General features: G+C 69.6%; 59 protein-coding genes and 1 pseudogene (2 of these 60 only partly in view). 41 read left to right on the top strand and 19 right to left on the bottom strand.

Annotation, left to right across the window (positions count from 1 at the left end; translation table 11 throughout):
• The 6 genes from FHQ07_RS11965 to FHQ07_RS11940 all read left to right on the top strand — a co-directional run.
• Positions 1-889 carry the 3' portion of a cysteine desulfurase gene (locus tag FHQ07_RS11965; protein WP_139717024.1) on the top strand. It extends 347 nt beyond the left edge of the window, so only the last 889 of its 1,236 coding nucleotides appear in the window; its start codon lies beyond the left edge, outside the window; it ends in the stop codon at positions 887-889.
• Between the two features lie 17 nt (positions 890-906).
• Positions 907-1,164 (top strand): hypothetical protein, encoded by a 258-nt coding sequence (locus tag FHQ07_RS11960; RefSeq protein ID WP_139717023.1) that lies wholly within the window; start codon positions 907-909, stop codon positions 1,162-1,164.
• Positions 1,161-1,694 carry a GNAT family N-acetyltransferase gene (locus tag FHQ07_RS11955; protein WP_139717022.1) on the top strand — a complete coding sequence of 178 codons (534 nt, stop codon included), beginning with the start codon at positions 1,161-1,163 and terminating at the stop codon, positions 1,692-1,694. Before FHQ07_RS11960 ends, FHQ07_RS11955 begins: the two co-directional genes overlap by 4 nt.
• A complete protein-coding gene (locus tag FHQ07_RS11950) occupies positions 1,687-2,010 on the top strand; it encodes a Rieske (2Fe-2S) protein (RefSeq protein WP_139717021.1) in 324 nt (107 codons plus the stop codon). Before FHQ07_RS11955 ends, FHQ07_RS11950 begins: the two co-directional genes overlap by 8 nt.
• A 97-nt stretch (positions 2,011-2,107) precedes the next feature.
• Entirely contained in the window at positions 2,108-4,261 is a 2,154-nt protein-coding gene (locus FHQ07_RS11945; RefSeq protein WP_139717020.1) for a TonB-dependent receptor, read from the top strand.
• Positions 4,262-4,414: 153 nt separating this feature from the next.
• Positions 4,415-5,119 carry a PepSY-associated TM helix domain-containing protein gene (locus FHQ07_RS11940; RefSeq protein ID WP_139717019.1) on the top strand — a complete coding sequence of 235 codons (705 nt, stop codon included), beginning with the start codon at positions 4,415-4,417 and terminating at the stop codon, positions 5,117-5,119.
• Here the strand turns inward: FHQ07_RS11940 and FHQ07_RS11935 are convergent, their stop codons facing one another.
• Together FHQ07_RS11935 and FHQ07_RS11930 are read right to left on the bottom strand one after the other, a co-directional pair.
• Complete coding sequence (locus tag FHQ07_RS11935) at positions 5,120-5,731, bottom strand: HutD/Ves family protein (protein ID WP_139717018.1); 612 nt, start codon at positions 5,729-5,731, stop codon at positions 5,120-5,122.
• A gap of 31 nt (positions 5,732-5,762) precedes the next feature.
• A complete protein-coding gene (locus FHQ07_RS11930; RefSeq protein WP_139717017.1) occupies positions 5,763-6,104 on the bottom strand; it encodes a ComEA family DNA-binding protein in 342 nt (113 codons plus the stop codon).
• A 212-nt stretch (positions 6,105-6,316) separates the two neighbouring features.
• Between FHQ07_RS11930 and FHQ07_RS11925 the strand changes: the two genes are divergently transcribed.
• From FHQ07_RS11925 to FHQ07_RS11905, 5 genes and pseudogenes are all read left to right on the top strand, one after another.
• Positions 6,317-7,807 carry a M20 family metallopeptidase gene (locus FHQ07_RS11925; protein ID WP_139717016.1) on the top strand — a complete coding sequence of 497 codons (1,491 nt, stop codon included), beginning with the start codon at positions 6,317-6,319 and terminating at the stop codon, positions 7,805-7,807.
• Between the two features lie 107 nt (positions 7,808-7,914).
• Positions 7,915-8,163 carry a GlsB/YeaQ/YmgE family stress response membrane protein gene (locus FHQ07_RS11920; protein ID WP_139717015.1) on the top strand — a complete coding sequence of 83 codons (249 nt, stop codon included), beginning with the start codon at positions 7,915-7,917 and terminating at the stop codon, positions 8,161-8,163.
• Between the two features lie 140 nt (positions 8,164-8,303).
• A pseudogene (locus tag FHQ07_RS11915) lies at positions 8,304-10,093 on the top strand (assimilatory sulfite reductase (NADPH) flavoprotein subunit).
• The gene (gene cysI, locus FHQ07_RS11910) at positions 10,093-11,790 is read left to right on the top strand and encodes an assimilatory sulfite reductase (NADPH) hemoprotein subunit (protein WP_139717014.1); all 1,698 of its coding nucleotides are present in this window, start codon (positions 10,093-10,095) and stop codon (positions 11,788-11,790) included. Before FHQ07_RS11915 ends, cysI begins: the two are co-directional and overlap by 1 nt.
• On the top strand, positions 11,787-12,524 hold the full coding sequence (locus tag FHQ07_RS11905; protein WP_139717013.1) for a phosphoadenylyl-sulfate reductase: 738 nt from the start codon (positions 11,787-11,789) through the stop codon (positions 12,522-12,524). Before cysI ends, FHQ07_RS11905 begins: the two co-directional genes overlap by 4 nt.
• A gap of 13 nt (positions 12,525-12,537) precedes the next feature.
• Here FHQ07_RS11905 and FHQ07_RS11900 read toward each other — a convergent pair whose 3' ends face one another.
• The gene (locus FHQ07_RS11900) at positions 12,538-13,518 is read right to left on the bottom strand and encodes a LysR family transcriptional regulator (RefSeq protein ID WP_139717012.1); all 981 of its coding nucleotides are present in this window, start codon (positions 13,516-13,518) and stop codon (positions 12,538-12,540) included.
• Positions 13,519-13,673: 155 nt separating this feature from the next.
• On the opposite strand from FHQ07_RS11900, the gene cysG reads away from it, so the two are divergent.
• Entirely contained in the window at positions 13,674-15,140 is a 1,467-nt protein-coding gene (cysG, locus tag FHQ07_RS11895; protein WP_139717011.1) for a siroheme synthase CysG, read from the top strand.
• Between the two features lie 25 nt (positions 15,141-15,165).
• Positions 15,166-16,125, top strand: a complete 960-nt coding sequence (cysK, locus tag FHQ07_RS11890) for a cysteine synthase A (RefSeq protein WP_139717010.1) — start codon at positions 15,166-15,168, stop codon at positions 16,123-16,125.
• Positions 16,126-16,167: 42 nt separating this feature from the next.
• Here cysK and FHQ07_RS11885 read toward each other — a convergent pair whose 3' ends face one another.
• On the bottom strand, positions 16,168-17,571 hold the full coding sequence (locus FHQ07_RS11885) for a mannose-1-phosphate guanylyltransferase/mannose-6-phosphate isomerase (RefSeq protein WP_139717009.1): 1,404 nt from the start codon (positions 17,569-17,571) through the stop codon (positions 16,168-16,170).
• 42 nt (positions 17,572-17,613) lie between these two features.
• On the opposite strand from FHQ07_RS11885, the gene FHQ07_RS11880 reads away from it, so the two are divergent.
• The 3 genes from FHQ07_RS11880 to FHQ07_RS11870 all read left to right on the top strand — a co-directional run bounded on the left by FHQ07_RS11880 (position 17,614) and on the right by FHQ07_RS11870 (position 20,039).
• On the top strand, positions 17,614-18,648 hold the full coding sequence (locus tag FHQ07_RS11880; RefSeq protein ID WP_139717008.1) for an aminoglycoside phosphotransferase family protein: 1,035 nt from the start codon (positions 17,614-17,616) through the stop codon (positions 18,646-18,648).
• Positions 18,649-18,658: 10 nt separating this feature from the next.
• Entirely contained in the window at positions 18,659-19,372 is a 714-nt protein-coding gene (murU, locus tag FHQ07_RS11875; RefSeq protein WP_139717007.1) for an N-acetylmuramate alpha-1-phosphate uridylyltransferase MurU, read from the top strand.
• Between the two features lie 118 nt (positions 19,373-19,490).
• A complete protein-coding gene (locus FHQ07_RS11870) occupies positions 19,491-20,039 on the top strand; it encodes a nuclear transport factor 2 family protein (RefSeq protein ID WP_168191556.1) in 549 nt (182 codons plus the stop codon).
• Here FHQ07_RS11870 and hda read toward each other — a convergent pair.
• From hda to FHQ07_RS11855, 3 genes are read right to left on the bottom strand one after another with little or no spacing between them, the layout of a single operon-like run.
• A complete protein-coding gene (hda, locus tag FHQ07_RS11865) occupies positions 20,036-20,752 on the bottom strand; it encodes a DnaA regulatory inactivator Hda (RefSeq protein ID WP_139717005.1) in 717 nt (238 codons plus the stop codon). The genes FHQ07_RS11870 and hda overlap by 4 nt on opposite strands.
• A gap of 6 nt (positions 20,753-20,758) precedes the next feature.
• The gene (locus tag FHQ07_RS11860) at positions 20,759-21,931 is read right to left on the bottom strand and encodes an AI-2E family transporter (protein WP_139717004.1); all 1,173 of its coding nucleotides are present in this window, start codon (positions 21,929-21,931) and stop codon (positions 20,759-20,761) included.
• Between the two features lie 6 nt (positions 21,932-21,937).
• The gene (locus FHQ07_RS11855) at positions 21,938-23,071 is read right to left on the bottom strand and encodes a DUF2066 domain-containing protein (RefSeq protein ID WP_139717003.1); all 1,134 of its coding nucleotides are present in this window, start codon (positions 23,069-23,071) and stop codon (positions 21,938-21,940) included.
• A 142-nt stretch (positions 23,072-23,213) separates the two neighbouring features.
• On the opposite strand from FHQ07_RS11855, the gene purM reads away from it, so the two are divergent.
• From purM to FHQ07_RS11835, 4 genes are read left to right on the top strand one after another with little or no spacing between them, the layout of a single operon-like run.
• The gene (gene purM / locus FHQ07_RS11850) at positions 23,214-24,248 is read left to right on the top strand and encodes a phosphoribosylformylglycinamidine cyclo-ligase (protein ID WP_425476916.1); all 1,035 of its coding nucleotides are present in this window, start codon (positions 23,214-23,216) and stop codon (positions 24,246-24,248) included.
• 5 nt (positions 24,249-24,253) lie between these two features.
• Positions 24,254-24,877 carry a DUF2238 domain-containing protein gene (locus tag FHQ07_RS11845; RefSeq protein WP_139717001.1) on the top strand — a complete coding sequence of 208 codons (624 nt, stop codon included), beginning with the start codon at positions 24,254-24,256 and terminating at the stop codon, positions 24,875-24,877.
• Positions 24,874-25,518, top strand: a complete 645-nt coding sequence (gene purN / locus FHQ07_RS11840) for a phosphoribosylglycinamide formyltransferase (protein ID WP_139717000.1) — start codon at positions 24,874-24,876, stop codon at positions 25,516-25,518. Before FHQ07_RS11845 ends, purN begins: the two co-directional genes overlap by 4 nt.
• A gap of 40 nt (positions 25,519-25,558) precedes the next feature.
• On the top strand, positions 25,559-26,233 hold the full coding sequence (locus tag FHQ07_RS11835) for a DUF3108 domain-containing protein (RefSeq protein ID WP_139716999.1): 675 nt from the start codon (positions 25,559-25,561) through the stop codon (positions 26,231-26,233).
• A 73-nt stretch (positions 26,234-26,306) separates the two neighbouring features.
• On the opposite strand, the gene murA is transcribed toward FHQ07_RS11835, so the two are convergent.
• Positions 26,307-27,563 carry a UDP-N-acetylglucosamine 1-carboxyvinyltransferase gene (gene murA, locus FHQ07_RS11830; protein ID WP_139716998.1) on the bottom strand — a complete coding sequence of 419 codons (1,257 nt, stop codon included), beginning with the start codon at positions 27,561-27,563 and terminating at the stop codon, positions 26,307-26,309.
• Positions 27,563-27,796, bottom strand: coding sequence for a BolA family protein (locus tag FHQ07_RS11825; protein WP_139716997.1), 234 nt, complete (start codon positions 27,794-27,796; stop codon positions 27,563-27,565). The genes murA and FHQ07_RS11825 overlap by 1 nt, the downstream gene beginning before the upstream one ends.
• A gap of 68 nt (positions 27,797-27,864) precedes the next feature.
• On the opposite strand from FHQ07_RS11825, the gene FHQ07_RS11820 reads away from it, so the two are divergent.
• From FHQ07_RS11820 to FHQ07_RS11755, 14 genes are all read left to right on the top strand, one after another.
• On the top strand, positions 27,865-28,857 hold the full coding sequence (locus FHQ07_RS11820; protein ID WP_425476915.1) for a KpsF/GutQ family sugar-phosphate isomerase: 993 nt from the start codon (positions 27,865-27,867) through the stop codon (positions 28,855-28,857).
• Between the two features lie 5 nt (positions 28,858-28,862).
• Positions 28,863-29,402, top strand: coding sequence for a KdsC family phosphatase (locus FHQ07_RS11815; protein WP_139718053.1), 540 nt, complete (start codon positions 28,863-28,865; stop codon positions 29,400-29,402).
• A gap of 11 nt (positions 29,403-29,413) precedes the next feature.
• Complete coding sequence (gene lptC, locus FHQ07_RS11810; RefSeq protein WP_168191555.1) at positions 29,414-29,971, top strand: LPS export ABC transporter periplasmic protein LptC; 558 nt, start codon at positions 29,414-29,416, stop codon at positions 29,969-29,971.
• Positions 29,952-30,500 carry a lipopolysaccharide transport periplasmic protein LptA gene (gene lptA, locus FHQ07_RS11805; RefSeq protein ID WP_139716994.1) on the top strand — a complete coding sequence of 183 codons (549 nt, stop codon included), beginning with the start codon at positions 29,952-29,954 and terminating at the stop codon, positions 30,498-30,500. Before lptC ends, lptA begins: the two co-directional genes overlap by 20 nt.
• On the top strand, positions 30,500-31,219 hold the full coding sequence (lptB, locus tag FHQ07_RS11800; protein ID WP_139716993.1) for an LPS export ABC transporter ATP-binding protein: 720 nt from the start codon (positions 30,500-30,502) through the stop codon (positions 31,217-31,219). The genes lptA and lptB overlap by 1 nt, the downstream gene beginning before the upstream one ends.
• Positions 31,220-31,301: 82 nt before the next feature.
• Positions 31,302-32,744 carry an RNA polymerase factor sigma-54 gene (locus FHQ07_RS11795; protein WP_139716992.1) on the top strand — a complete coding sequence of 481 codons (1,443 nt, stop codon included), beginning with the start codon at positions 31,302-31,304 and terminating at the stop codon, positions 32,742-32,744.
• A gap of 54 nt (positions 32,745-32,798) precedes the next feature.
• On the top strand, positions 32,799-33,125 hold the full coding sequence (hpf, locus tag FHQ07_RS11790) for a ribosome hibernation-promoting factor, HPF/YfiA family (RefSeq protein WP_139716991.1): 327 nt from the start codon (positions 32,799-32,801) through the stop codon (positions 33,123-33,125).
• 29 nt (positions 33,126-33,154) lie between these two features.
• Positions 33,155-34,108, top strand: a complete 954-nt coding sequence (hprK, locus tag FHQ07_RS11785; RefSeq protein WP_139716990.1) for an HPr(Ser) kinase/phosphatase — start codon at positions 33,155-33,157, stop codon at positions 34,106-34,108.
• On the top strand, positions 34,105-34,980 hold the full coding sequence (gene rapZ, locus FHQ07_RS11780) for an RNase adapter RapZ (protein ID WP_139716989.1): 876 nt from the start codon (positions 34,105-34,107) through the stop codon (positions 34,978-34,980). The genes hprK and rapZ overlap by 4 nt, the downstream gene beginning before the upstream one ends.
• Before the next feature lie 42 nt (positions 34,981-35,022).
• A complete protein-coding gene (locus FHQ07_RS11775) occupies positions 35,023-35,415 on the top strand; it encodes a PTS sugar transporter subunit IIA (RefSeq protein WP_139716988.1) in 393 nt (130 codons plus the stop codon).
• Between the two features lie 39 nt (positions 35,416-35,454).
• The gene (locus tag FHQ07_RS11770; protein ID WP_139716987.1) at positions 35,455-35,724 is read left to right on the top strand and encodes an HPr family phosphocarrier protein; all 270 of its coding nucleotides are present in this window, start codon (positions 35,455-35,457) and stop codon (positions 35,722-35,724) included.
• A complete protein-coding gene (ptsP, locus tag FHQ07_RS11765; protein WP_139716986.1) occupies positions 35,724-37,454 on the top strand; it encodes a phosphoenolpyruvate--protein phosphotransferase in 1,731 nt (576 codons plus the stop codon). Before FHQ07_RS11770 ends, ptsP begins: the two co-directional genes overlap by 1 nt.
• Before the next feature lie 116 nt (positions 37,455-37,570).
• Positions 37,571-38,932, top strand: a complete 1,362-nt coding sequence (gene mgtE / locus FHQ07_RS11760; RefSeq protein WP_139716985.1) for a magnesium transporter — start codon at positions 37,571-37,573, stop codon at positions 38,930-38,932.
• Between the two features lie 47 nt (positions 38,933-38,979).
• Positions 38,980-39,783, top strand: coding sequence for a carboxylesterase family protein (locus FHQ07_RS11755; protein WP_139716984.1), 804 nt, complete (start codon positions 38,980-38,982; stop codon positions 39,781-39,783).
• Positions 39,784-39,789: 6 nt separating this feature from the next.
• Here the strand turns inward: FHQ07_RS11755 and FHQ07_RS11750 are convergent, their stop codons facing one another.
• The 5 genes from FHQ07_RS11750 to FHQ07_RS11730 all read right to left on the bottom strand — a co-directional run bounded on the left by FHQ07_RS11750 (position 39,790) and on the right by FHQ07_RS11730 (position 44,034).
• Positions 39,790-40,737, bottom strand: a complete 948-nt coding sequence (locus FHQ07_RS11750) for an aspartate carbamoyltransferase catalytic subunit (RefSeq protein WP_139716983.1) — start codon at positions 40,735-40,737, stop codon at positions 39,790-39,792.
• Positions 40,734-41,207, bottom strand: a complete 474-nt coding sequence (gene ruvX, locus FHQ07_RS11745; protein WP_139716982.1) for a Holliday junction resolvase RuvX — start codon at positions 41,205-41,207, stop codon at positions 40,734-40,736. Before ruvX ends, FHQ07_RS11750 begins: the two co-directional genes overlap by 4 nt.
• Positions 41,204-41,770, bottom strand: coding sequence for a YqgE/AlgH family protein (locus tag FHQ07_RS11740; protein WP_139716981.1), 567 nt, complete (start codon positions 41,768-41,770; stop codon positions 41,204-41,206). The genes ruvX and FHQ07_RS11740 overlap by 4 nt, the downstream gene beginning before the upstream one ends.
• 62 nt (positions 41,771-41,832) lie before the next feature.
• Positions 41,833-42,960 carry a PilT/PilU family type 4a pilus ATPase gene (locus FHQ07_RS11735; protein ID WP_139716980.1) on the bottom strand — a complete coding sequence of 376 codons (1,128 nt, stop codon included), beginning with the start codon at positions 42,958-42,960 and terminating at the stop codon, positions 41,833-41,835.
• A gap of 36 nt (positions 42,961-42,996) precedes the next feature.
• Complete coding sequence (locus FHQ07_RS11730; protein ID WP_139716979.1) at positions 42,997-44,034, bottom strand: type IV pilus twitching motility protein PilT; 1,038 nt, start codon at positions 44,032-44,034, stop codon at positions 42,997-42,999.
• Positions 44,035-44,282: 248 nt separating this feature from the next.
• Between FHQ07_RS11730 and FHQ07_RS11725 the strand changes: the two genes are divergently transcribed.
• From FHQ07_RS11725 to FHQ07_RS11715, 3 genes are read left to right on the top strand one after another with little or no spacing between them, the layout of a single operon-like run.
• On the top strand, positions 44,283-44,993 hold the full coding sequence (locus tag FHQ07_RS11725; RefSeq protein WP_139716978.1) for a YggS family pyridoxal phosphate-dependent enzyme: 711 nt from the start codon (positions 44,283-44,285) through the stop codon (positions 44,991-44,993).
• Positions 44,994-44,995: 2 nt separating this feature from the next.
• Entirely contained in the window at positions 44,996-45,814 is an 819-nt protein-coding gene (gene proC / locus FHQ07_RS11720; RefSeq protein WP_139716977.1) for a pyrroline-5-carboxylate reductase, read from the top strand.
• Between the two features lie 13 nt (positions 45,815-45,827).
• Entirely contained in the window at positions 45,828-46,325 is a 498-nt protein-coding gene (locus FHQ07_RS11715) for a DUF4426 domain-containing protein (RefSeq protein ID WP_168191554.1), read from the top strand.
• A 34-nt stretch (positions 46,326-46,359) separates the two neighbouring features.
• Here the strand turns inward: FHQ07_RS11715 and FHQ07_RS11710 are convergent, their stop codons facing one another.
• Genes FHQ07_RS11710 through FHQ07_RS11695 form a run of 4 tightly spaced genes read right to left on the bottom strand, consistent with a single transcriptional unit; the run spans position 46,360 to position 48,440 of the window.
• A complete protein-coding gene (locus FHQ07_RS11710) occupies positions 46,360-46,755 on the bottom strand; it encodes a DoxX family protein (protein WP_139716975.1) in 396 nt (131 codons plus the stop codon).
• A gap of 28 nt (positions 46,756-46,783) precedes the next feature.
• A complete protein-coding gene (locus FHQ07_RS11705; protein ID WP_139718051.1) occupies positions 46,784-47,581 on the bottom strand; it encodes a cobalamin-binding protein in 798 nt (265 codons plus the stop codon).
• Between the two features lie 11 nt (positions 47,582-47,592).
• Positions 47,593-48,186, bottom strand: a complete 594-nt coding sequence (gene pdxH / locus FHQ07_RS11700) for a pyridoxamine 5'-phosphate oxidase (RefSeq protein WP_240703485.1) — start codon at positions 48,184-48,186, stop codon at positions 47,593-47,595.
• A gap of 50 nt (positions 48,187-48,236) precedes the next feature.
• Positions 48,237-48,440 carry a dodecin family protein gene (locus FHQ07_RS11695; RefSeq protein WP_139716973.1) on the bottom strand — a complete coding sequence of 68 codons (204 nt, stop codon included), beginning with the start codon at positions 48,438-48,440 and terminating at the stop codon, positions 48,237-48,239.
• Between the two features lie 113 nt (positions 48,441-48,553).
• On the opposite strand from FHQ07_RS11695, the gene FHQ07_RS11690 reads away from it, so the two are divergent.
• The 4 genes from FHQ07_RS11690 to hemE are packed head-to-tail and all read left to right on the top strand — an operon-like array spanning position 48,554 to position 51,541.
• Positions 48,554-49,099, top strand: coding sequence for a shikimate kinase (locus FHQ07_RS11690; protein WP_139716972.1), 546 nt, complete (start codon positions 48,554-48,556; stop codon positions 49,097-49,099).
• A complete protein-coding gene (gene aroB, locus FHQ07_RS11685; RefSeq protein WP_139716971.1) occupies positions 49,096-50,190 on the top strand; it encodes a 3-dehydroquinate synthase in 1,095 nt (364 codons plus the stop codon). Before FHQ07_RS11690 ends, aroB begins: the two co-directional genes overlap by 4 nt.
• A 27-nt stretch (positions 50,191-50,217) precedes the next feature.
• On the top strand, positions 50,218-50,472 hold the full coding sequence (locus tag FHQ07_RS11680; RefSeq protein WP_139716970.1) for a WGR domain-containing protein: 255 nt from the start codon (positions 50,218-50,220) through the stop codon (positions 50,470-50,472).
• A gap of 19 nt (positions 50,473-50,491) precedes the next feature.
• Complete coding sequence (hemE, locus tag FHQ07_RS11675; RefSeq protein WP_139718050.1) at positions 50,492-51,541, top strand: uroporphyrinogen decarboxylase; 1,050 nt, start codon at positions 50,492-50,494, stop codon at positions 51,539-51,541.
• A gap of 183 nt (positions 51,542-51,724) precedes the next feature.
• On the opposite strand, the gene FHQ07_RS11670 is transcribed toward hemE, so the two are convergent.
• Positions 51,725-53,689, bottom strand: partial view of a hybrid sensor histidine kinase/response regulator gene (locus FHQ07_RS11670; protein ID WP_168191553.1) — the 3' portion only. Its footprint extends 1,551 nt past the window's final position; only the last 1,965 of its 3,516 coding nucleotides appear in the window; the start codon falls outside the window, past its right edge; its stop codon occupies positions 51,725-51,727.

Here is a 53,689-nt window from a genome sequence, read left to right as displayed (position 1 = left end):
GCCCGGCGATGCGATCCTGCTGTCGCGGATGGAGCACCACGCCAACATCGTGCCGTGGCAGCTGGTCGCGCAGCGCACCGGCGCGACGATCAAGGTCGCCGAACTCCACCAGGACGGCACCCTCGACCTGGATGCGCTGCATGCGGCGATGACGCCGGAGGTGAAACTCCTCGGCATCACCCACGTCAGCAACGTGCTGGGCACGATCAATCCGATCGCCGCGATCTGCCGCGAGGCGCGCAAGCGCGGCATCGTCACCGTGGTCGACGGCTCGCAGGCCGCGCCGCACATGCCACTAGACATCCCCTCGCTGGGCTGCGATTTCTACGCCATCACCGGCCACAAGATGTGCGGGCCGACCGGCACCGGCGCGCTGTGGGCGCGCCGCGAACACCTCGAGGCGATGCCGCCGTTCCTCGGCGGCGGCGAGATGATCAAGGAAGTGCGCTTCGACGGCACCGTGTTCAATGACCCGCCGCATCGCTTCGAGGCCGGCACCCCGAACATCGCCGGCCACATCGGCCTGGGCGCCGCGGTCGATTTCCTGTCGTCGCTGGGCATGCAGGACATCGCCGCGCGCGAACACGCGCTGCTGACGCATGCCACCGAGCAACTGCTGAAGATCGACGGCCTGCGCATCATCGGCACCGCACCGGAGAAAGCCGCGGTGATCAGCTTCCTGGTCGATGGCGCGCATGCGCACGACCTCGCCACCCTGCTCGACCTGGAGGGCGTGGCGGTGCGTTCCGGCCACCACTGCGCGCATCCGCTGATGCAGTTCTACGGCGTGCCGGCGACCTGCCGCGCCTCGTTCGCGTTCTACAACACGCACGACGAGGTCGATGCGTTCGTGGCGGCGTTGCGCAAGGTGCGGCGCCTGCTAGGCTAGCCCGCGAAGGGGGCGACATGAGCGACGAATCCGGCACGACCGAGTTGTTGCGCGAGATCCGCGACAACCAGCGCGAGGCGCTGGCGCTGCAGCGCGAACACATCGCGATGTACCAGCGCCAGCTCGAGCGCATCGAACGCATCAACGACCGCGCCGAAGCCCTGCAGGGCCGTGCCGGCGCGTCGGTGAAATTCATCCTGTGGGTCGCCATCCCGTTGTTGGTCTTGCTGCTGGCCCTGATGGCCTGGCCCTACCTGCGCTACATGCTTCCATGACCCAGCCCAGCTTCCGGGCCGCGACCGCGGCCGACATCGACCCCATCGTCGCCCTGGTCGAATCCGCCTACCGCGGCGATGTCAGCCGGCAGGGCTGGACCACCGAAGCCGATTTCCTCGGCGGCCGACGCACTGGCGCGGACGACGTGGTCGCCTGCCTGGAACGCGCGCGCAGCCGCATCGTGCTGGCCGAACGCGACGGCCAATTGCTCGCCTGCGCGCACGTGGCGGAGGAGGACGGCGCCGGTTACTTCGGCATGTTCTCGGTCAAGCCCGACCTGCAGGGCGGCGGCATCGGCAAGCACGTGCTGGCCGAATGCGAGCGGATCGCCCGCGACGAATGGCGGCTGCCGGCGATGCGGATGACCGTGATCGACATCCGCGACGAGCTGATCGCGTTCTACGAGCGCCGCGGCTACCGCCGCACCGGCATCACCAAGCCGTTCCCGTACGGCGACGCGCGCTTCGGCCTGCCCACCCGCGACGACCTGCGCTTCGAGATTCTGGAAAAGGACCTGCGCCATGGGTGACTGGGTGTTCGTCTGCGCGACCTCGCAACTGCTGCCCGGCGAGATGACCACCGCCTGGGACGGCGATACCGCGATCGCGGTGTTCAACCACGACGGCGCGTTCTACGCGCTCGAGGATCGTTGCTCGCACGAGGATTTCGAGCTGTCGGCGGGGGCGTTCGACCCGGCGACCGGCAGCATCGAATGCGTGCTGCATGGCGCCCGCTTCGACGTGCACGACGGCCGCGCCCTATGTGCGCCCGCCTACGAACCGGTGGCGAAATTCCCGGTCAGGGTCGACGACGCCGGCATCTGGACCCGCGACGACCGCGATTGATTCTCTTTCAGGAATTGATTGCGATTGCGAATAATTCTCATTAACATGGCAACCCGAAGCGGCCCCTAGCGCCGCATGTCATGCCGATGAGGATCTGATGCGCTCTACCCCCCATGCTCCATGCGCCCTGGCGCAATCGCCGCTGGCCATTGCATTGTTGATGGCGCTGTCCGTGCCCGCGTTTGCCGCCGATGGCAACGATGCGGCGAACGAGCAGGCCAAGACCCTGGACGGCGTCACCGTGATCGGCCAGCGCTACCTGCCCGACTACAGCGCGCGCAAGACCCGCAGCGCGACCAAGACCGACACCCCGCTGCTGGACGTGCCGCAAGCGGTCACCGTGGTCACCGACAAGCTGATCGCCGACCAGGCGATGACCGGCCTGACCGACACCCTGCGCTACATGCCCGGCGTCGGCATCGCCCAGGGCGAAGGCAACCGCGATACCCCGGTGCTGCGCGGCAACAGCACCACCGGCGATTTCTTCGTCGATGGCGTGCGCGACGACGTGCAGTACATCCGCGACACCTACAACGTGGAGCGCGTCGAGGCGTTGAAGGGCCCGAACGCGATGATCTTCGGCCGCGGCGGCACCGGCGGCGTGATCAACCGCGTCACCCGCCAGGCCGATGGCGGCAGCCACCGCAGCGGCGCCGTGCAGTTCGGCTCGGGCAATCGCAAGCGCGGCACCCTGGACTTCGGCGCAGGCATCGGCGATGGCGGCAACAATGCCGGCTTCCGCATCAACGCCCTCTATGAAGACTCCGAAAGTTTCCGCGACGGCTTCGCGCTGAAGCGTTACGGCATCAATCCGAGCTTCGGCACCGACCTTGGGGCCAATACCCGCCTGAACCTGTCGTACGAGCGTTTCCACGACGAGCGCGTGGCCGATCGCGGCGTGCCCTCGCTGGGCGGACGCCCGCTCGACGTCGATCCGTCCACGTTCTTCGGCAACGCGAAGCAGAGCCCGGTGGAAGCGACCGTGGATGCGTTCGCTGCGGTCATCGACCACGATTTCGGCAACGGCCTGAGCCTGCGCAACCACCTGCGCTATGCCGATTACGACAAGTCCTACCAGAACGTGTTCCCGGGCGCGGTCAACGCCAGCGCGCAGACGGTGGCGATTTCCGCCTACAACAACGCCACCCAGCGCAAGAACCTGTTCAACCAGACCGACCTGGTGTGGAAGACGACGGCAGGCGGCATGCCGCACACCGTGCTGGCCGGCGCCGAGTTCGGTCGCCAGGAAACCGACAACCTGCGCATGACCGGTTATTTCGGCGCAACCGGCAGCACCGCGACCAGCGTCAACGTGCCATTGGCGAATCCGACCAGCACCACGCCGGTCGAGTTCCGCCCCAGCGCCACCGATGCAAGCAACCACGGCGTGGCGAAGGTCGCGGCGCTCTACCTGCAGGACCAGATCGAACTGTCCCGGCAGTGGCAGGCGATCCTGGGCCTTCGCTACGACGATTTCCGCGTGGACCTGCACAACAACCGCACCGGTGCGGACTTCCGCAGCGACGATGGCCTGGTTTCGCCGCGCGCCGGGCTGGTGTTCAAGCCGGTCGACAACGTCTCGCTGTACGCCAGCTACAGCAAGGCCTACCAGCCGCGCGCCGGCGACCAGCTCGCCTCGCTGAGCGCCAGCAATGCCGCGCTGGATCCGGAAACCTTCCGCAACCGCGAGATCGGCGCGAAGTGGGACATCCGCCCGGAGCTGCAGGCCAGCATCGCCGTGTACAAGCTGGATCGCGGCAACGTGGCGGTCACCGATCCGGCGGATGCCACCCGCATGATCCTGGTCGACGGCCAGACCGCGAAGGGCGTGGAGCTCGGCATCGCCGGCCGCATCACCGATGCCTGGCAGCTGATGGGCGGCTATGCCTGGCAGACCGGCGAAATCACCACCACGCAATCGGCCACCGCGATCGCCGGCAACCGCCTGGCCCAGCTGCCGAAGAACACCGCCTCGCTGTGGAACCGCTACGATTTCAACCCGACCGTCGGCGTGGGCCTGGGCATCATCCATCGCGGCGCGATCTTCGCCAGCGTGGACAATGCCGTGGCCCTGCCTGCGTTCACCCGCTTCGACGCCGCCGTCTACTGGACCCTGAACCCGGCCCTGCAAGTGCAGCTCAACATCGAGAACCTGGGCGACAAGCGCTATTTCGCCAGCGCGAACAGCAACAACAACATCAGCCCGGGCGCGCCGCGCAGCGCGTGGGTTAGCATCAACTACCGCTACTGAGCCGCATCGACCGAAGCCGGCCGCATCGCGGCCGGCTTCGGCTTTCGCGTGACCAGCATCGAGTCGCTGTCGCGGCGCCGGGCCCACGCCTGACGCCATCGCCAGCCTTCGCTACACGACCCCTGCCCTGCCATTCGCACACGACCCCTTCGCATGAGCCCGAGCACGCACCGCCCGCACCGTTTCCGCAACGTCAGCTACCGCTGGATGCGCCAGATCCACCTGTGGATCGGTGCCTGGGGCGCATTGGCCACCGTCGTCTACGGGTTCACCGGACTGGTCCTCAACCACCGCTTCGGCGACGACGCCTGGCCGCAGGGCGACAGCAACGAAGTGGCACGGGTCGAACTCGCCGTTCCGGCGACCGCGCGCACCTCGGCCGAGGCCTTGTCGCTGTGGTTGCGCGACACCCAGGGCCTGGATGCGCAGACGATCCGCAAGGGCGCACCGGGCGGCGAGCGCGGCAAGAGTGGGCAGGCCGGCCAGCGTCGCGGCGGCGACCAGGGCGGCAACCGTGCAGGCAGCGACAAGACCGGCGGCCCCGCGCCGAAATGGAACCTGTCCGGCGGCACGGCGCGCAGCTCATGGGCGCTCGAATACGTCCCGGGCAGCGACACTGCGGAACTGAAGAAGAACCGGCAGACGCCGCTGGCCGGCCTGAACCGCCTGCACAAGGGCGTGGGCGGCGGCTGGGCATGGATCCTGCTGGCCGACAGCTTCGCCATCGGCATGCTGCTGCTGGGGATCTCGGGTTTGTGGATGTGGGCGCGCGGGCGCGGGGTGAAGGAAGTCTTCGTCAGCGTGCTGGCGGTCGGCCTGGTGGTGTGGCTGGCGGTGTTCCTGCCGGCGATGGCCTAGTCAGCGCGGCGCGATCCGGATCAACAGCACTTCGCCACCGCCATCCAGCACATAGCGCTGGCGCGCGTCGCCGGCGACCAGCACCGCGGTATCGCCGCGGTTGACCTCGCCCAGCGCCGAATCGTCGGCGAAGCGCGCCTGCCCGGCGAGCGAGTGGATGGCCCAGGTCTCGCCGGGTTCGACGAACAGCACCATCGTGCCCACCAATGGCCGGTGCCAGAGCTGCGCGTCGACCACGTCGCGCTTCCACATCAGGTTGAAATCGCGGGTCGGGCCATCGACCAGTTCGCCGAAGGCGGCACGTTCGCCGGCGAAGCGCAGCCTGTCGTGCGGCGGCAGCAGCTCATGGGTTTCGCCGTCGTCGAAGCGCAGGCGCAGGCCGTTGCCGCTGAGCAGGACCAGTTCGCGGTCCACCCCCGGGAAGGCGGAGAACGGCGCGTCGGTTTCGATCTCGGCGACCGACAGCCGCCAGTCCCAGTCGTTGGTGTCGCGCTCGTCGCTGCCGTGGACCTTGAGGATCTCCGAGGTCCAGCCGGCGCCGTTCTTCCAGCGCATGCGCGCATAGCCGCTGGCGCGCAATATCGAAGACGACTGCGGCGATGATCCATTCATCGCCGCAGTGTATCGCCGTGCCGGCTGCCGATCAGCGGCGTGCGACCTGCTTCGGCATCGGCCTGGCGGCCGCGGCGGCAACCGCCTTCGGCGCCGGGCGGGCAGCGCCCAGGGCGATGCGGTCGCGGTTCTTCTCGACCGTCTTCAGGCCGATGCCCTTGACCATCGCCAGCTGCTCGGCGCTGCGGAAGGCGCCGTTGGCCTTGCGGTAGGCGACGATCGCATCGGCCTTGGCCGGGCCGACGTTGACCAGCACGCGGTCGATGGTGGCGGCGTCGGCGGTGTTGATGTTGACGGTCTCGCCGGCGATGGCGGCGCCGGCCAGCGCCAGCGAGAGGATCAGCGAGGAGAACAGGGTCTTGAAGGTGTTCATGGCAGGCTCCTGGGTGGTTTCGGTTGGCTGTTTCGAATCCGCGACCGCTGGCTGCGATCCGGTGAACACAGGTTGCCGATGCGGCCTGCCCGCCCGTATCGGCATCGCCCGCATGGACGCCTCCCGGTTCGACCCGGCCACGGGTAGGAAACCCCCTACCGCCGACGGGCGGTAGAATTGCGCTTTCCGCAGCAAGGCAAGGCCGTACCCCGATGGATGCCAGCAAGATCAAGACCTTCGTCGATGCCAAGTGGGACAGCGAGATCGTCCCCCAGCTGGTCGAGTACATCCGCATCCCCAACAAGTCGCCGATGTTCGATGCCGACTGGGTGAAGAACGGCCACATGGATCGCGCGGTGGCGCTGATGGAGGCCTGGGCCAAGGCGCAGGACGTGCCCGGCATGCAGCTGGAGGTGGTGCGCCTGGAAGGCCGCACGCCGCTGATCTTCCTCGACATCCCGGCCGCCAACGGCGGCAGCAATGACGACTGCGTGTTGCTGTACGGCCACCTGGACAAGCAGCCGGAGATGACCGGCTGGGACGAAGGCAAGGGCCCGTGGCTGCCGGTGCTGGAAGGCGACCGCCTGTACGGCCGCGGCGGCGCCGACGACGGCTATGCGATCTTCGGTTCGCTGACCGCGATCATGGCGCTGCAGGCGCAGGGCGCGGCGCATGCGCGCTGCGTGGTGCTGATCGAGGCCTGCGAGGAATCCGGCAGCTACGACCTGCCCGCCTATGTCGACCATCTCGCGGATCGCATCGGCCGGCCCTCGCTGGTGGTCTGCCTCGACTCCGGTTGCGGCAACTACGACCAGCTGTGGTGCACCACCTCGCTGCGCGGCCTGGCCGGCGGCAACCTGACGGTCAAGGTGCTGGAGGAAGGCGTGCACTCGGGCGATGCCTCCGGCATCGTGCCCTCGAGTTTCCGGATCATCCGCCAGCTGCTGTCGCGCATCGAGGACGAGAAGACCGGCAAGGTGCTGGTCGACGGCCTGCACGTCGAGATCCCCGCCGAACGCCTGGCGCAAGCCGCGAAGGTCGCCGACGTCCTCGGCGACGAGGTCTACGACAAGTTCCCGTTCCTGCCCGGCATGACCCCGATGAACCCGGATCTGACCGAACTGGTGCTCAACCGCACCTGGCGGCCGGCGCTGTCGATCACCGGCGTCGACGGCATCCCGCCGCTGGCCTCGGCCGGCAACGTGTTGCGCCCGTTCACCTCGCTCAAGCTCAGCCTGCGCCTGCCGCCGACTCTGGACGGCAAGCGCGGCGGCGAACTGCTGCAGGACATCCTGCTGCGCGATCCGCCGAACGGCGCCCAGGTCAGCCTGCACCTGGAGAAAGCGAGCACCGGCTGGAACGCGCCGGCGCTGGCGCCGTGGCTGGAAAACGCCATCGACGCCGCCAGCCGGGAGTTCTTCGGCAAGCCGGCGATGTACATGGGCGAAGGCGGCACCATCCCGTTCATGGGCATGCTCGGCGAGAAGTTCCCGGGCGCGCAGTTCATGATCACCGGCGTGCTCGGCCCGCATTCCAATGCGCACGGCCCCAACGAGTTCCTGCACATCCCGATGGGCAAGGGCGTCACCGCCTGCGTGGCGCGGGTGATCGCCGAACACCAGGCGGCCAGCCGGCGCGGCGAGACCGCGGGGGTGGCGGCGGTGGCCGGCGGCGAGCAGCACGGCGAGCACGGCTGCTGCTGATCCGGCCGGTCGAAGCGGGCTGCTGCAGCGCAACGCGACGCCCGATGCGGGACTGCTAGGATGGCCCGGCAGTCTCCATCAACCACCGATCTCCGGAGGAAAGCAGCATGGGCGGCATCCTGTACACGATCCTGATCGGCGCCGTGATCGGCGCACTCGCCCGACTCATCAAGCCGGGTGCAGACCCGATGGGATGGATCCTGACGATCCTGCTCGGCATCGCCGGCGCCTATGCGGGCAGCTGGCTGGGCCCGATGATCGGGATCGCCGGCGGCATGCTCGGCTTCGTCGTTTCGATCGTCTGCGCGATCGTCTTCCTGTTCGTCTACGAAGCCCTGCGCAAGAAGAAGGCCTGATCCCTTCCCGCGGCATCCGACGCCCCGCCCCGTGCGGGGCGTCTTCGTTCCGGCAGGCTGCATAAGCGCATAACCAGCCCTCCTTTCTCCGCGCGCGGGCGCAGGCCTAGCCTGCATGCAGGTTCCCCCACTGCATCGCCATGTCCTCCGCCGCCCTTGCCCTGTCCACGCCCCTGTCCAGCGAACGCAGCGCCCTGCTCGCGCAGTTCGCCGCCGGCACGGATGCGCCCGGCCTGCTGTGGGCCTCCGGCTACCTGGCCGGGCTCGCGCGTTCGCTCGAGCTGCCTGCGCACCCGCCCGCCGCCAACGCCGCGGTCACTCCGGCCACCATCCTGTACGGCAGCCAGACCGGCAACGCCCGCCGCGCCGCGGAAGCCCTGCACGCCAGGCTCGAAGCCGCCGGCCTGCCCGCGCGCCTGCTGCGCGCAGATGCCTATCCGCTGCGCGAGCTGAAAGACGAGCGCCTGCTGTACATCGCGATCAGCACCCAGGGCGACGGGGATCCGCCGGACGACGCGCTGGGCTTCGTCGACTTCCTGTCCGGCAAGCGCGCGCCGCAACTGCCGCAGCTGAAGTACGCGGTGCTCGCCCTGGGCGATTCCAGTTACCCGCAGTTCTGCGCGGTCGGCCAGCGCCTGGATGCGCGCCTGGCCGGGCTCGGTGCGAGCCGCATCGCCGAGGTGGCCAATGCCGATCTCGACGTCGAGGCGGTGTCCGCGCCATGGATCGCGACGGTCGCCGAAGCCGCGCAGGAGCTGCTCAAGCCGGCCGCGCCGCTGGCGACGGTGGTTCCCCTGCGCCCGCACGCGGTACCGCAGGCGCACGCGCGCGAACGCCCGTTCGCCGCCGAGCTGCTGGCCAACCAGCGCATCACCGGCCGCGGCAGCGCGCGCGACATCCGCCACATCGAGCTATCCCTCGAAGGTTCCGGCCTGCACTACGAGCCGGGCGACGCGCTGGGCGTGTGGCCGCGCAACCCGCCTGCGCTGGTCGACGCGCTGCTGGCGGCGCTGGAGTTCGATGGCGATGCCCGGGTCGCGCATGCCGGCAGCGAACTGCCGCTGCGCGAGTGGCTGGCCGGCAAGCGCGAGATCACCCGCCTCTCGCGCCCGTTCATCGCCAGCCATGCGGCGCAGGCCGGCGACGCCGCGCTCAACCGCATGCTGGCGCCGGAGAACGCGGCGCAACTGGCCAAGCTGCTCGGCGAATCGCAGCTGATCGACCTGTTGCGCACGACTCCCGCAGCCTGGACCGCGGAGGATTTCATCGCCGCCTTGCGCCCGCTGCAGCCGCGCCTGTATTCCATCGCCTCCAGCCGCAAGGCGGTCGGCGAGGAAGCGCACCTCACCCTCGCCCACGTCGAATACGACAACGGCCACGGCCTGCGCTGGGGCGCGGCCTCGCACTTCCTCGCCAGCCGCGGGAAGGCGCGCGCGCCGATGTCTTCATCGAAGCCAACGAACGCTTCCGCCTGCCCGCCGACGCCTCGCGCGACATCGTGATGATCGGCCCCGGCACCGGCGTGGCGCCGTTCCGCGGCTTCGTGCAGGAACGTCGCGAAACCGGCGGGAGCGGCCGCAACTGGCTGCTGTTCGGCAACTCGCATGCGCGCAGCGAATTCCTCTACCAGACCGAGTGGCAGCAGGCCTTGAAAGACGGCAGCCTGCATCGCCTCGACCTCGCGTTCTCGCGCGACCAGGCGGAGAAGGTCTACGTGCAGCAGCGCCTGCGCGAACACGGCCGCGAGCTCTACGCCTGGCTCGAGAACGGCGCGCATGTCTATGTCTGCGGCGCGCTGGCGATGGGCAAGGACGTGCATGCCGCGCTGCTGGACGTAGTCGCACGCGAACGCGGCGTGGATGCCGAGGCCGCCGCCGACTATGTCTCTGCGCTGCAGGCGCAGGGCCGCTACGCCAGGGACGTGTACTGATGAGCGCGCATTCCGTCGAAAGCATCAAGCAGCAGAGCGCGCGCCTGCGCGGGACCCTGCTGGAATCGCTGGCCAACCCGGTCACCGGCGCACTGGCCGAAGACGACCAGACCCTGATCAAGTACCACGGCAGCTACCAGCAGGACGACCGCGACATCCGCGACGAGCGTCGCCGGCAGAAGCTGGAACCCGACTACAGCTTCATGATCCGCACCCGCACCCCGGGTGGCGTGGTCACGCCCGATCAGTGGCTGAAGCTGGATGCCATCGCCACCACCTACGCCGAGCGCGGCCTGCGCATCACCACCCGCCAGGCGTTCCAGTTCCACGGGGTGATCAAGACCCGGCTGAAGCCGACCATGCAGGCGATCAACGCCGCGCTGATCGACACCCTCGCCGCCTGCGGCGACGTCAACCGCAACGTGGTGGTGGCCGCCAACCCGCAGCTGTCGCCGCTGCACGCGACCGTGCACGCGCAGGCCGCCGCGTTGAGCGAACGCCTGCTGCCGAACACCCGCGCCTATTACGAGATCTGGCTGGACGAAGAGAAGGTCGCCGGCAGCGGCGAGGAAACAGAACCGGTCTACGGCGAGACCTACCTGCCGCGCAAGTTCAAGATCGCGTTCGCGGTGCCGCCGAGCAACGATGCCGACGTGTTCGCCAACGACCTCGGTTTCATCGCCATCGTCGAGGACGGACAGCTGGTCGGCTACAACGTGAGCGTCGGCGGCGGCATGGGCGCGACCCATGGCGATCCGGAGACCTACCCGCGCCTCGCCAACGTGATCGGTTTCATCGCACCCGACCAGCTGCAAGACGTGGCGATCGCGGTGATCACCGCGCAGCGCGATTTCGGCAACCGCGCGGTGCGCAAGCGCGCGCGGCTGAAGTACACCATCGACGACCGCGGCATCGACTGGTTCAAGGACGAAGTGGAACGGCGCGCCGGCTTTCCCCTGGGGCCGGCGCGGCCGTTTTCCTTCGACCACAACGGCGACCGCTTCGGCTGGCGCGAGGGCCACGACGGCCGCTGGCACCTGACCCTGCGCATCCCGGCCGGGCGCATCGTCGACAACGGCGAGGTGCGGCACCTCAGCGGCCTGCGCGAGATCGCCGGCATCCACCAGGGCGAATTCCGCCTGACCCCGAACCAGAACCTGGTGATCGCCGGCGTGCCCGCCGGCCAGCGCGAACGCATCGACGCGCTGGTGCGCGAGTACGCGCTGGATGCGCATGCGCGCGCCAGCGGCCTGCGCCTCAACGCGCTGGCCTGCGTGGCGCTGCCGACCTGCGGCCTGGCGATGGCCGAGGCCGAACGCTACCTGCCCGAGCTGCTCGACAAGGCCGAAGTCCTGCTCGACAAGCACGGCCTGCGCGATGCGCAGATCCACCTGCGGATCAGCGGCTGTCCGAACGGCTGCTCGCGGCCCTACCTCGGCGAGATCGCCCTGGTCGGCAAGGCGCCGGGCCGCTACAACCTGATGCTCGGCGCCGACCATCGCGGCCAGCGCCTGAACGCGCTGCACCGCGAGAACATCGACGAGGCCGCGATCCTGTCCGAGCTCGACGCGCTGTTCGCGCGCTATGCGAATGAACGCATGACCAACCAGCATTTCGGCGATTACCTGGTCGCCGCTAGCATCATCACGCCCCCCGCAACGCCGAACAACGGCATCGCCATCGAGGTGATCCCATGAGCCCGCCCGACCCCATCACCGCCGCCGAATCGCCGCAGGCGCTGTCCGCGCTGAATCGCTGGCTGGGACGCTTGTCCGCGCAGGAGCGCGTGGCGTGGGCGTTCGACAGCCTGGCCGGGCCGCATGCGCTGTCCACCAGTTTCGGCGTGCAGTCGGCGGTGTCGCTGCACCTGCTGACCCAGGCGAAGCCGGACCTCCCGGTGATCCTGGTCGATACCGGCTACCTGTTCCCCGAGACCTATCGCTACGCCGACGAACTTACCCAGCGCTTCGGCCTGAACCTCGCGGTGTACCGCCCGCAGATCGGCGTCGCCTGGATGGAGGCGCGCTTCGGCAAGCTGTGGGAAAACGGCAGCGACGGCCTGCAGCGCTACAACCAGCTGCGCAAGGTGGAACCGATGCAGCGTGCGCTGAAGGAACTCGGCGTGCGCAGCTGGTTCGCCGGGCTGCGGCGTTCGCAGTCGCCGAGCCGCGCCAACATCGATTTCCTGGAACTGCGCGACGGCCGCTGGAAGCTGCACCCGATCGCCGACTGGGACGACCTCGACATCGCGTCCTACGCGCTGCAGCACGACCTGCCGGAGCATCCGCTGTCGCGGCAGGGCTATGTCTCGGTCGGCGACGTGCACACCACCGCGCCGCTGCTCGATGGCGACGTGGGCAAGACGCGTTTCTTCGGCCTGACCCGCGAATGCGGGCTGCATTTCGACCTGCCGGACAGCGTCGCGGCCTGAGCCGCGACCCGCCTCATACCGCGATCGACTGGGTCAGTTCGTCCCAGCCCGGCGGCGGCGGCCAGTTCGGATCCTGGTTGCCTTCCAGCACCCGGCGCAGGTCGCGGCGATCGAGCTGCGGGGCAAGCCAGTGCAGCAGGCTGAGCGCGTAGTCGCGCAAGACGCGGCCGCGCGGAATCACCGCCCAGGTGATGCATTCGGGGATTTCCGCGGGTGCGGCGAGGATGCGCAGGTCGGCGTCCTCGCGGCCGCCGATCGCCATTTCCGCCAGCAGCCCCGCACCCAGCCCGGCGCGCACATAGGTCTTGATCAGGTTGGCGTCGCGCGCGGTCATCGCGATCTGCGGGGTCACGCCGGCGCCGGCGAACGCACGCTGCAGCGAGGAATCGGTGCGGGTCGAACTCTCGTAGCTGATCAGCGCATGGTGGGCCAATTCGACCAGGGTCGGCGCGCGTTGCAGGCCGGCCAGCGGATGCCCGTTTTGCACCAGCAGCACGCGCCGCCAGCGGAACAGCGGCACCGCCACGCCGCCCTGCGGCACGCTGCCGGCGGTGCTGATCAGGGCCAGGTCGGCCTGGTCGAGCTTGCCGAGCACGTCCGAATCGCCGGCCGCCAGCAGGTCCACGCTGACCTGGGGGAATTCGCGCTTGATCGCGGCGATCGCCGGCGGCAGCACGTAGCGCGCCTGGGTGTGCGTCGTCGCCAGCAGCAGGCGGCCGCTGTACTCGCCGCGCTCGTTGGCCGCGTAGCTGCGGATATTGGCCACTTCCGCCAGCACCTTGCGCGCGTGCTCGATCACCCGCACGCCGGCCGGGGCGATGCTCTCCAGGCTGCGGCCCTTGCGGGTGAACAGCTGGAAGCCGAGTTCGTCCTCCAGCTGCTTGAGCTGCTTGGACAGGCCCGGCTGGGTGGCGTGCACGCGTTCGGCAGCCTGGGTGATGTTCAGGCCGGAATCGGCGATCGCGACGAGGTAGCGCAGCTGGGTCAGGGTCATGGCGGCGGAGGGTTGTTATATCGCTATATCGAGATGTAGCGATGAAGTATACCGATGCCCACGGGCTTTTCCACACAAGCCTTATGCCTTCCGAGCATAAGTGAAAATCCGGCCGCCATTTCACCGCTGGTCGGTTCGCCGCCTAGCGTGGCGGCATGTCGAACGCCTCCCCGTCCAAGCTGTTTCCCCTGTTCGCCGACCTGCGCGGCCGCCGCGTGCTGGTGGTCGGCGGCGGCACGGTCGCGCGGCGCAAGGTCGAAGCCCTGCTCGATGCCGGCGCGCGTGTCGTGGTCGGCGCACCGGCGCTTGAACCGACGCTGGCCGAATGGAAAGCGAACGCGCGCATCGAACACATCGAAGGCGTGTTCGCAGCGCAGTGGCTCGATGCCGCCTGGCTGGTGATCGCCGCGACGGACGATGTCGAGACCAACCGCGCCGTGGTCGACGCCGCCGATGCGCGGCGCATTTTTTCGAATGCAGTGGACGATGCCGAGCTGTCGCGTTTCCACGTGCCCGCCCGCGTCGAACGCGGCCCGCTGCAGATCGCGATCTCCAGCGGCGGCGGCGCGCCGATGCTGGCGCGGTTGCTGCGCGAGGAACTGGAAACCCGCTTCGACGACAGCTTCGGCGCGCTGGCGGAACTGCTGACCCGGCACCGCGAACGCATCCGCGCACGCTGGCCGGAACTCGGCGCGCGCCGGCGCGGCTTCGCCAAGCTGCTGTCCGGCCCGTTGCAAGGCCTGCTGCGCCAGCGCCAGCACCTGGCCGCCGAACGCGCGTTCGATGCCGCGTTGCGCGAACACGAAACGACGGCAACCCGAGGCTCGGTCGCCTTGGTCGGCGCCGGCCCCGGCGATCCCGGCCTGCTGACCCTGCGCGCGCTGCGCGTGCTGAACGAAGCCGACGTGATCCTGCACGACCGCCTGGTCAGCGACGAGGTGCTGCAACTGGCCCGTCGCGATGCGGAACGCATCAGCGTCGGCAAGCATGCCGGCGGCGGCGGCCACTCGCAGGCCGAGATCAATGCGCAGCTGGTCGCGCTCGCGCAGGCCGGCAAGCGCGTGGTGCGGCTGAAGGGCGGCGACCCGTTCGTGTTCGGCCGCGGCGGCGAGGAACTGCAGGCGCTGCGTGCGCACGGCATCGGCTACGAAGTGGTGCCCGGCATCACCGCCGCCATCGCCTGCGCCGCCTATGCCGGCATCCCGCTGACCCATCGCGAACATGCGCAATCGCTGCGCATCGTCACCGCGCACGGCAAGGACGACATCGACGCGCTGGACTGGGCCTCGCTGGCGCGCGGGCGGCAGACCCTGGCCTTCTACATGGGCGTGGCCGGGCTGGACCGCATCCGCGAGCGGCTGACCGCGCACGGATTGCCCGCCGCCACGCCGTTCGCGCTGGTCGAGAACGGCAGCCGCCCCGAACAACGCGTGGTGGCCGGCATGCTGGCCGACCTGCCCGCGCTCGCGCGTTTGCACCAGGTACGCGCACCGGCACTGCTGGTGGTCGGCGATGTCGCCGCCTTCGCGAACAGCCTGCACTGGTTCGGTCGCGAGCCGCTGACCGACGCTTCGTTCACCGACGCGGCCGCAGCATCGCCTTCGCTTGCCGCAGCCGCCTGAATTCCTCCCCTTCCCGGATCCTCACATGGCACTCCACGACAACATCCTCGACACCATCGGCAACACGCCCATCGTCAAGCTGCAGCGCATCGCGCCGAAGCACGTGACCCTGTACGCGAAGGTCGAATCCTTCAATCCCGGCGGATCGGTCAAGGACCGCCTGGCGCTGGCGATCGTCCTCGATGCCGAAGCCAAGGGCCTGCTGAAGCCCGGCGACACCATCGTCGAGGCCACCTCCGGCAACACCGGCGTGGCGCTGGCGATGGTCGCCGCCGCGCGCGGCTACAAGTTCGTGGCGACGATGGCGGAAACCTTCTCGATCGAGCGCCGCAAGCTGATGCGCGCGTACGGCGCCAAGGTGATCCTGACCCCCGCCGCCGAACGCGGCAGCGGCATGGTGCGCAAGGCCAGGGAACTGGCCGACAAGCACGGCTGGTTCCTGGCCAGCCAGTTCGCCAATCCGGCGAACCCGGCCTACCACCGCAACACCACCGCGCCGGAAATCCTGCGCGATTTCGCCGGCAAGCGGCTGGACTACTTCGTCACCGGCTGGGGCACCGGCGGCACCTTGACCGGCGTCAGCGACGTGCTGCGCGTCGCCCGCCCGGAGATCAGGATCATCGCCACCGAACCCGCCGGCGCCGCGCTGCTGAAGGGCGACGAGTGGAAACCACACAAGATCCAGGGCTGGACCCCGGACTTCGTGCCGGAGGTGCTGGACCGCAAGGCCTACGACGAACTGCTTTCGATCACCGACGACGAGGCCATCGCCACCTCGCGCAAGCTGGCCGCCGAGGAAGGCATCTTCGTCGGCATCTCCGCGGGCGCCACCGTCGCCACCGCGCTGAAGGTGGCGGAAGCCGCGCCGCAGGGCTCGGTGTTGCTGGCGATGCTGCCGGATACCGGCGAGCGCTACTTCTCCACGCCGCTGCTCAACGACCTCAACGAGGGCAGCGACGACGCGTGGTTGGCGAGCCTCGGCTGATCCGTGTCGGCCTGTGTGCGGGGCATGCCCCGCACGCGCACCTCAAGCCCGTCCGTACTGGTCGTCGTAGCGGACGATATCGTCCTCGCCCAGGTAATCACCGGACTGCACCTCGATCAGTTCCAGCATCTCGCTGCCGGGATTCTCCAGCCGATGCTTGGCGCCGATCGGGATGTAGGTGCTCTGGTTGGCGAACAACTCGAACACGTCGTTGTCGCGGGTCACCCGCGCGGTGCCGCGCACCACGATCCAGTGCTCGGCGCGGCGCGCATGCGACTGCAGCGACAGCCGCGCGCCCGGCTTCACCTTGATCCGCTTGACCTGGAAGCCCTCGGCCATGTCGATCGAGTCGTAACTGCCCCACGGGCGGTGCACTTCGCGATGCAGCGCGGCCTGGCTGCGCTGTTCGGCCTTCAGCCGCGCCACCACGTCCTTGACCTGCTGCACCTTGTCCTTGCGCGCCACCAGCACCGCGTCGTCGGTCTCGACCACCACCAGGTCGTCCACGCCGACCAGCGCCACCATGCGCCGCGCGTAGGCATAGCTGTTGCGGCTGTCGATGGCGATCACGTCGCCGTGGTGCGCGTTGCCGTCGGCGTCCTGTTCGCTGACGTCCCACAGCGACGACCACGAACCGACGTCGTTCCAGCCGATGTCGACCGGCAGCACCATCGCCGCATCGGTCTTCTCCATCACCGCGTAGTCGATGGAATCCGACGGGCAGGCGGCGAACGCGGCATTGTCGAAGCGGATGAAATCGCCGTCGCGCGCGGCGGCGTCGAACGCGGCGCGCACCGCAGCGACGATGTCCGGGCGGAAGCGCTGCAGTTCGTCGAGGTAACGCGAGGCGCGCAGCAGGAACATGCCGCTGTTCCAGTAATAGCCGCCGGCATCGAGGTAGGACTGCGCGGTGGCGGCATCCGGCTTCTCGACGAAGCGCAGCACGCGCTGCACGCCATCGCCCTGCTCGGCCTGGATGTAGCCGAAGCCGGTTTCCGGCGCATCCGGGACGATGCCGAAGGTGACCAGCGCGCCCCGCTCCGCCGCCGGCATCGCCTTGCGCACCGCGGCGCGGAAGGCATCGGCATCGCCCACCACGTGGTCGGAAGGCAGCACCAGCAGCAGCGGATCGTCGCCCCCGCGCAGCGCCTGCATCGCCGCCGCGGCGATCGCCGGTGCGGTGTTGCGGCCCATCGGCTCCAGCAGGATGGCGGGCGTGGGCGCGCCGACCTGGCGCAGCTGCTCGGCGACCAGGAAGCGGTGCTCCTCGCCGGCGACCACGATCGGCGCGGCATCGGCGAGATCGGCCACCCGCCGCCAGGTCGCCTGCAACATGGTGTCGTCGCCGGCCAGGGCCAGGAACTGCTTGGGGTACGCCTCGCGCGAGAGCGGCCACAGCCGCGTGCCGGAACCGCCGGACAACAGGACAGGCTGCAGCTTCGGCATGCGCTTCTCGCTCGGATCGATGCGGCAGTTTACCCTGTGCGCATGAACCGACCCGAGCAAGCCGACCCGCGCGCCGAAGCGCGCACCGCCTGGACCCGCGCCGTGCTGCGCGACGACACCGCCGAACCGATACGGGCCTCGATGGATGCGGGCTTCCGCAGCTACTGGCGCGCGCAAGCCAAGGATGCGAGCGGGCTCCGGGACAGCGTGATCGTGATGGATTCGCCGCCGGACAAGGAAGACGTGCGGCCGTGGCTGCAGGTGCGCGGCTTGCTGCAGGCCGGCGGGGTGCGCGTGCCGCAGGTGCTGGCGGAGGATGTCGAGGCCGGTTTCCTGCTGCTCGAGGACCTGGGCACGGACACCTACCTGCACGTGATCGATGCCGGCAATGCCGACGCGCTGTTCGACGACGCCGTGACCCAGCTGCTGCGCATCCAGGCCATCGCAACGCCAGCGGACCTGCCCGCCTACGACAGCGCGTTGCTGGAACGCGAACTGCGCCTGTTCGACGACTGGTTCTGCGGCCGCCACCTCGGCATGGCGCTGGATTGCGGCGACATGGAGACGCTCGACGGCGCCTACCGCACGCTGATCGATGCCGCGCTCGCGCAAGCGCAAGTGCTGGTGCATCGTGACTTCATGCCGCGCAACCTGATGCCCGCGGCCGATGGCCCGGCGGTGCTGGATTTCCAGGACGCGGTGCTCGGCCCGATCGCCTACGACCCGATCAGCCTGTTCAAGGACGCCTTCCTGAGCTGGCCGCAGGAACGCGTCGACGCCTGGCTGGCGCGCTACCACGCGCGCGCCGTCGAAGCCGGCCTGTCGGTGCCGGAACTGGCGCGTTTCCGCCGCGACGCCGACCTGATCGGCGTGCAGCGGCACCTGAAGATCATCGGCATCTTCGCCCGCCTCAACCATCGCGACGGCAAGCCGAAGTACCTGGCCGACACGCCGCGCTTCTTCGCCTACCTCGACGCCGTGCTGCCGCGCTATCCGGAACTCTCCGGCCTGCAGCGCTTCATCGAGCACAAGGTGAAGCCGGAAATCGCCCGGCTCGCCGCGATCGTGCGCGAGTGACCCGCGGCGCATGCGGGCGCTGATCTTCGCCGCCGGGCTGGGCGAGCGCATGCGCCCGCTCACCGACGCCACCCCGAAGCCGCTGCTGGCGGTGGGCGGCAAGCGCCTGATCGAATGGCACCTGGAGAAGCTGGCCGGGCTCGGCGTCGGCGAGGTCGTGGTCAACACCTCGTGGCTGGCGGAGCAGTTCCCGGCCACGCTGGGCGATGGCGCGCGCTGGGGCCTGCGCATCCGCTACGCCTACGAAGGCGCCATCCCACTGGAAACCGGCGGCGGCATGTGGAACGCGCTGCCGCTGCTGGGCGGCGCGCACGGCGCCGACGAGGCATTCCTGCTGGTCAATGGCGACGTGTGGACCGACTACGACTTCGCCCGCCTGCCGCGCGAACCGCAAGGTCTGGCGCACCTGGTGATGGTCGATCGCCCGGCGCAGGCGACCCACGGCGATTTCGCGCTGGACGGCGACGGTTCGGTCCGCGCCGACGGCGAGCACCGCCTGACCTATTCGGGGATCGGCATGTACCGACCGCGGCTGTTCGACGACTGGCGCGCGATCGTGCCGGAACCGGCGATGGTCGACGGCAAGCCGAAATTCCCGCTGGCGCCGTTGCTGCGCGCACACATGACCGCAGGCCTGATCCGCGGCGAACATCATCGCGGCCGCTGGACCGATGTCGGCACGCCGCAGCGGCTGGCGCAACTCGACGCGGAGTTGCGCGGATAGCCTCCGTCCGTGCACGCACGCGTGCCGTTCGCCCCGGTTTCCGCCCGCCGCCGCGGCCGCGCGTCAACATGATGCGGCCGCGCCCGTTGCCGGGATTCCCCACCCCCGAAGGACCGCCATGAAACTCCGCCCGCTTGCCGCCTGCCTCTCGATCGCCTTCGCCGCACTGCCGCCCCTCGCGGTTTCCGCGCAAGACGCCGCGCCCGTCGCCGGCGCCTACACCCAGGCGCAGGCGAAACAGGACATCGGCAAGGTGGTCGAAGCCTTCCGCACCGCGATCATCGACAAGGACAAGCCGAAATTCCTCGCCCTGTTCCCGGCCAACGGCCCGGTGGCGTGGCAGAGCGTGATCGGCGACGACAACCTGCGGCACATGCGCCTGAACAAGCCGGAGACCGGCAAGGCGCGCTACAACGCGAAGTACAGCCACCTCGGCTTCATCGACAACATCGTGTCGGAGCAGGAGCGCAGCGAGGAGACCTTCGACGACATCCGCATCGATACCGACGGCGAAGTGGCAGCGGTATCGTTCGATTACCGGTTCCTGAGCGACGGCAAGGAAACCAACCGCGGCCAGGAAAGCTGGTCGCTGGTGCGCACCGACGAGGGCTGGAAGATCGTCTCGGTGGTGTGGTCGATGCACTGGCCGATCAAACCGGCCACTTAACCGTCCGCGGGCGTTTCCAGCACCTGGCGCAGGAACGGCACGGTCAACCGCCGCTGCGCCGCCAGCGAGGCGCGATCGAGCCGGTCGAACAGCGCGCCGAGGTCGGACAGGTCGCGGCTGTGGCGGCGCAGCAGCCATTCCAGCGCGGCCTCGTCGAACGCCAGGCCGCGCGCGGCCGCGCGTTGGCGCAAGACGTCCGCCCGGCCATCGTCGTCCAGCGCGCGCAAGCCGAGCAGGCTGCACTGCGCCAACCGCGAACGCAGGTCCGGCAGCAGCAGCGGCAATCCGGCCGGCACGTCGCGCGCGGCATAGACCAGGGCGATGCCGGCATCGCGCACGCGGTTGTGCAGGTCGAACAGCGCGATTTCGTCCTCGCGGTTTCCGGCGATCGCGTCGAGCTCGTCCAGCGCCACCAGGCCGGCCCCTTCGACGCCACGCAAGGCGTCCCGCGCGCGTCCGCGCACGCGCGCCAGCGACAGGTAGTTCGCATCCCGGCCCGCCGCTTCGGCGGCCGCGCAGGCGGCAAGCAGCAGATGGGTCTTGCCGGTGCCGCTCCCGCCCTGCAGGTAGAGGGCATCGCGGTGGTCGCCGGCGGCGAGTTCCCGCAACTGCGCCAGCACCAGCGGCGCGCCCCGCCAGGTCTCGAAGCGCTGGTCGGGCGGATAGCGCAGCGCCAGCGGCAACTGCGGACCGAGGCGGTCCTGCGGGGTCATGCCGGCTCAGGCCGCGGGTGGAGCGCCATCCGGCGACGGCGCCGGCGGCGCGGCCGCATCGCCCACCGATCCGCCCGCCACGATCGTCGGATGTTCGCCCGCGTACAGGCGGCTGTGGGTGTAGCGCTCGTGCGCGTAGCGCAGCAGCACGTTGGCCACCGCCGCCACCGGCAAGGCCAGCAGCATGCCGAGGAAGCCGAACAGCTGGCCGCCCGCGAGCACCGAGAAGATCACCGCCATCGGGTGCAGGCCGATCCGGTCGCCCACCAGTTTCGGCGTCAGCCAGTAGCTTTCGATCACCTGGCCGACGGTGAACACCACCGCCACGCCGACCAGGTGCTGCCAGTCGCCGAACTGGGCCAGCGCGGCGATGCCGCCAAGCACCACCACCGTCGCCGGGCCGAGGTAGGGCACGAAGGTCAGCAAGCCGCCGATGATGCCGATCAGGATGCCGAGGTCGAGCCCGACCGCCCACAGCCCGACGCCGTACAGCACGCCGAGGATCAGCATCACCAGCAACTGCCCGCGCAGGAAACCGCCGAGCACCGCGTCCGATTCCTTGGCCAGGTTGCGCACGGTCTCGAAGTAGTCGCGCGGGATCAGCGCGCCCACGCGCCCCACCAGCAGGTCCCAGTCGCGCAGGAAGAAGAACGCCAGCACCGGCAGCAGCACGATGTTGGCCAGCATCCCGAGCAGGGCGAAGCCGGAACGCGAGACGTAGCCGAGCGCGGTCGCGGCGATGCCGCCGGCGCGCTGCCAGTGCTCGCGCACCAGTTCGATCAGGTGTTCCGGATCGAGCCAGTACAGCACGGACAGACCGGTGCGCTGCTCGAACCAGGGCAGCGCGGTGCCGACGAACCAGTCGCGGTAGGCCGGCAGCGATTCGACCAGGGTGACCAGTTGCTGTTCAAGCAACGGCACCAGCACGATCAGCGCCAGCAGCAGGATCGTGCTCATCGCGCTGAACACCAGGATCACCGCGTTGTTGCGCCGGTAACCCTTGCGTTCGAGCCGGTCCACCAGCGGATCGCCCAGCCAGCCCAGCAAGGCGGCGAACACGAACGGGCTCAGGATCGGCGCCAGCAGCCACAGCAGCGAGAGTGCGGCAATGGCGAGCGCCGCCCACTGCAGGCGGCGATAGAACATGGCGATGGTGGCAAGGTCGCGTTCGTCGCCCATGGCCGGTCAGCCGCCCATGCGGAAGGTGGCGATGCGCGGCGCCGATGGCCGGTCGCCATCCTTGCCTGCGTCCTCGTCGTCGCTGTCGCCGCCGGTCGAGACCGTGGACAGCACGTCGCCGCGATCGACCAGCCTGGCGAAGCCGGAGATGCCCGTGGCCAGCTCCAGCTCGAGCTGCAATTCGCCCGGCAGCGCCAGCACCGGGCGCACGCGCTTGACGATGGACACGTCGCCCAGGTAGCCGATCAGGCGCATGTAGTCGTCGGCACCGTCCACGCCGAGGATGCGCACCCGGAAGGTCCCCGGGGGGCCGCCACTGCCGGCCTTGGCATAGCGCCTGAACAAGGCATCGGCCGCGCCGTCGGCGCCGCCGGCCATCGCCCGCCGCGCATCGGCATGCTTGGTCTGCCAGGTGGACAGGGTCTTGCCCTTGTCGACGAAGGTCCAGTCCGCCACCCAGCCGCCGGCACCGCGTTGCAGCTTGCCGATCAACTGCATCGGCGGACTGTACTTGCGCGACAGCCCGGCGATGGCGGCGGTGTCGCCGCGCCAGATCGCGCCGGTCGCGGCCTGTTCCGCCGCATTGCCGCCGGGCAGGCCCAGCGCGAAGCCGCGCGCCTTGGCCTGGTCGAGGATCGCGCGCGCGGCGTTGACCTGGGCCAGGCTGACCAGCCGCGGGCCGCTGCCGTCGTTGATGGCCAGCCACAGCACCGGCTTCGGCCGCGGCTGCGGCCAGTTCGGCAGGCCCAGCATCTGGATCAGCTGGTCCACGTCGTCGCGCTTGAAGCGCACCACCAGGGTGGTCTGGAAGCTCGGCGCGCCATTCGCCGCCACGCCTTCGTCCTGCCGGTAGTCGTAGCCGGCCACATAGGACTTGGCCTTGCCGAGTTCATCGCGCACGCCGGGACGCTGGGCCGCCCCGCGATCGCCGGTGACCTTGCCCAGCACCGCCGCCAGCGCGCGGCCGAAACCGGCATTGCGCTCGGCATCGGCCTGGTTGCGCACCGCCACCTCGGCCTCGTACGGGCCGCTGGCGCCGGCGCGGTCGCCTTCGATGCGCTGCGCATGGGCCAGGCCGCCGAACAGCAGCAGTACGCTGGCCAGCATCCACGCCCAGGATTTCCGCTGCATCCCTTGCATCAGCACGCCCGTCCTTGCCCGGCTATGTGCCCGGCCCGGGTGAAATGGTGCCGCAGCGGCGCGGGCACGTCCACGTGAAGGCGGTCGTCACGTTAAAATGGGCGTCTTCCAGGCGCGTTCGCGCCAGCGCGCCGAGGCTCCCGTGACGCAGTCCACCCCCCTCACCTACCGCGATGCCGGCGTCGACATCGATGCGGGCAACGAAGTCGTCGAGCGCATCAAACCCCTGGTGCGGCGCACGATGCGCCCCGAAGTGCTGGGCGGCGTGGGCCTGTTCGGCGGCCTGTTCGACCTCTCCGGCCGCTACCGCGAGCCGGTGCTGGTGTCCGGCACCGATGGCGTCGGTACCAAGCTGATCCTGGCCAAGCAGCTGAACCGGCACGACAGCATCGGCCAGGACCTGGTGGCGATGTGCGTGAACGATGTGCTGGTGCAGGGCGCCGAGCCGCTGTTCTTCCTCGACTACTTCGCCACCGGCAAGCTCGACGTGCAGACCACGGTCGACGTGGTCGCCGGCATCGCCAGGGGCTGCGAGATCGCCGGCTGCGCGCTGATCGGCGGCGAAACCGCCGAGATGCCGGACATGTACCCGCCAGGCGAATACGACCTGGCCGGCTTCACCGTCGGCGCGGTGGAAAAGTCGAAGTTGATCGACAGCAGCAAGGTGCGCGCCGGCGACGTGCTGATCGGCATCGCCTCCAGCGGCCCGCACTCCAATGGCTATTCGCTGGTGCGCAAGATCCTGGCCCGCGCGGGCAACCCCCTGGACCTCGACCTCGGCGGCGTGAAACTCGCCGACGCGTTGATGGAACCCACCCGCATCTACGTCAAGCCGGTGCTGGAACTGCTGGCCAGGCACGACATCCACGCGATGGCCCACGTCACCGGCGGCGCGCTGGTGGAGAAGATCATCCGGGTGGTGCCGAAGGAGTTCGGCCTCGAGATCGACACCTCGTCGTGGCCGCTGCCGGCGGTGTTCGACTGGCTGCAGCGCGAAGGCAACGTGGCCCGCGAGGAAATGTGGCGCACCTTCAACTGCGGCATCGGCTACGTGCTGATGGCGGCGCCCGGCGACGTTGCGGCGATCGAAGCCGACCTCGACCGCCTCGGCCTGGCGCACTGGCGGATCGGCCAGGTCGTGCCCGCCGGCGAAGGCGAACGACTGCGCATCGGCTGAGCGGGATGCATGCCGCGAAAAGGGTCTGCTTCGGGCTCACCCTCGCCGTGTTCGCGGCAAGCTGGATCGCGCCGCGCTGGCCGCTCGAACAGGCGCTGCACAGCAGCCTGACCGTGCTTGGCCTGGCGTGGCTGTGGTGGCACGACAGACGCTGGCCGCTGCAGCCGCTGCACTTCGCCCTGGTCTGCGCTTTCATCGTGGCGCATTGCGTGGGCGCGCGCTGGCTGTATTCCTATGTTCCCTACGATGCCTGGCTGCAGGCAGCCACGGGCTGGTCGCCGACCGAAGCCTTCGGCTGGCAACGCAACCACTTCGACCGCCTGATCCACTTCGCCTACGGTTTCTGCCTTGCGCCGCCGGCATGGCATTGGCTTGGGCAGCGTTGGCCGCGACTCGCCGCGGCGCAGGCCGGAGCGCTCGCGGTGATGCTGGTGATGTGCAGCAGCCTGGTCTACGAGTGGCTGGAATGGCTGGTCGCATCGACGCTCTCGCCCGGAGCCGCAGAGGCCTACAACGGCCAGCAGGGCGACATGTGGGATGCGCATGCGGACATGCTGCTTGCGACCATTGGCGCGATACTGGCTTGGCCGCTGATGCATCGAGAACCTCGGCAAGGTAAGGACACATGACCATCCGCCTCGCCGTCCTCGCCTCGGGCCGCGGCAGCAACCTGCAGTCGATCCTCGATGCGATCGCGGCGCGCGCGCTGGATGCCGAGCTGGTCGGCGTCTTTTCCGACAAGCCCGATGCGCCCGCCTTGCAACGCGTGCCCGAGCCGCTGCGCTGGGCGCGCAAGGCCAGGGCCTACCCGGAGCGCGCCGCGTTCGACGCCGAATTGGCCGATGCGGTCTCGGCGGTGCGGCCCGACTGGGTGGTCTGCGCCGGTTACATGCGGATCCTCGGCGACGCCTTCGTCCAGCGCTTCCGCGGCCGGCTGCTCAACATCCATCCATCGCTGCTGCCCAGGCACAAGGGCCTGCACACCCATGCGCGGGCGCTGCAGGCGGGCGATGGCGAACACGGCGCCAGCGTGCATTTCGTGATCCCGGAACTGGATGCGGGCGCGGTGATCGCGCAGGCGCCGCTGCCGGTGCTGGCCGGCGACAGCGCGGAATCGCTCGCCGCGCGGGTGCTGCAGGTCGAACATCCCTTGCTGCTGGCGGTCTTGCAAATGGCCGCTGCCGGCCGCATAGCTGAACAGGCCGGTCAGGCAACACTGGATGGTCAGCCCTTGTTTACGCCGCTGCGGCTAGAGTTCGCCCCCGCATGACCCAGCGTGGCCATATCCCTTCGCATTCAAGTATTTGCGCATGAAACCCTTCCCCGCCACCGCATTGCTCAGCCTCCTGCTCGCCGCGTCGCCGGCATGGGCGGTCAAGCCGTTCACGGCCGACTACCAGGCGAACGTCAAGGGCACCATCTCCGCAGACGCGCAGATGACCCTGGCCGCGGCCGGCGGCGACCGCTGGAACTACGTGCTCAGCGTGAACAGCCCGATCGCGACCCTGCGCCAGACCACCGTGTTCGAGGATCACGGCGGCAACTGGCGCCCGCTGTCCGGCAACGACTACACCCAGATGGTGTTCAAGAAATCGCAGAAGAACGCCAGCTACGACTGGAGCAAGGGCGAGGCGCGCTGGAGCGGCGACGTCAAGGCCGACCGTGCCGGCCCGGTCAAGCTGCAGGACGGCGACCTCGACGCGATGCTGCTCAACCTGGCCATCGTCCGCGACGTGGCCGCCGGCAAGCCGCTCAACTACCGCATGGTCGACAACGGCGTGGTCCGCCAGCAGAACTACCAGAACCTGGGCAAGGACACGGTCACCGTCGCCGGCAAACCGCGCAGTGCGACCAAGGTGAGCCGCACCAGCGAGAACAAGCAGGTGACCGTGTGGGTGGTCGACGGCTATCCGGTGCCGGCACGCATCCTGCAGCAGAAGGACGGCAAGGACGAACTGGACCTGGTGCTGAAATCGGTGCGTTGAGCGATAGCAGCGCGCGCAGCAACAACAAAAAGCCCCGCCAACGCGGGGCTTTTTTGTTGCGCGCGGGAAACGGTCAATCGACCCGGCGGATGCTCGCGCCCAATGCCGACAGCTTGGCCTCGATGTTCTCGTAGCCGCGGTCGAGGTGGTAGATGCGGTCGATGGCGGTATCGCCATCGGCCACCAGCCCGGCCAGGATCAGCGAGGCCGAGGCGCGCAGGTCGGTCGCCATCACCGGCGCGCCGCTGAGTTGCGCGACACCGCGCACCACCGCGGTATGCCCGTCGACGCGGATGTCCGCACCCAGGCGCAGCAGCTCGTTCACGTGCATGAAACGGTTCTCGAAGATCGTTTCGTTGATCACGCCCACGCCGTCGGCGATGCAGTTCATCGCCATGAACTGCGCCTGCATGTCGGTCGGGAAGGCCGGGTGCGGCGCGGTGGTGATGTTGACCGCACGCGGACGCTTGCCGTGCATGTCGAGGGTGATGCGGTCGCCGTCGATGTCGATCGTGGCGCCCGCTTCGCGAAGCTTGTCCAGTACCGCGTCCAGCGTGTCCGGGCGCGCATGGGTGGCGGTGACGCGGCCGCCGGTCATCGCCGCGGCGACCAGGAAGGTGCCGGTCTCGATGCGGTCGGCGACCACGGCATGGTCGCAGCCATGCAGCTTCTCCACGCCCTCGATGGTGATCTTGTGGGTGCCCGCGCCTTCGATTTTCGCGCCCATCGCGACCAGGCATTCGGCCAGGTCGACGATCTCCGGCTCCATCGCCGCGTTCTCGAGCACGGTGGTGCCTTCCGCCAGTGCCGCGGCCATCAGCACGTTCTCGGTGGCGCCGACGCTGACCATCTCGAACACATGGCGCGCGCCTTTCAGGCGGCCGTCGACCCGCGCCTTGATGAAGCCGTGGTCGACCGTGATCTCCGCGCCCAGCGCCTGCAGGCCCTTGATGTGCAGGTCGACCGGCCGCGAACCGATCGCGCAGCCGCCCGGCAGCGAGACCTCGGCATCGCCGTATTTCGCCAGCAGCGGACCCAGCACCAGCACCGAGGCGCGCATGGTCTTCACCAGTTCGTACGGCGCGACATGGCTGTCAACGCTGCGCGGATCGACGGTCATCGCGTCGCCTTCGTGCTGCACGCCTGCGCCCAGGCCGGCCAGCAGCTTGGCGGTGGTCAGCACGTCGTGCAGGCGCGGCACGTTGGTGATCCGCACCGGCGCGTCGGCCAGCAAGGTGGCGCACAGGATCGGCAGCACCGCGTTCTTGGCGCCGGAAATGCGGACTTCGCCGGTCAGGCGCGCGCCGCCGGTGACGAGGATCTTCTGCATCAGGCGGCCGCCTCTTCCGGGGTTTGGGTACGCAACTGCAGGGCATGGATCTCGCCGCCCATCTTCTCGCCCAGGGTGGCGTAGACCATCCGGTGCCTGGCCAGCGGCAGCTTGCCGGCGAACGCCGCGCAGACCACGGTGGCCTCGAAGTGGACGCCATCGTCGCCCTGCACCTCGGCGCGGGCGCCGGGCAGGCCGGTTTCGATCATCTGGCGGATGGTGTCGGCGTTCATGGGCGGGCAGGCGGACTCGCGTAAACTGAATGAGCCAGTCTAACGAACATTCCCGGAAAAGACGCCTCGTGCCCCAAGCCTTGCCCGCCAGCGATTTCGACTTCGCCGCCAGCGGCCAGCGCGTGTTCGAGATCGAACGCGACGGCCTGTCCGCGGTCGCCGCGCGGATCGATGGCGCGTTCAGCGCCGCCTGCCGGGCGATCCTGGCCTGCCGCGGCCGGGTGGTCTGCTCCGGCATGGGCAAGTCCGGCCACGTGGCGCGCAAGATCGCCGCGACCCTGGCGTCGACCGGCACCCCGGCGTTCTACGTGCACCCGGGCGAGGCCGCGCACGGCGATCTCGGCATGGTGACGGACGCCGACATCGTGCTGGCGCTGTCCTATTCCGGCGAAAGCGACGAATTGCTGACCCTGTTGCCGGCGTTGAAGCGGCAGGGCAACGCGATCATCGCGATGACCGGCCGCGAACACTCCACCCTCGCTCGCGAAGCCGACATCCACCTCGACGTCAGCGTGCCGGCCGAGGCCTGCCCGCTGGCGCTGGCGCCGACCTCCAGCACCACCGCCAGCCTGGCGATGGGCGATGCGCTGGCGGTCGCCTTGCTGGAAGCCCGCGGCTTCACCAGCGAGGACTTCGCCCGCTCGCACCCGGCCGGCGCGCTCGGCCGCCGCCTGCTGCTGCACATCACCGACGTGATGCATGCCGGCGACGACGTGCCGCGGATCGGCCCCGAGGCCAGCATCAGCGAAGCGCTGGTCGAGATGAGCCGCAAGCGGCTGGGCATGACCGCGATCGTCGACGGCGACGGCCGCCTGCTCGGCCTGTACACCGACGGCGACCTGCGCCGCAGCCTGGACGACGACGCGATCGACCTGCGCAGCACCCGCATCGATGCGGTCATGACCCGCGCCCCGCGCACCATCGATGCCGATGCGCTGGCGGTGGAAGCCGCGCAGCTGATGGAAGCGCACAAGATCAATGCGCTGCTGGTGCTCGACGCGGATCGCCGGGTCGTCGGCGCGCTGAACATCCACGACCTGCTACGCGCGCGGGTGGTCTGATGACGATGCCGACCTATCCGGCCGAAGTGCTCGAACGCGCGGCGAAGATCAAGCTGATCGGCTTCGATGTCGACGGCACCCTGACCGACGCGCGGCTCGATTACGGCACCGACGGCAACGAGGCCAAGGGCTTCCACGTGCAGGACGGCATGGGCTTCACCCTGCTCCGCCATGCCGGCATCGTGATCGCGCTGGTCACCGCGCGGATCAGCCCGGTGGTGGAACGGCGCGGCCGCGAACTGCAGGTTCCGCACGTCCACACCGGCGAGCGCAGCAAGCTGGCCTGCATGCAGCGCATCGCCGGCGAGATGGGCATCGGCATGGACGAGGTCGCGTTCATGGGCGACGACCTGCCGGACCTGGCGACCCTGCGCGGCGTCGGCCTGGCCATCGCGCCGGCCAATGCGCACCATTGGGTGCTGCCGGCCGTGCACTGGGTCACCCCGCGCAACGGCGGCGAAGGCGCGGCGCGCGACGCCTGCGACCTGTTGTTGCAGGCGCAGGGCAGGGTCGAGGCGATCCTGGCCCATGGGGAGCATCCCTGATGGGCTCCGCGATGAGCTGGCGCACCGGCCTCACCCTGGTCCTCCTGCTTGCCGCCATCGCCTGCGGATGGTCGGTCTGGACCTTCTCCGGCGCTGGCGCGCAGAGCACCGCAACGACGCGTTCGGACTACGTGCTGCACGACTACGAACTCGTCTCGCTGGATTCGCAGGGCAAGGAATCCTTCACCCTGCGCGGCCCGCGCCTGCAGCGCGACCCGGGCGCCAAGTCGATGAGCCTGGAAACGCCGCTGTTCCTGGTGCCGGACCGCAACGGCGCCTACTGGGACGTGCGCGCGCAGCGCGGGCTGGTGCCGGACGACGGCAAGCAGTTGCAGCTGCGCGGCCGGGTGATCGCCACCAGCCCGGCGCAGGTGCCGCCGCCGACCCGGATCGAGACCGAACAGCTGAACCTTTTCCCCAGCGAGAACCGCGCAAGCTCGCCGGCCGCGGTCACCATCACCCGCCCCGGCCTTACAATGCGCGGCCGCGGCCTGCAGGCGGATTTCGATCGCCAGCAGGTCTCCCTCCTCTCCGACGTGCACACCCGATATGTCCCGACGCCCCGCTGAGCTCGCGGCCGCCGTGCTGGCCCTGTTCGCTGCCGCCTTCGCGGCCGGCGCCGGCGCGCGCACTTCCGACCGCAACCAGCCGATGGACATCGAGGCCGCGCACAGCACCTGCAGCCTCGGCGCCAACGACAGCTGCACCCTGACCGGCAACGTGACCATGACCCAGGGCAGCCTGAGCATCGTCGCGGCCAAGGCCATCATCGAACAGAGCGGCGGCGATCCCAGCCGCGCCCTGCTCAGCGGCGGCGTGACCCTGCGCCAGACCCTGGACGACGGCAACCAGATCAACGCCACCGCCAGCAACATCGACTACGACCTCAAGACCGAAGTGGTGGTGTTCACCGGCAACGTCGAGATCCGCCAGCTGCGCGGCACCCTCAACGGCCAGCGGGTGGTCTACAACATGAAGACCAACCAGGTCGAAAGCGGCGGCAGCGGCAACGGCCGGGTCAAGATGCGGATCCTGCCGAAGAGCGCCCAAGCGAAGCCGGCGCAGGCGCAGCCGGCCCCGGCCAAGGGTTCGAACTGATGCTGGTCGCCCAGGGCCTGCGCAAGCGCTACAAGTCGCGCGAGGTCGTCCGCGATTTCGGCCTGACCCTGGAGGCCGGCGAAGTGGTCGGCCTGCTCGGCCCCAACGGCGCCGGCAAGACCACCTGCTTCTACATGATCGTCGGCCTGGTGCCGGCCGATGCCGGCAGCATCGTGCTGGACGGCACCGACATCACCGACGAGCCGATGTACGCGCGCGCCAAGCGCGGGGTCGGCTACCTGCCGCAGGAACCCTCGGTGTTCCGCAAGCTCAGCGTGGCCGACAACATCAGGCTGGTGCTGGAACTGCGCGAAGACCTCGACGACGACGGCCGCGAACGCGAGCTGGAAGGGCTGCTCGACGAACTGCAGATCGGCCATGTCGCCGAGCAGCTCGGCGCCAGCCTGTCCGGCGGCGAACGGCGGCGGGTGGAGATCGCCCGCGCACTCGCGGGCAAGCCGCGCATGATCCTGCTCGACGAACCCTTCGCCGGCGTCGACCCGATCTCGGTCAACGAGATCCAGCGCATCGTCACCCACCTCAAGGACCGCGGGATCGGCGTGCTGATCACCGACCACAACGTCCGCGAGACCCTGGGCATCTGCGACCGCGCCTACATCCTCGCCGACGGCGCGGTGCTGGCGCAGGGCGCACCGGATGCGCTGCTGGAGAACCCGGACGTGCGCCGGGTCTACCTGGGCGACACCTTCCGGCTCTGAGCGCCGCGGCATGCCCGGCCGTTTCGCGCGTCGCGCGCCGATAACGGTTTTTTATCGGCATCCGGATATATCCTGAGCGCGGATGAAGCCGCGCCTATCCCCCGGGCTGCACCAGCAACTGATCCTGACGCCGCAACTGCGTCAGGCGATCCGGCTGTTGCAGCTGTCCACCGTCGAGCTCGAGGCCGAGATCGCCGAGGCGGTGGCCAGCAACCCGCTGCTGGACTGGGCCGAAGCCGGCGAGGCCGGCCCCGCGGACGCCCACGAAGTGCGCGATGCCGACGGCATCCCGGATGCCTCCGTGCACGAGCGCGAACACGCGGACGAGCGCGCCGACGAACACTGGGATCGCGAAGGCGAACCCTGGCAGGAACGGATCGGCCCCGCCTCCGATGGCGAGGACGATTTCGCCGGCCCCGGCGAGCGAGCGGCAGGGGCGGAAACCCTGCGCGACCACCTGCTGTGGCAATTGCACCTCGGCCACTTCAGCCAGCGCGACCTCGGCATCGGCGTGGCCCTGGTCGACGCCATCGACGAGGACGGCTACCTGCGCGACGGGCTCGATGCGATCTGCGCCGGCCTGCGGCCGGAGATCGATGCCAGCCTCGATGAGGTGCTGCAGGTGCTGCATCGGATCCAGCAATTCGACCCGGTCGGGGTCGGCGCGCGCGACCTGGGCGAATGCCTGCGCCTGCAATTGCGCGCGCTCGCCGAGGACACCCCGGGCCGCGGGCTGGCGATGGCGGTGACCGCCGGCACGTTGGCGCGGCTGCCGAAGATCGGCATCGACGGCCTCTGCCACGAGCTCGATTGCAGGCGCGACGAAGCCGAGGAAGCCGTGCAATTGCTGCGCAGCCTGGACCCGCGTCCCGGCGCGCAGCACGGCGAATTGCCGGCCGGCACCTACGTGACGCCGGATTGCGTGATCTGGCGCCAGCAGGGGCTGTGGCGGGTGGCATTGGCCGCCGGCGCGACCCCGCGCATCACCATCCAGCGCGACTACGAACAGATGATCCGCCACGCCGGCGCCGCAGACGCGGACTACCTGCGCGGCCGCCTGCAGGAGGCGCGCTGGCTGCTGAAGGGCCTGGAGTCGCGCGCGGACACCCTGCTCCGCGTGGTCCGTTGCCTGGTGCGCGAACAGGCCGGCTTCCTCGAATTCGGCGCGCAGGCCCTGCATCCGTTGACCCTGCGCAGCATCGCGACCGAACTCGGCCTGCACGAATCCACGGTCTCGCGCGCGATCGCCCGCAAGTACGTGCGCACGCCGCGCGGCACCATCCCGCTGCGCGATTTCTTCGCCTCCGGGATCGAGACCGAAGGCGGCGGCAGCGCGTCCAGCACCGCGATCCAGGACATGATCCGCAAGCTGGTCGAGGCCGAGGATCCGCGCAAGCCGCTGTCCGATGCGCGCCTCGCCGACACCCTGAAATCCGGCGGCGTGCCGGTGGCGCGGCGCACCGTCGCGAAGTATCGTGAAGCCCTGCATATCCCCGCCTCGCACGAACGCGTGCGGATCGGCTAGCAATCGCAACAAGCCCGCTCCGCTCAGGGAGCACACACGTAGAAGGAGGTCCAGATGCAAATCGAAACCCATGGCCAGCAGATCGACGTCACCCCGGCCCTGCGCGACTACGTGGAAACCCGCTTCGAACGACTCGCGCGGCATTTCGAGCACCCTTGCCAGATCCGCGTGCAGCTGGGCCTGGACAAGCCGGAGCACAAGGCCGAAGCCACCATGAACCTGTCCGGCCGCACCCTGCACGCCGACGCCAACGGCCAGGACATGTACGCCGCCATCGACCTGCTGGCCGACAAGCTCGACCGCCTGCTGATGAAGCAGAAGGAACGCATGGTCGACCACCATCGCGGCGAGGGCATCGCCCAGAGCGGCGTGCTCGGCTGACCCTTGCAGCCGCGGCGCAGGCCCACCACGTGAACGCCGCCCGCATCACCGCCGCGGAACTGTTCGAACAGCAATCCGAGCGCCTGGAGCTGCGCTGGCTCGCGGGCCAGCGCAGCGCCTCCGCGCGCGTGCTGGAGGCGGTGGAAACCGTGGCGCGGCGCCCGTCGCTGGCCGGCTACCTCAACATCATCTATCCGAACAAGGTGCAGATCCTCGGTACCGAGGAACTCGCCTGGCTGGACGGGCTGGATTCGCGCCAGCGCTGGGAAACGATCCAGAAGATCATCGACTTCCGTCCGCTGGCGGTGGTGATCAGCAAGAACCAGTCGTGCCCGGAAGACCTGCGCATCGCCGCCGAGGAAAGCGATACCCCGCTGTGGAGTTCGCCGCGGCGCGGGCACGAACTGCTCAACCACCTGCAGTACAAGCTGGCGCGCACGCTGGCGCCGCGGGTCACCCTGCACGGCGTGTTCATGGAGATCTATTCGATCGGCGTGCTGATCACCGGCGAATCCGGCTCCGGCAAGAGCGAACTCGCGCTGGAACTGGTGACGCGCGGGCACCGGCTGGTCGCCGACGACGCGCCCGAGTTCACCCAGATCGCCCCCGACGTGCTCGACGGCGCCTGCCCGGAACTGCTGCAGGACATGCTGGAGCTGCGCGGGCTGGGCGTGCTCAACATCCGCCAGATGTTCGGCGACACCGCGGTCAAGCGGAACAAGTACCTGCGCATGATCGTGCACCTCAGCAAGCCGTCGCTGGAGGCCAAGCCCGGCGGGATGGAACGCCTGACCGGCGACATCGGCAGCCGCCGCCTGCTCGACCTCGACGTGCCGATGATCACCCTGCCGGTGATGGCCGGCCGCAACCTCGCGGTGCTGACCGAAGCGGCCACCCGCATGCACCTGCTGCGCAGCAAGGGCGTGGATCCGGCCGCGGCGTTCATGGCCCGCCATAGCCATTTCCTGGAGCGTTCGCAGTGACCGCGCAGGCCAATGCCGCGCCGCCGCTGGTCATCGTCAGCGGCATGTCCGGCTCCGGCAAGTCGGTGGCGCTGAACACCTTCGAGGATCTCGGCTACTACTGCGTCGACAACCTGCCGGCGGAACTGTTGCCGGAATTCGTGCGCCGCATCCTGGCCGGCGACAATGCGCCGGAGAAGATCGCGGTCGGGATCGACGCGCGCAGCCTGGGCGACCTCGCCGACGTGCCCGAGGCGCTGTCGCAGGTCGGGGCACAGGGCCTCGACCCGAAACTGCTGTTCTTCGATACCCGCGACGACGTGCTGCTGCGCCGCTACGCGGACACCCGCCGCCGGCATCCGCTCAGCCACCTCGGCCTGGTGCTGGCCGACGCGATCTCGCTGGAGCGGCAGGCGCTGAAGCCGTTGCGCCGGATCGCCGACCACGTGCTCGACACCAGCGACCTCAACATCCACCAGATGCGCCGCCACATCCTGACCCAGTACGGGCTCAGCGGCGCCGGACTGTCCCTGCTGTTCGAGTCGTTCGCCTACCGGCGCGGGCTGCCGCCGGAAGCCGATTTCGTGTTCGATGCGCGGGTGCTGCCCAATCCGCACTGGGATGCGCGCCTGCGGCCGCTGTCCGGCCGCGATGCCGGCGTCCGCGACTACCTGGAGGCGCAGGCGGAAGTCGCGGCCTACGTGGCGCAGGTGCAGGGCTTCCTCGACGCCTGGCTGCCCAAGCTGCGTTCGGAAACCCGCAGCTACGTGACCGTCGCCTTCGGCTGCAGCGGCGGCCGCCATCGTTCCGTGTACCTGGCCGAACGCCTGGCCCGGCACTGCCGCGAAACCGGCTGGGCGGAAGTGGCCGTGCACCACCGCGAATTGGACTAGCGGCGCTTCCGCAGCGTCGTACCCGTCTGTTAACTTGCAGGCATGTCCGTCGGCATCCTGCTCGTCACCCATGAAGGCATCGGCAACGCGTTGCTCGCGGTGGCCACCCGCCTGCTGCGCAAGCTGCCGCTGGCGTCCGAGGCCTTCGAGGTGCCGTTCGACGGCGACATCGACGCCTTGCTGCCGCGGGCCAGCGCCGCGTTGCGCCGGGTCGACGGCGGCCAGGGCGTGCTGGTGCTGACCGACCTGTACGGCGCCACGCCCAGCAACATCGCCGCCCGCCTCGCCCGCCTCGGCACCCCGGTGCGCCGGGTGTCCGCGCTGAGCCTGCCGATGCTGCTGCGGGTGATGAACTATGCCGACCTCGACCTCGACGAATTGCCGGCGGTCGCCGCCGCCGGCGCGCGCAACGGGGCCATCACCGATGACGCATGACATGACCATGCCGCCGCCGACCGCCATGAGGGCCATGCCGTGATCCAGCGCGACCTGACCATCATCAACCGCCTCGGCTTGCACGCGCGCGCCACCGCCAAGCTGGTGCAGCTGCTGTCCACCTTCCGCTGCCAGGCCACGCTGGAAGCGCGCGGCCGCGAGGTCAACGCCAAGAGCATCATGGGCGTGATGCTGCTCGCCGCCGGCACCGGTTCCACCGTGGTGCTGCGGGTGGATGGCGAAGACGAACAGGCCGCCGCCGACGCGGTTGCGGCGCTGTTCGAACGCCGTTTCGACGAGGACAGCTGATGACGCGGCACGTCCTGTCCGGCACCGCCGCCGCCCGCGGCAGCGCACTCGGACGGGCACGCGTCCGCCTGCCGCACGCACTCGACGTCGCCGAGACCCGCATCGCGGCCGACGAAGTCGAGGCCGAGCTCGAACGCATCCATGCCGCAGTGGAAACCGTGCGCGAGGAAATGCGCGCCCTGCGCGAACGCCTGCACGGCGCGCTGGCCCACGAAGTCGGCGAATTCCTCGACCTGCATGCGCTGCTGCTGGACGATCCCGAGCTGCTGCAGGGCATCGACAGCCTGATCCGCACCGGCCTGTATTCCGCCGACTACGCCCTGCGCCTGCAACGCGACCGCATCGCCGCCGTGTTCGACGGCATCGACGATGCCTACCTGCGCAGCCGCATCGACGACATCGACCAGGTGATCGGCCGCCTGCATGCCGCCCTGCACCGCAGCGAGGCCGAACTGCAGGGCGTCGCCGGCGAGATCCTGGTCACCGACAACATCGCCCCGACCGAACTCGCGCAGCTGCAGGCGCAGGGCGTGGTGGGCGTGGTCACCGCCGCCGGCAGCGCGCTCTCGCACAGCGCGATCCTGGCCCGCAGCCTGCACCTGCCGCTGGTGGTCGGCGCCGCGCAGGCCTTGCTGAAGGTCAACGACGGCGACGTGCTGGTGATCGACGGCGGCACCGGCCTGGTGGTGCTGGAGCCGGATGCCGACGACCTGCGCGCGCACCGACAGCGCAGCGACGAGGCCAAGCGCGAGCGCAAGCAGCTCAACCGCCTGCGCCGCGAGCCCAGCCGCACCCTGGACGGCACCGACATCAAGCTGTGGGCGAACGCGGAATCGCGCGAGGACGTGGCCGAGGCGCATGCGCTGGGCGCGGCCGGCGTGGGCCTGTACCGCACCGAATTCCTGTTCATGGGCAGCCGCGAGATCCCGGACGAGGACACCCAGTTCCGCGCCTACCGCGATGCCGTGCTCGGCATGACCGGGCGCACGGTGACCATCCGCACCCTCGACCTCGGCGCCGACAAGGCCGACAAGACCGGCCTCGCATTGCGCGACGAACCCAACCCCGCGCTCGGCCTGCGCGGCGTGCGCCTGTCGCTGGCCCGCGACGGCCTGCTGCACACGCAGCTGCGGGCGATCGCGCGCGCGTCCGGCTATGGCCCGGTGCGCGTGCTGGTGCCGATGATCAGCGGCGCCGAGGAGATGCGCACGGTGCGCGCGATGCTGCGCACGGCGCTGGCCGAAGTGCGTCGCGAGGGCCACGAGGTGGCCGCGCAACTGCCGCTGGGCGCGATGATCGAGGTGCCGTCGGCGGCGCTGTCGTTGTCGGGCTTCATCGGCGCCTGCGATTTCCTTTCCATCGGCACCAACGACCTGGTGCAGTACCTGCTCGCCGCCGACCGCAACAACGAGGCGCTGGGCGAGTTGTACACGCCGCTGCATCCCGCCTTGCTGCGCCTGCTGCGCGACGTGGTGCGCATCGCGCAACGGCGCGGGCGGCCGGTGGCGGTCTGCGGGGAAATCGCCGGCGATGCCGCCTTCGTGCCGCTGCTGCTCGCGCTCGGCCTGACCGAACTCAGCCTGCACCCGGCCACGCTGCTTGAAGTGCGGCGCGCGATCCGCAGCTGCGACCTGTCCGGCTTGCGCAACGAAGCCCGGGCGCTGCTGCGGGCCCGCGACCGCGCCGGCATCGAACGCTGGCTGTCGGCGAATACGCAAGCGATGCCTTGACCGGCGCACGGGGTGGGCATCCATCGCCGCGCAGGCGATAATGCGCGGACTATGAACACCTGAGCCGGCCGCGCCCCCGTGGTGCGACGTTCCCCACCGCACTTCGGAAGCCTGCCATGGCCGAAGCCGTCCGCCACGACAAGACCGCGCGCCAGCTGCGTCTGCTTTCGGACGCGCTCGACAGCGGCCGTCTGGGCCCGGTGCGGCGGCTGGTCAACACGCTGTCGCCCGCGGAGATCGGCAACCTGCTGGAATCGCTGCCGCCGGGCAAGCGCACCGTGGTGTGGGGCCTGGTCGATCCCGAGGACGACGGCGAGGTGCTGGTGCATGTCGGCGACGAGGTGCGCGAAGGCCTGATCGCGGACATGGATCCGGACGAGCTGGTCGCCGCGGTCGAGGACCTCGACATCGACGATCTCGCCGACCTGGTCGAGGACCTGCCGGACACGGTGATCGACGAAGTCCTGAAGTCGATGGACCGCGAGAACCGCGAGCGCCTCGAACAAGTGCTGTCGTACGACGAGGACAGCGCCGGCCGCCTGATGAACCCGGACGTGGTGACGGTGCGCGCCGACACCACGGTGGACGTGGTGCTGCGCTACCTGCGCCTGCGCGGCGAACTGCCCGAGCACACCGACCACATCTACGTGGTCAGCAAGCGCCACCAGTACCTCGGCCGCATCGCCCTGCAGGCGCTGCTCACCCACGAGCCCTCGACCCCGATCAACCGCCTGCTCGACGACGAGCAGCCCGCGATCGGCGTCGACGAGACTTCGGAGATGGTCGCGCGCCAGTTCTCCGACCACGACTGGATTTCCGCGCCGGTCGTCGACGACAACAACATCCTGCTCGGCCGCATCACCATCGACGACGTGGTCGACATCATCCGCGAGCAGGCCGAGCACCAGGCCCTCGGCGCGGCCGGCCTGGACGAGGACGAGGACCTGTTCTCGCCGGTGCGGCGCGCGTTCCGCAACCGCCTGATCTGGCTGGGCGTGAACCTGGGCACCGCGTTCCTGGCGGCATCGGTGGTGGACCGCTTCGCCGGTTCGATCGAGAAGCTGGCCGCGCTGGCGGTGCTGATGCCGATCGTCGCCGGGATGGGCGGCAACGCCGGCACCCAGGTGCTGGCGCTGATGGTGCGCGGCCTGGCGCTGGGCCAGATCGGCGCGTCCAACGTGCCGACCCTGGTGTGGAAGGAAGTGCGGGTGGCGCTGATCAACGGCCTGGCCCTGGGCGCGGTGCTCGGCATCGTGGTGCTGCTGTGGTTCCGCAGCCCGGCGCTGGCGGCGGTGATCGCGATCGCATTGACCTGCAACCTCTGTTTCGCCGCACTCGGCGGCGTGTTCGTGCCGGTCACGCTGAAGCGCATGGGCTTCGATCCGGCACTCGCCGGCGGCGTGATCCTGACCACCATCACCGACGTGATGGGCTTCCTGACCTTCCTCGGGCTGGCGACACTGGTGCTGTTGCGCTGATCCGGGCGCGGTGCGCTAATGCAGGCCACCGGTCACGGAGTCACGCGATGCAGGCGCAACCGAGGTTCTTCGCGGCCCTGTCGGCGGCATTCGCCAGCCTGCTGCTGTCCGCCTGCATGACCCTGCCGGATCGCGCCAGCGGGGCCTTCGTCGAACGCAGCCTCGACATCGATGGTGCACCCCATCGCTACCAGGTGTTCGTGCCCGCCACCAAGGCCGGCGGTCGCAAGCCGCCGGTGATCGTGTTCCTGCACGGCTCCGGCGAACGCGGCGACGATGGCGCGAAACCGACCGCAGTCGGCATCGGTCCGTACATCCGTGCGCACCGGGACACCTTCCCCGCCATCGTGGTGTTCCCGCAAGCGCCGGAGAACAGCGAGTGGAGCGGCAACCTCGACCTCGTGTTCGCCACGCTCGATGCCGCCAGCCGCGAATTCCACGGCGATGCGGCGCGCACCTATCTCAGCGGGCTGTCGATGGGCGGTTATGGCGTGTGGGATGTCGCCCTGCGCGCACCCGATCGCTTCGCCGCGCTCGCGCCGGTCTGCGGCGCGGTCAAGCAACCGCGCGAAGAACGCGACACCCTGTTCGTCGCCGCGGTCGCCCGCGAAGCCGATCCGTATGCGGCCATCGCGCAACGCCTGCGCAAGGTTCCGGTATGGATCTTCCACGGCGCGAAGGACGACCTGGTCCCGCCCGAGGACGACCGTCGATTGATCGCGGCGTTCCGCGCCACGAACGCGCCGGATGCGCGCTACACCGAATTCCCGGATGCCAACCACAACAGCTGGGACCCGGCGTATTCGCAGACGCCGGAGTTCTGGACCTGGCTGTTCGCGCAGAAGCGCTGAGCCGGATCAGCCGAGCAAGGCTTCCAGCACCGCCATCCGCACCGCCACCCCGTTGGCGACCTGGCGCAACACCCGCGACTGCGCGCCGTCGGCGACTTCGCTGGTGATCTCGATGCCGCGGTTCATCGGCCCCGGATGCATCACGATCGCATCCGGCGACGCGCGGCGCAGGCGCGCCGCATCGAGGCCGTAGTCGCGGTGGTAATCCTCCAGCGAGGCCACCAGGCCTTCGGCCATGCGTTCGCGTTGCAGGCGCAGCATCATCGCCGCGTCCACCCCTTCGATCATCGCGTCGAAATCATCGCCGACGATGCAACCGTCCAGCGTACCGTCGTCCGGCAGCAGCGACGCCGGGCCGCAGACGCGGATCTCGCCACAACCCAGCGCGCGCAATGCGTGCAGGTCGGAACGCGCCACCCGCGAATGCTTCACGTCGCCGACGATCACCACCTTGAGCTTCGAGAAATCGTCGCCCTTGGCCTGGCGCAGGGTCAGCATGTCGAGCAGGCCCTGGGTGGGATGGTTGCTGCGGCCGTCGCCGGCGTTGAGCAGCACCGTGCCCGGCTGCGCTGCATCCGCCAGTTCGGCGACCGCGCCGTCGCGCTTGTGACGCACCACGAAGGCGTGCACGCCCATCGCTTCCAGCGTCTTCAGCGTGTCGAGGTCGGCCTCGCCCTTGGTGGTCGATGCGGTCGACGCATCGAAATTCAGCAGGTCGGCGCCGAGCCGCTGCGCCGCCAGCGAGAAACTGGAACGGGTGCGCGTGGATGGCTCGAAGAACAGCGTGCAGACCGCCTTGCCCGCCAGCGCGGCGCGCTGCGCGGTGCCGCCGTAGGCGTCCGCCGTCAGTTCCTGCGCGCGCACCAGCAGGCGTTCGAGCGTCGCGCGCGGCAGGCCGTCAAGCGTGAGCAGATGGCGCAATTTGCCGCCGTCGAATTGCCGCGTCGTCGTCATGGGATCACCGTTGCATCCTGCGGCGCGGCGATCCAGCGTTCGACGATGATCGCCGCCGCCACCGCGTCCAATAATTCGGCATCGCGACGCTTGCGCTTGCCGTCCGCGCGATCCTCGGCGAAGCGGCGCGCGGCCTCCTGCGAACTGTTGCGTTCGTCGACCATCGCCACCGGCAGCCCGGTGCGCTCGCGCAACTCGCGGGCGAAGGCCTGGGCGAACTTGCGGATCGGCTGGTCGCCGCCGTCCAGGCCCATCGGATCGCCGACCACCAGGCCATCCGGCCGCCATTCGCGGCGCAGCGCTTCGATCCGGTTCCAGTCGGGGCCGGCGGGATGCACGTCCACTACTGCCACGGCGCGCGCGCCGCTGCCCAGCGCACTGCCCACCGCCACGCCGATCCGGCGCGCGCCCACGTCGAAACCGAGCACCGTGCCATCCGCACGGATCGCCTGGGCGACGGATTCGCTCATGCGTGCCCGCTGTGGCTGGCGTAATTGACCAGGTCCACGCCGATGCTGCCGGCCGCGGCCTGCCAACGCTGCTCCAGCGGCAGCTCGAACAGCACCTCGCGGCGGTTCGGCACCATCAGCCAGCTGTCGTCGACCAGTTCCTGTTCCAGCTGGCCCGCGCCCCAGCCGGCGCAACCGAGCGCAACCACCGCCTGCGCCGGGCCGTCGCCGCGCGCCATCGCCTCCAGCACGTCGCGCGAGGTGGTCAGGTACAGCCCGCCGCCGACCGCCAGCGAGGAATCCCATTCGTGGCCGCCGTCGTGCAGGACGAAGCCGCGTTCCGGATGCACCGGCCCGCCGGCCAGCACGACCTGCGATTGCAGGGCGTCGCTGTCGCTGGCGATGCCCATCTGCTGCAGCACCTCGCCGAGGGTGTATTCGGAGGCGCGGTTGACCACCACGCCCATCGCGCCGTCGCCGTCGTGCTGGCAGACCAGCGCGACCGAGCGGGCGAAATGCGGGTCGTGCAGCGACGGCAACGCCACCAGCAAATGGTTGGACAACAGCGAAGACTCGATCGGCATGCCCGCGATTCTAGCGAGGCATGCCGGATGGCGCACGCCGGCGCCATCGGACGGGGCGCGCCTCAGCGCGCTTCGGCGACCTCGACCCCATCCAGGCCCTGGGCCAGCGTGGAGGCGTCGCCGCCCTGCGCCAGCTTGATCCGCAGGCGCACCTCGTTGGCGGAGTCGGCGTAGCGCAGTGCATCCTCGTAGCTGATCTCGCCGGCCTGGTACAGCTCGAACAGGCTCTGGTCGAAGGTCTTCATGCCCAGCTGCACGGATTCCTTCATCACTTCCTTCAGCTTGTGGATCTCGCCGTCGCGGATGTAGTCCTGCACCAGCGGCGTGCCGAGCATGATCTCCATCGCCACCCGGCGGCCCTTGCCGTCCGGGGTCGGGATCAGCTGCTGCGCGACCACGCCCTTCAGGTTCAGCGACATGTCCATCAGCAGCTGGTTGCGGCGGTCCTCGGGGAAGAAGTTGATGATGCGGTCCATCGCCTGGTTGGCGTTGTTCGCATGCAGGGTGCACAGCACCAGGTGGCCGGTTTCGGCGAAGGCGATCGCATGGTCCATGCCCTCGCGGGTGCGCACCTCGCCGATCATGATCACGTCCGGCGCCTGGCGCAGGGTGTTCTTCAGCGCGTTCTCCCAGCTGTCGGTGTCGATGCCGACCTCGCGCTGGGTGATGATGCAGCCGTCGTGCTTGTGCACGAACTCGATCGGATCCTCGATGGTGATGATGTGGCCGGTGCTGTTCTGGTTGCGGTAGCCGATCATCGCCGCCAGCGAGGTCGACTTGCCGGTGCCGGTGGCGCCGACGAAGATGATGATGCCGCGCTTGGTCATCGCCAGCGTCTTGATCACCGGCGGCAGGTTCAGCTCCTCGACGGTCGGGATGCGGGTCTCGATCCGGCGCAGCACCATGCCGACCTGGTTGCGCTGGTAGAAGCAGCTGACGCGGAAGCGGCCGACGCCGGACACGCCGATCGCGAAGTTGCACTCGTGGGTCTTCTCGAATTCCTCGCGCTGCTGCGGCGTCATCACGTTCAGCACCAGGTCCTTGGACTGCTGCGGCGTGAGCGGGGCCTGGGTGATCGGCGAAATCTTGCCGTGCACCTTCATCGACGGCGGCATGCCCGCCGTGATGAACAGGTCCGACGCCTTCTGGTGCGCCATCAGCTTGAGGAATGAGGTGAAGTCGATGCTCATGGCGGTGCTCCTGTGGTCGATGCGGCCGGTGTCGTCTTACTCGAACAGGCGCTTGTCCTTGGCATATTCGCGCGCTTGCTGCTTGGGCACCATGCCGCGCTTGACCAGGTCCTGCAGGTGCTGGTCCAGCGTCATCATGCCGGCGTTCTGCCCGGTCTGGATCGCCGAATACATCTGCGCCACCTTGTCCTCGCGGATCAGGTTGCGGATCGCCGGGGTGCCGACCATGATCTCCCACGCCGCGGTGCGGCCGCCGCCGACCTTCTTCAGCAAGGCCTGCGAGATCACCGCGCGCAGCGACTCGGAGAGCATGGAACGCACCATCGGCTTCTCGCCGGCGGGGAACACGTCGATGATGCGGTCGATGGTCTTGGCCGCGCTCGAGGTGTGCAGGGTGGCGAACACCAGGTGGCCGGTTTCCGCCGCGGTCAACGCCAGGCGGATGGTTTCCAGGTCGCGCAACTCGCCGACCAGGATGATGTCCGGGTCTTCGCGCAAGGCCGAACGCAGGGCCTCGTTGAAGCCGTGGGTGTCCTTGTGCACTTCGCGCTGGTTGATCAGGCATTTCTGCGAGGTGTGCACGAACTCGATCGGATCCTCGACCGAGAGGATGTGCCCGTATTCGCTCTTGTTGATGTGGTCGATCATCGCCGCCAGCGTGGTCGACTTGCCGGAACCGGTCGGCCCGGTCACCAGGATCAGGCCCTGCGGCTGCTCGATCAGTTCCTTGAAGATGCGCGGGCAGCCCAGGTCTTCCAGGGTCAGCACCTGCGAGGGAATGGTGCGGAACACCGCGCCGGCGCCGCGGTTCTGGTTGAACGCGTTGACGCGGAAGCGCGCCAGGCCGGGGATCTCGAACGAGAAGTCGACTTCGAGGAATTCCTCGTAGTCGCGACGCTGCTTGTCCGACATGATGTCGTAGACCAGCGCGTGCACCTGCTTGTGGTCGAACGCCGGGATGTTGATGCGGCGCACGTCGCCATCGACGCGGATCATCGGCGGCAAGCCCGCCGACAGATGCAGGTCCGATGCCTTGTTCTTGACCGAAAACGCCAGTAGCTCAGCGATATCCATGGTGGCACTACTCCCCGTGGTGCGCGGCACTCCCCTGCCGCGCGAGTCGTCGTTACCGCATCGGGGCGGTCCTGCCCCGTCGCGACGCTTCGAGTCCCGGGCCATGCCCGTCCTCGCGTGCCAGCACCCCGACGCCGTAGCGGCGGAGCCCGGCGGGCGCAGCTTCCCTGCAGCGCCCTTGCGCCCGCTGTCGCAAAACAGGGGGCCTTGGGCAGTATATGCCTCCCGCAGGAACCGACAATCACCCCATGAACCAGCCGCCACTGCAGCGTTGTCGCGAAGCCCATGCCGGCATCCTGCTTGCTCTGGACAACGCAAGCCATGCGGCCAACCGGCCAGATCCGGTCCGCCTGCTGGCGGTGTCGAAGACCCGCACCGCCGCGGAAGTCGCCGCGCTGGCCGAAACGGGCCAGCGTGCGTTCGGCGAGAACTACGTGCAGGAAGCCCTGCCCAAGGTCGAAGCCCTGCGCGAGCTCGGCCTCGAATGGCACCTGATCGGCCACCTGCAGTCGAACAAGGCGGATGCCGCCGCGCGCAGCTTCGACTGGGTGCAGTCGCTGGACCGGCCCAGGCTGGTCGCCGTCCTCGCCCGCCATCGCCCCGCCGGCCTGCCGCCGCTGAACGTGCTGCTGCAGGTCAACATCGACGACGAGGCCAGCAAGCACGGCTGCGCGCCCGCCGATGTCGCCGCGCTGGCCGATGCGGTGGCCGCCGAACCGCGGCTGCGGTTGCGCGGGCTGATGGCGATCCCGGCGCCGCACGCGGACATCGCGCGCCGCCGCGAGGCCTTCCGCGCGATGCGCGCGCTGTTCGATGCGCTGCAAGCGCGGCATCCCGGCATCGACACGCTGTCGATGGGCATGAGCGAAGACTACGTGCCCGCGATCGAGGAAGGTGCGACCATGGTGCGCATCGGCAGCGCCCTGTTCGGCGCACGCCCGGCCAAGACGGACTTGTGACGATGAACGACAGCATCGCCTTCATCGGCGGCGGCAACATGGCGCGCAGCCTGATCGGCGGCCTGGTCGCGCAGGGCCGGGATCCGGCCACGATCCGCGTCGCCGAACCGGTGCCCGCGCTGCGCGACGCGCTCGCCGCCGACTTCGGCGTGACTGTCTTCGCGGACGGCGCGCAGGCCATCGCCGGCGCATCGGCCTGGGTCTTCGCGACCAAGCCGCAGGTGCTGCGCAGCGTGTGCGAATCGCTGGCCGCGCAGGCGCAGGCGATGCGGCCGCTGGTGGTCTCGATCGCCGCCGGGATCACCGCCGCGCAGCTGGAACGCTGGCTGGGCGGGGATACCGCCGTGGTGCGGACGATGCCGAACACGCCCGCCCTGCTCGGCGCCGGGGTCACCGGCCTGTATGCCAGCGATCGCGTCGATGCCGCCGGCCGCGCCTTCGCCGAAGCGCTGCTTTCGGCCGCCGGCAACACCGTCTGGATCGACGACGAAGCGCTGATGGACGCGGTGACCGCGGTCTCCGGCAGCGGCCCGGCCTATGTCTTCCTGCTGGCCGAGGCGATGATCGGGGCCGGCATCGGCGAAGGACTGCCGGCGGATGCCGCACGCACGCTGGCGCTGCAGACCGTGCTCGGCGCGGCGCGGATGCTGACCGAATCCGACGTCGATGCCGCCGAACTGCGCCGCCGGGTCACCTCGCCGAACGGCACCACCCAGGCCGCGATCGAAACCTTCGAGGCCGGCGGTTTCCGCACGCTGGTCGCCGAGGCCATCCATGCCGCGCGCCTGCGCGGCGCCGCATTGTCCGCGGCCAACGACTGACCGGGAGCCCGCCATGCACCGACTGCTTGCCATCGCCACGATCGTCCTTGCATTCGCCGCCTGCGGGCGCAACGAAACCGCGGCGCCGGCCACCGGCGCATCGGCGTCCAGCGCATCGACCGGTGCCGGCCGGCAATCCGCGAGCGCCAGCGCCACGGTCGGCGGCGTGACCCTGCAGACCTCGACCATCGCCATCGCCGACCTCAACGACGCGGTCGCCGCGCGTTACGGCATCGAGCGCGCGCAGGAAGGCGTCTTGCTGCTGGTCACCGTGCGCGATGCCGCCGGCAACGGCATCGATCCTGGCGACCTGCAATTGGCCGCGACCGCCGCCGCCCTGCCGGATCCGCCGAAACCGCTGGACCTGCGCGCCATCCGCACCGACGGCATGACCGACTACATCGGCGTGCTGCAAGCCAAGGCGCCGGCCAGCGTGCAGTTCAGGCTCACCGCCACGCGCGGCGGCTCGCGTTCCGAGATCGCGACGACTGCGGAGCTGTATCCGCGTTGAGCGGCCGCCGCCCGCAGCCGCCGGCGGCGCAGGATCAACGCTGGTTGATCGAATAGCGTCCCGGGCCCAGCAGCGCCAAGGCGACGCCGGCAGCCAGGTACATGCCCTGCAGCTCCAGCGCCCAGCCGCCCTGCTCGTTGAGCTGGGCCAGCTGGCCCATGTGCACCAAGGCGAAGGCGAACAGCATGTTGATCGCGATCAGCAACCCGCCGATGCGCGCATGGAAGCCCAGCAGCAGCATCAACGGCGCGACCACCTCGCCGACCAGCACGCCATAGGCCACGAACGACGGCATGCCGTGGGCGACCACCATTTCCTCGATCGGCCCCAGTCCGTTGCGCAACTTGGAAATGCCGTGCAGCAGGATCAGCAGGCCCAGCGCGATCCGCAACGCCAGCCGGCCCAGGTCGTCCATCGTCGTCTGCTTCATGGCGCCGCTCCCCCGAGGTCGCCGCGGATCATAGCGCGGCGCGGGCCGCCCAATTCCGCACGATCCGGGCGATCTCGGCCACGCCATCGGTCAATGCCGCCGGACCCGGCTGCAGGATGATCGGCGACTTGATCTCGAACAGCTGGCCATCGCGCACCGCCGGGATGGCGCCCCAGCCCGGCCGCGCCGCCACTTTCTCCGGACGGAATTTCTTGCCGCACCACGAGCCCAGGATGATGTCCGGCGCGCGGCGGATCACTTCATCGGCATCCTCGAGGATGCGTGCCTTGGCCAGCGGCTCCAGCGCGCGCTCGGGGAAGATGTCGTCGCCGCCGGCGATACGGATCAGTTCGGCGACCCAGCGGATGCCGGTGATCGGCGGTTCGTCCCATTCCTCGAAATACACTTTCGGCCGCCGCGGCGACGCAGTCGCCTCGCGTTCGATCGCATCCAAGCCGCGCTGCAGTGCATCGGCATAGGCATTGGCCTTGTCCGCGGCACCGACCAGCGCGCCGAGCCTGCGGATGTAGTCGAGGATCCCGGCCACGCTGCGATGATTGCTGATCCACACTTCCACGCCGTGGCGGATCAGCGCGGCGGCGATGTCGGCCTGGATGTCGGAGAAGCCGACCACGAAATCCGGCTTGAGCTTGAGGATCTCGTCGATCTTCGCGCTGGTGAACGCGCTGACCTTGGGCTTCTGCTTGCGCGCGATGGCCGGGCGCACGGTGAAGCCGCTGATGCCGACGATGCGCTCCTGCTCGCCCAGTGCGTACAGGACTTCGGTGGGCTCCTCGGTCAGGCAGACGATGCGGCGCGGGCCGATCCCCGGCTTGCTCACGGATACAGCATCCGCTTCGACCACTCGCCGGAGTCATCGCATTCGTACAGCCAGCGCTCGTGCAGGCGGTATTGCGCGCCGTACCAGAATTCGACGTTGCGCGGCACCACCCGGAACCCGCCCCAGCGCGGCGGCCGCGGCACCTCGCGGCCTTCGAATGCGCGCTCGAAGTGCTCGATGCGCTGCTCGAAGGTCTCGCGCCCGTCCAGCGTCTCGGACTGATGGGAGGCCCAGGCACCGATCTGGCTGCCGCGCGGGCGGCTGGCGAAATAGGCATCCGCCTCGGCGTCGGCGACGATCTCGACCGCGCCCTCGATCCGTACCTGCACGCCCTCGCGCACGCGCGGCCAGTGGAACAGCAGCGCCGCCTGCGGGTTGGCCTGCAGTTCGCGGCCCTTGCGTCCGTCGAGGTGGGTATAGAACACGAAACCGCGCGCGTCGTGCGCCTTCAGCAGCACGGTGCGCGCCGATGGCCGGCCATCGACCGCCGTGGCCACGGTCATCGCGGTGCGGTCGGGCTCGCCGGCGGCCAGGGCCTCGGCGAACAGGGCATCGAAGGTGTGCAGGATCTCGGCGGGGATGTCGGTCATGCGCGCATTGTCGCGCGCATGCCGCGCCGGCGCATCCTCCGCGTAGATGCTCAGTTGACGATGAAGCTGACCCGCAGGTTGACCCGCCATTCGGTGACGTTGCCGTCGTCGTCGGTGACGACCTTGATTTCGTTGACCCAGGCGCCCTTGATGTTCTTGACCGATTCGGCGCATTTCTTCAGGCCGTGCTTCACCGCGTCTTCCATGCTGGTCTTGGAGGCGGCGTTGAGTTCGATGATCTTGGCGACGGACATGGGATGGCTCCGATGAGTGGCCGGCGGACTGCCGGACCCGCAGCCTTGCCGGTCATGCGTTAATTCCGCGCAGTCATGGCCTTGCCGACCGCCGCCGCTGCTAGCATGTTGCGATGCGCAATGCCGCCGCCAACCGCGGGAACATCGTCCTGGTCGGCCCGATGGGTTCGGGCAAAAGCCACGTCGGTCGATTGCTGGCGGCGCGGCTGGGACGCGTCTTCGCCGACGTCGATGCGCGGATCGAGGCCGATGCCGGCATGCCGATCCCGGTAATCTTCGCGACCGAAGGCGAAGCCGGCTTCCGCGCCCGCGAATCGCGTGTGCTGGCCGAAACGCTGGCGCCACCGGGCCAGGTCGTTGCCACCGGCGGCGGCGCGGTGCTGGAGGCCGGCAACCGCGCCGCGATGCGTGCGGCAGGCCGCGTGGTCTACCTGCAGGTCGAACCGGCGGAACAACTGCGCCGACTTGCCGGCGACACCGGCCGCCCCTTGCTGGACGTCGCGGACCGCGCGCAACGCCTTGCGGAATTGCAGGCCTTGCGCGAACCGCTGTATCGCGAAGCCGCCGACCTCGTATTCGAGACCGGCACGCTTGCCCCCGACGCCGTCGCCGAAGCGCTGGCGGCGTTGCTTGCAGACGACGAGGACACAGGCGCATGAGCGCATCGCACCAGCGGGTCGAGGTCGGCGGCGCCGCGCCATACCGGATCGACATCGCCCCCGGCCTGCTCGATGACGGCGCCCGGCTCGCCGCGCACCTGCGCGGCCGGCATGCGCTGGTCGTCAGCGATTCGCAGGTGGCGCCGTTGTATGCGCAACGCGTGCGGGCGGCACTCGCAGCGGTTCGGCCCGATGCAAGGCTCGCGCTGCATGTGTTCGATGCCGGCGAGGCATCGAAGACGCTGGCGAATTTTTCCGGCGTGATCGACGCGCTGGCCGCGCTCGGCGCCACCCGCGACGCCTGCATCTACGCACTGGGCGGCGGCGTGGTCGGCGACCTGGCCGGGTTCGCCGCTGCCTGCTGGATGCGCGGGATCGATTGCGTGCAGCTGCCGACCACCCTGCTGGCGATGGTGGACTCCTCGGTCGGCGGCAAGACCGCGGTCGACATCGCCCAGGGCAAGAACCTGGTCGGCGCCTTCCATCCGCCGCGCGCGGTGATCGCCGATACCGCGAGCCTGCGCACGCTGCCGCCGCGCGAACTGCGCGCCGGCTTCGCCGAGGTGATCAAGTACGGCGCGATCGTCGATGCACCTTTCCTCGACTGGCTGGAGGCGCATGCCGATGGCCTGCTGGCCGGCGACGACGCCCTGCTGGCCGAGGCCATCGCGCGCAGCTGCCGGCACAAGGCCGCGATCACCGAACGCGATCCGTTCGAGCACGGCGAGCGCGCCCTGCTCAACTTCGGCCACACCTTCGGCCACGCCATCGAGACAGAACAAGGCTATGGCGGCCTGAACCATGGCGAGGCGGTCGCGGTGGGCATGGTGCTGGCGGCACGGCTGTCGACCGCGCTGGGCCTGGCCGATGCCGCCGATGGCGCACGCCTGCGCGGCCTGCTGCGACGTTTCGAATTGCCGACCGGACTGCCCGCGGGGCTCGATCCGGCGGCGCTGGTCGCGCGCATGCGGCTGGACAAGAAGGCGCAGGGCTCCGGCCTGCGCTTCGTGCTGTGGGACGGTGCCGGCAAGGCGCGGGTGGTGGCGGACGTCGACGAAGCGGCCGTGCGGGCGGTGCTGCAAGACCGCTGAACGCGGCGCACCCCTTACAATTGCGGGATGCGCCTGCTGCTGCAACAACGTCCCGACGGCCGCGAAGCCCCGCGTTTCGTCCAGCTCCAGCTCCAGCCCGACCTGCTGGGCGGCTGGACCCTGCTGCGCGAGACCGGGCAGATCGGCGGCCGCAGCACGCTCAAGCGCGAGCTGTACGCCGACCAGGCCAGCGCCCTGCACGCGCTGGAAACCGCGCGCGACGCCCAGCTCAAGCGCGGCTTCCAATTGATGTTCGCGCAAGGCGCGGACGCACCCCGCTAACCGGACCCTACCCGTGACCCTGAAGAACGATCGCTTCCTGCGCGCGCTAAGGCGCGAACCCGTGGACTGCACGCCGGTGTGGCTGATGCGCCAGGCCGGCCGCTACCTGCCGGAGTACCGCGCCACCCGCAAGGCCGCCGGCAGCTTCCTGGCGATGGCGAAGAATCCGGAACTCGCCTGCGAAGTCACCCTGCAGCCGCTGCGCCGGTTCCCGCTGGATGCGGCAATTCTCTTTTCCGACATCCTCACCGTGCCCGACGCGATGGGCCTGGGCCTGTACTTCGTCGAAGGCGAAGGCCCGAAGTTCGAGCGCCCCTTGCGTACCGTCGCCGATATCGACCAGCTCGCGGTGCCGGACATGGAAACCGAACTGCGCTACGTGATGGACGCGGTGCGCACGATCCGCCGCGAGCTGGACGGCAGCGTGCCGCTGATCGGCTTCTCCGGCAGCCCGTGGACGCTGGCCTGCTACATGGTCGAAGGCGGCGGCAGCAAGGACTGGGGCAAGGTCAAGGCGCTGGCGCTGAACGAACCCGCGGCCATGCACAAGCTGCTGACCGTGGTGACCGATGCGGTCATCGCCTACCTGTCCGCGCAGCACGCCGCCGGCGCGCAGGCGTTGCAGGTGTTCGACACCTGGGGCGGCACCCTGGGCCCGGCGATGTACCGCGAATTCTCGCTGCCTTACCTCACCCGCATCGCCCGCGCGCTCAAGGGCATCGGCGTGCCGGTGATCCTGTTCGGCAAGGGCAATGCGCCGCACCTGGACGACCTGTTCGCCAGCGGCGCCGACGCGATCGGCGTGGACTGGACGGTCACGCTGGAAGACGCCGCGCGCCGCGCCAACGGCCGCGTCGCCCTGCAGGGCAACCTGGACCCGGCGATCCTGTACGGCAGCCCGGACGCGATCCGTGGGCAGGTGCAATCCACGCTGGACAGTTATGCCAGCGGCAACGGCGGCTCGCGCGAGGGCCATGTGTTCAACCTCGGCCACGGCATGTCGCCGGACATGGATCCGGAACACGTCGCGGTCTTGGTCGAGGCGGTGCACGCGCTCAGCGCGCGCTGAGCCGCGCCCGGCCGCCTGCGCGGGCAAGGGCGTGCTCGTGCGATCTGCCACGGAAGCATGCCGATGAAACGCGGCTTGTCCTTGCTGCCGGTCGCCCGGATGCACGGGCGGGTCGGTTTCCTCGAGGACATGCAGCACTGAACCCGCGGTTGCGCGATCGCGGTTGCCACGTCCCGGCAGCAATCAGCGCCGCAGTGCGGCCGCCAGCGCCTCCGAAAGCGCCCCGCCGCTGACCGGCTTGCGCAGGAAGCCGTCGAAGCCGGCGGCGCGCGCATGGATCTCCGCCTCCGCGTCGGAACGCGCGGTCACCGCCAGCAACGGCACGGCGACCCCCTGCGCACGCAACATGCGCGCCAGCGCGATCCCATCCAGCCCCGGCAGGTCGAGGTCGAGCAGGGCCGCGTCGAAGCGTTGCGTGGCGACCTCCGACAGCGCCGCCAATCCGTGCGCGGCGTGCACGACCGCATGCCCCTGTTCGCGCAGCAGGCCCAGCATCACCTCGGCGACGATCGGATCGTCCTCGACCAGGAGCAGGCGCAATGCCTCCGTCGCGTCCCCGCGCGACATTGGTTGCGCCGCCGCGACCGGCAGCGCGGTGCCGGCATGCGCAAGCGGAAGCTCGACGATGAAACGGCTGCCCTGCCCCGGCGCGCTTTCCACCACGATGCGGCCGCCCATCGCCGCCGCCAGTTCCTGGCTGATCGCGAGCCCGAGCCCGCTGCCGCCGTAGCGCGACGCGGTGCGCGCGCCCTCGGCCTGCTCGAAGCGGCGGAACAGCCGCGATTGCTGTTCAGGGCTGAGCCCGGGCCCGCTGTCGGCGACCACGAAACGAATGCCTTGCGGCGCCAGCGCGGCGGTTTCCAGCGCCACATGCCCGGCCTCGGTGAACTTGATCGCATTGCCGAGCAGGTTGAGCAGGATCTGCTGCAGGCGGGTGCGGTCGCCGTGCAGGGCCTGCGCGACATCGGCATCGACATGTTCGACGAAGGCAAGGCCCTTGCGTTCCGCCACCGGCGCCATCAACCCGGCCACCTCGTCCAGCAACGGGCGCAAGGCGAAATCCGCGTTCGCGAGCTCGAGTTTCCCCGCTTCGATCCGCGCCAGGTCGAGCGCGTCGTCGACCAGCCGCAGCAGATGCTGACCGGCGCGATGGATGGCATCGACCTGGCTGCGCTGCCTGTCGTCGAGCCGGCTGCCGCGCAGCAGTTCGCTCATGCCGAGCACGCCGGTCATCGGCGTGCGCACCTCGTGGCCGAGGGTGGCGAGGAAGCGCGACTTCGCCTCCGAAGCCTGTTCGGCCAGCGCGCGTTTCGCCTCGGTGAGCTGCATCGCATGCCGGCGCTTCAAGCGCGCGCGATACGACATGGCGATGGCCGCTACCGCGGACAGGGCGAGCAGCGCGGACAGGGCCTGCGCCCACCAACTGCGCCACCACGGCGGCGGCACCGCGAACGTCAACTGCTGTTCCTTCGCGGCATTGCCCGCGGCATCGCGCGCGCGGATGCGCACGGTGTACAGGCCGGGCGCAAGGCCGGTGAACACGCGGTCGCCGCTGGCGCCGAGCGCGATCCAACCCTGGTCGAAGCCGTCCAGCTTCGACCAGTAGCGATTCGAGTCTGGATCGTTGAACGACAGCAGCCGCGCGCGGATGCGGAATTCGCGGTCGTCGCGGCCCAGGCGAAACCCGTCGTGCAGCGGCACATCGCGCCAGTCGCCGTTGCGGCGCACCGACAACCGGTCGAAGCGCAGCGACGGCACGGCCGGCGCCGGATCGGCGAGTGTCGTATCGACCAGCACGATACCGCCATCCGCGGTGGCCGCCGCCAGCACGCCCTGCGCGCTCATCGCCAGCGCATGATCGAGGAATTCCTGGCTGGTCGCGCCATCGCGCATGCCGTGGCGGCGCATGTTGCGGCTGCGCGGATCGTAACGGTACAGGCCGCGCGGGGTGGACAGCCATACGCGATGCCTGCGGTCCACCTGGATACCGGCCGCCCCTACTGCCGGCATGCCATGCGCGGTGTCGACCTGTACGCCAGCCTGCCAGCCGGTGCTGCTGCGACGGTATTGCGCCAACCCGGACTGGCGTTGCAACCACAGCATGCCGTCGCCATCGAAGGCCAGCGCATACACGCGCTCGCCGCCAAG

It is taken from the genome of Thermomonas aquatica, assembly GCF_006337105.1.
Lineage (GTDB): Bacteria > Pseudomonadota > Gammaproteobacteria > Xanthomonadales > Xanthomonadaceae > Thermomonas > Thermomonas aquatica.
This window is presented reverse-complemented; position numbering and strand designations above follow the sequence as displayed.

Excerpts from the sequence above, each read along its gene's own strand:
- FHQ07_RS11960 (WP_139717023.1), top strand. The coding sequence starts at position 907 with ATGAGCGACGAATCCGGCACGACCGAGTTGTTGCGCGAGATCCGCGAC.
- FHQ07_RS11955 (WP_139717022.1), top strand. The coding sequence starts at position 1,161 with ATGACCCAGCCCAGCTTCCGGGCCGCGACCGCGGCCGACATCGACCCC.
- FHQ07_RS11950 (WP_139717021.1), top strand. The coding sequence starts at position 1,687 with ATGGGTGACTGGGTGTTCGTCTGCGCGACCTCGCAACTGCTGCCCGGC.
- FHQ07_RS11945 (WP_139717020.1), top strand. The coding sequence starts at position 2,108 with ATGCGCTCTACCCCCCATGCTCCATGCGCCCTGGCGCAATCGCCGCTG.
- FHQ07_RS11940 (WP_139717019.1), top strand. The coding sequence starts at position 4,415 with ATGAGCCCGAGCACGCACCGCCCGCACCGTTTCCGCAACGTCAGCTAC.
- FHQ07_RS11935 (WP_139717018.1), bottom strand. The coding sequence starts at position 5,731 with ATGAATGGATCATCGCCGCAGTCGTCTTCGATATTGCGCGCCAGCGGC.
- FHQ07_RS11930 (WP_139717017.1), bottom strand. The coding sequence starts at position 6,104 with ATGAACACCTTCAAGACCCTGTTCTCCTCGCTGATCCTCTCGCTGGCG.
- FHQ07_RS11925 (WP_139717016.1), top strand. The coding sequence starts at position 6,317 with ATGGATGCCAGCAAGATCAAGACCTTCGTCGATGCCAAGTGGGACAGC.
- FHQ07_RS11920 (WP_139717015.1), top strand. The coding sequence starts at position 7,915 with ATGGGCGGCATCCTGTACACGATCCTGATCGGCGCCGTGATCGGCGCA.
- cysI (WP_139717014.1), top strand. The coding sequence starts at position 10,093 with ATGAGCGCGCATTCCGTCGAAAGCATCAAGCAGCAGAGCGCGCGCCTG.
- FHQ07_RS11905 (WP_139717013.1), top strand. The coding sequence starts at position 11,787 with ATGAGCCCGCCCGACCCCATCACCGCCGCCGAATCGCCGCAGGCGCTG.
- FHQ07_RS11900 (WP_139717012.1), bottom strand. The coding sequence starts at position 13,518 with ATGACCCTGACCCAGCTGCGCTACCTCGTCGCGATCGCCGATTCCGGC.
- cysG (WP_139717011.1), top strand. The coding sequence starts at position 13,674 with ATGTCGAACGCCTCCCCGTCCAAGCTGTTTCCCCTGTTCGCCGACCTG.
- cysK (WP_139717010.1), top strand. The coding sequence starts at position 15,166 with ATGGCACTCCACGACAACATCCTCGACACCATCGGCAACACGCCCATC.
- FHQ07_RS11885 (WP_139717009.1), bottom strand. The coding sequence starts at position 17,571 with ATGCCGAAGCTGCAGCCTGTCCTGTTGTCCGGCGGTTCCGGCACGCGG.
- FHQ07_RS11880 (WP_139717008.1), top strand. The coding sequence starts at position 17,614 with ATGAACCGACCCGAGCAAGCCGACCCGCGCGCCGAAGCGCGCACCGCC.
- murU (WP_139717007.1), top strand. The coding sequence starts at position 18,659 with ATGCGGGCGCTGATCTTCGCCGCCGGGCTGGGCGAGCGCATGCGCCCG.
- FHQ07_RS11870 (WP_168191556.1), top strand. The coding sequence starts at position 19,491 with ATGAAACTCCGCCCGCTTGCCGCCTGCCTCTCGATCGCCTTCGCCGCA.
- hda (WP_139717005.1), bottom strand. The coding sequence starts at position 20,752 with ATGACCCCGCAGGACCGCCTCGGTCCGCAGTTGCCGCTGGCGCTGCGC.
- FHQ07_RS11860 (WP_139717004.1), bottom strand. The coding sequence starts at position 21,931 with ATGGGCGACGAACGCGACCTTGCCACCATCGCCATGTTCTATCGCCGC.
- FHQ07_RS11855 (WP_139717003.1), bottom strand. The coding sequence starts at position 23,071 with ATGCAAGGGATGCAGCGGAAATCCTGGGCGTGGATGCTGGCCAGCGTA.
- FHQ07_RS11845 (WP_139717001.1), top strand. The coding sequence starts at position 24,254 with ATGCATGCCGCGAAAAGGGTCTGCTTCGGGCTCACCCTCGCCGTGTTC.
- purN (WP_139717000.1), top strand. The coding sequence starts at position 24,874 with ATGACCATCCGCCTCGCCGTCCTCGCCTCGGGCCGCGGCAGCAACCTG.
- FHQ07_RS11835 (WP_139716999.1), top strand. The coding sequence starts at position 25,559 with ATGAAACCCTTCCCCGCCACCGCATTGCTCAGCCTCCTGCTCGCCGCG.
- murA (WP_139716998.1), bottom strand. The coding sequence starts at position 27,563 with ATGCAGAAGATCCTCGTCACCGGCGGCGCGCGCCTGACCGGCGAAGTC.
- FHQ07_RS11825 (WP_139716997.1), bottom strand. The coding sequence starts at position 27,796 with ATGAACGCCGACACCATCCGCCAGATGATCGAAACCGGCCTGCCCGGC.
- FHQ07_RS11815 (WP_139718053.1), top strand. The coding sequence starts at position 28,863 with ATGCCGACCTATCCGGCCGAAGTGCTCGAACGCGCGGCGAAGATCAAG.
- lptC (WP_168191555.1), top strand. The coding sequence starts at position 29,414 with ATGAGCTGGCGCACCGGCCTCACCCTGGTCCTCCTGCTTGCCGCCATC.
- lptA (WP_139716994.1), top strand. The coding sequence starts at position 29,952 with ATGTCCCGACGCCCCGCTGAGCTCGCGGCCGCCGTGCTGGCCCTGTTC.
- lptB (WP_139716993.1), top strand. The coding sequence starts at position 30,500 with ATGCTGGTCGCCCAGGGCCTGCGCAAGCGCTACAAGTCGCGCGAGGTC.
- FHQ07_RS11795 (WP_139716992.1), top strand. The coding sequence starts at position 31,302 with ATGAAGCCGCGCCTATCCCCCGGGCTGCACCAGCAACTGATCCTGACG.
- hpf (WP_139716991.1), top strand. The coding sequence starts at position 32,799 with ATGCAAATCGAAACCCATGGCCAGCAGATCGACGTCACCCCGGCCCTG.
- FHQ07_RS11775 (WP_139716988.1), top strand. The coding sequence starts at position 35,023 with ATGTCCGTCGGCATCCTGCTCGTCACCCATGAAGGCATCGGCAACGCG.
- ptsP (WP_139716986.1), top strand. The coding sequence starts at position 35,724 with ATGACGCGGCACGTCCTGTCCGGCACCGCCGCCGCCCGCGGCAGCGCA.
- mgtE (WP_139716985.1), top strand. The coding sequence starts at position 37,571 with ATGGCCGAAGCCGTCCGCCACGACAAGACCGCGCGCCAGCTGCGTCTG.
- FHQ07_RS11755 (WP_139716984.1), top strand. The coding sequence starts at position 38,980 with ATGCAGGCGCAACCGAGGTTCTTCGCGGCCCTGTCGGCGGCATTCGCC.
- FHQ07_RS11750 (WP_139716983.1), bottom strand. The coding sequence starts at position 40,737 with ATGACGACGACGCGGCAATTCGACGGCGGCAAATTGCGCCATCTGCTC.
- ruvX (WP_139716982.1), bottom strand. The coding sequence starts at position 41,207 with ATGAGCGAATCCGTCGCCCAGGCGATCCGTGCGGATGGCACGGTGCTC.
- FHQ07_RS11740 (WP_139716981.1), bottom strand. The coding sequence starts at position 41,770 with ATGCCGATCGAGTCTTCGCTGTTGTCCAACCATTTGCTGGTGGCGTTG.
- FHQ07_RS11735 (WP_139716980.1), bottom strand. The coding sequence starts at position 42,960 with ATGAGCATCGACTTCACCTCATTCCTCAAGCTGATGGCGCACCAGAAG.
- FHQ07_RS11730 (WP_139716979.1), bottom strand. The coding sequence starts at position 44,034 with ATGGATATCGCTGAGCTACTGGCGTTTTCGGTCAAGAACAAGGCATCG.
- FHQ07_RS11725 (WP_139716978.1), top strand. The coding sequence starts at position 44,283 with ATGAACCAGCCGCCACTGCAGCGTTGTCGCGAAGCCCATGCCGGCATC.
- proC (WP_139716977.1), top strand. The coding sequence starts at position 44,996 with ATGAACGACAGCATCGCCTTCATCGGCGGCGGCAACATGGCGCGCAGC.
- FHQ07_RS11715 (WP_168191554.1), top strand. The coding sequence starts at position 45,828 with ATGCACCGACTGCTTGCCATCGCCACGATCGTCCTTGCATTCGCCGCC.
- FHQ07_RS11710 (WP_139716975.1), bottom strand. The coding sequence starts at position 46,755 with ATGAAGCAGACGACGATGGACGACCTGGGCCGGCTGGCGTTGCGGATC.
- pdxH (WP_240703485.1), bottom strand. The coding sequence starts at position 48,186 with ATGACCGACATCCCCGCCGAGATCCTGCACACCTTCGATGCCCTGTTC.
- FHQ07_RS11695 (WP_139716973.1), bottom strand. The coding sequence starts at position 48,440 with ATGTCCGTCGCCAAGATCATCGAACTCAACGCCGCCTCCAAGACCAGC.
- FHQ07_RS11690 (WP_139716972.1), top strand. The coding sequence starts at position 48,554 with ATGCGCAATGCCGCCGCCAACCGCGGGAACATCGTCCTGGTCGGCCCG.
- aroB (WP_139716971.1), top strand. The coding sequence starts at position 49,096 with ATGAGCGCATCGCACCAGCGGGTCGAGGTCGGCGGCGCCGCGCCATAC.
- FHQ07_RS11680 (WP_139716970.1), top strand. The coding sequence starts at position 50,218 with ATGCGCCTGCTGCTGCAACAACGTCCCGACGGCCGCGAAGCCCCGCGT.